This window comes from Streptomyces humicola, assembly GCF_024436035.1.
Classification (GTDB): domain Bacteria; phylum Actinomycetota; class Actinomycetes; order Streptomycetales; family Streptomycetaceae; genus Streptantibioticus_B; species Streptantibioticus_B humicola.
The window spans coordinates 170,279-215,167 of sequence record NZ_JANFNG010000009.1 but is presented as its reverse complement, the minus strand read 5'-3'; the positions used below and the strand labels follow the sequence as shown (position 1 = coordinate 215,167).

General features: G+C 69.1%; 38 protein-coding genes and 2 tRNA genes (1 of these 40 running past the window's edge). 15 read left to right on the top strand and 25 right to left on the bottom strand.

Translation table 11 applies throughout. The features are described 5' to 3' along the window. Positions 1–65: 65 nt before the first annotated feature. Positions 66–614 (bottom strand): hypothetical protein, encoded by a 549-nt coding sequence (locus tag NGB36_RS14830; RefSeq protein ID WP_255920719.1) that lies wholly within the window; start codon positions 612–614, stop codon positions 66–68. Positions 615–1,218: 604 nt separating this feature from the next. Here NGB36_RS14830 and NGB36_RS14825 point away from each other — a divergent pair. Together NGB36_RS14825 and NGB36_RS14820 are read left to right on the top strand one after the other, a co-directional pair. Continuing rightward, the gene (locus NGB36_RS14825) at positions 1,219–1,485 is read left to right on the top strand and encodes a hypothetical protein (RefSeq protein WP_255920718.1); all 267 of its coding nucleotides are present in this window, start codon (positions 1,219–1,221) and stop codon (positions 1,483–1,485) included. Then, positions 1,482–1,877, top strand: a complete 396-nt coding sequence (locus tag NGB36_RS14820; RefSeq protein ID WP_255920717.1) for a type II toxin-antitoxin system VapC family toxin — start codon at positions 1,482–1,484, stop codon at positions 1,875–1,877. The genes NGB36_RS14825 and NGB36_RS14820 overlap by 4 nt, the downstream gene beginning before the upstream one ends. Here NGB36_RS14820 and NGB36_RS33790 read toward each other — a convergent pair. The 3 genes from NGB36_RS33790 to NGB36_RS14805 form a co-directional block, all read right to left on the bottom strand. Continuing rightward, the gene (locus NGB36_RS33790; protein WP_372509442.1) at positions 1,870–2,490 is read right to left on the bottom strand and encodes an ABC transporter permease; all 621 of its coding nucleotides are present in this window, start codon (positions 2,488–2,490) and stop codon (positions 1,870–1,872) included. The two genes, NGB36_RS14820 and NGB36_RS33790, sit on opposite strands and share 8 nt — an antisense overlap. 25 nt (positions 2,491–2,515) lie before the next feature. Further along, on the bottom strand, positions 2,516–3,520 hold the full coding sequence (locus NGB36_RS14810; protein WP_255920716.1) for a 2-dehydropantoate 2-reductase: 1,005 nt from the start codon (positions 3,518–3,520) through the stop codon (positions 2,516–2,518). Between the two features lie 688 nt (positions 3,521–4,208). Beyond that, positions 4,209–4,281: transfer RNA gene (locus tag NGB36_RS14805), tRNA-Ala, on the bottom strand. A 99-nt stretch (positions 4,282–4,380) separates the two neighbouring features. Here NGB36_RS14805 and NGB36_RS14800 point away from each other — a divergent pair. Continuing rightward, the gene (locus NGB36_RS14800; RefSeq protein ID WP_255920715.1) at positions 4,381–4,932 is read left to right on the top strand and encodes a helix-turn-helix domain-containing protein; all 552 of its coding nucleotides are present in this window, start codon (positions 4,381–4,383) and stop codon (positions 4,930–4,932) included. 24 nt (positions 4,933–4,956) lie between these two features. Beyond that, on the top strand, positions 4,957–6,111 hold the full coding sequence (locus NGB36_RS14795; protein ID WP_255920714.1) for a serine/threonine protein kinase: 1,155 nt from the start codon (positions 4,957–4,959) through the stop codon (positions 6,109–6,111). Between the two features lies 1 nt (position 6,112). Here the strand turns inward: NGB36_RS14795 and NGB36_RS14790 are convergent, their stop codons facing one another. From NGB36_RS14790 to dnaA, 11 genes are all read right to left on the bottom strand, one after another. Further along, a complete protein-coding gene (locus NGB36_RS14790; protein ID WP_255920713.1) occupies positions 6,113–7,477 on the bottom strand; it encodes a hypothetical protein in 1,365 nt (454 codons plus the stop codon). 174 nt (positions 7,478–7,651) lie between these two features. Then, on the bottom strand, positions 7,652–7,792 hold the full coding sequence (locus NGB36_RS14785) for a DLW-39 family protein (protein ID WP_255920712.1): 141 nt from the start codon (positions 7,790–7,792) through the stop codon (positions 7,652–7,654). A 163-nt stretch (positions 7,793–7,955) separates the two neighbouring features. Further along, a tRNA-Ile gene (locus tag NGB36_RS14780) sits at positions 7,956–8,032 on the bottom strand. 70 nt (positions 8,033–8,102) lie between these two features. Continuing rightward, entirely contained in the window at positions 8,103–8,828 is a 726-nt protein-coding gene (locus NGB36_RS14775; protein WP_255920711.1) for a DUF3566 domain-containing protein, read from the bottom strand. Between the two features lie 3 nt (positions 8,829–8,831). Beyond that, positions 8,832–11,474: a DNA gyrase subunit A gene (gene gyrA, locus NGB36_RS14770; protein ID WP_255920710.1), complete on the bottom strand. Its 2,643-nt coding sequence runs from the start codon at positions 11,472–11,474 to the stop codon at positions 8,832–8,834. 44 nt (positions 11,475–11,518) lie between these two features. Continuing rightward, positions 11,519–13,570, bottom strand: a complete 2,052-nt coding sequence (gene gyrB / locus NGB36_RS14765) for a DNA topoisomerase (ATP-hydrolyzing) subunit B (RefSeq protein WP_308288852.1) — start codon at positions 13,568–13,570, stop codon at positions 11,519–11,521. Positions 13,571–13,851: 281 nt separating this feature from the next. Then, entirely contained in the window at positions 13,852–14,403 is a 552-nt protein-coding gene (locus NGB36_RS14760) for a DciA family protein (RefSeq protein ID WP_255920709.1), read from the bottom strand. Then, on the bottom strand, positions 14,400–15,551 hold the full coding sequence (recF, locus tag NGB36_RS14755; RefSeq protein ID WP_255920708.1) for a DNA replication/repair protein RecF: 1,152 nt from the start codon (positions 15,549–15,551) through the stop codon (positions 14,400–14,402). Before recF ends, NGB36_RS14760 begins: the two co-directional genes overlap by 4 nt. A 77-nt stretch (positions 15,552–15,628) precedes the next feature. After that, positions 15,629–16,519 carry a phosphogluconate dehydrogenase (NAD(+)-dependent, decarboxylating) gene (gnd, locus tag NGB36_RS14750; RefSeq protein WP_255920707.1) on the bottom strand — a complete coding sequence of 297 codons (891 nt, stop codon included), beginning with the start codon at positions 16,517–16,519 and terminating at the stop codon, positions 15,629–15,631. 126 nt (positions 16,520–16,645) lie between these two features. Then, positions 16,646–17,776, bottom strand: coding sequence for a DNA polymerase III subunit beta (gene dnaN / locus NGB36_RS14745; RefSeq protein WP_255920706.1), 1,131 nt, complete (start codon positions 17,774–17,776; stop codon positions 16,646–16,648). Positions 17,777–18,584: 808 nt separating this feature from the next. Further along, the gene (dnaA, locus tag NGB36_RS14740; RefSeq protein WP_255920705.1) at positions 18,585–20,471 is read right to left on the bottom strand and encodes a chromosomal replication initiator protein DnaA; all 1,887 of its coding nucleotides are present in this window, start codon (positions 20,469–20,471) and stop codon (positions 18,585–18,587) included. A 479-nt stretch (positions 20,472–20,950) separates the two neighbouring features. Here dnaA and rpmH point away from each other — a divergent pair, with 479 nt between their 5' ends. The 9 genes from rpmH to NGB36_RS14695 all read left to right on the top strand — a co-directional run bounded on the left by rpmH (position 20,951) and on the right by NGB36_RS14695 (position 27,757). Next, positions 20,951–21,088, top strand: a complete 138-nt coding sequence (gene rpmH, locus NGB36_RS14735; RefSeq protein WP_255920704.1) for a 50S ribosomal protein L34 — start codon at positions 20,951–20,953, stop codon at positions 21,086–21,088. Positions 21,089–21,104: 16 nt separating this feature from the next. Beyond that, positions 21,105–21,506: a ribonuclease P protein component gene (gene rnpA / locus NGB36_RS14730; protein ID WP_255920703.1), complete on the top strand. Its 402-nt coding sequence runs from the start codon at positions 21,105–21,107 to the stop codon at positions 21,504–21,506. Beyond that, the gene (gene yidD, locus NGB36_RS14725) at positions 21,503–21,832 is read left to right on the top strand and encodes a membrane protein insertion efficiency factor YidD (RefSeq protein WP_255920702.1); all 330 of its coding nucleotides are present in this window, start codon (positions 21,503–21,505) and stop codon (positions 21,830–21,832) included. Before rnpA ends, yidD begins: the two co-directional genes overlap by 4 nt. 3 nt (positions 21,833–21,835) lie before the next feature. Further along, positions 21,836–22,945: a membrane protein insertase YidC gene (gene yidC, locus NGB36_RS14720; RefSeq protein WP_255920701.1), complete on the top strand. Its 1,110-nt coding sequence runs from the start codon at positions 21,836–21,838 to the stop codon at positions 22,943–22,945. A gap of 66 nt (positions 22,946–23,011) precedes the next feature. Continuing rightward, the gene (locus NGB36_RS14715; RefSeq protein ID WP_372509441.1) at positions 23,012–23,521 is read left to right on the top strand and encodes a Jag family protein; all 510 of its coding nucleotides are present in this window, start codon (positions 23,012–23,014) and stop codon (positions 23,519–23,521) included. Positions 23,522–23,591: 70 nt separating this feature from the next. After that, on the top strand, positions 23,592–24,320 hold the full coding sequence (gene rsmG, locus NGB36_RS14710) for a 16S rRNA (guanine(527)-N(7))-methyltransferase RsmG (RefSeq protein ID WP_255920699.1): 729 nt from the start codon (positions 23,592–23,594) through the stop codon (positions 24,318–24,320). 249 nt (positions 24,321–24,569) lie between these two features. Beyond that, positions 24,570–25,661 (top strand): AAA family ATPase, encoded by a 1,092-nt coding sequence (locus NGB36_RS14705; RefSeq protein ID WP_269470154.1) that lies wholly within the window; start codon positions 24,570–24,572, stop codon positions 25,659–25,661. Next, positions 25,658–26,779, top strand: coding sequence for a ParB/RepB/Spo0J family partition protein (locus NGB36_RS14700; protein WP_255920697.1), 1,122 nt, complete (start codon positions 25,658–25,660; stop codon positions 26,777–26,779). The genes NGB36_RS14705 and NGB36_RS14700 overlap by 4 nt, the downstream gene beginning before the upstream one ends. A 360-nt stretch (positions 26,780–27,139) precedes the next feature. After that, positions 27,140–27,757, top strand: a complete 618-nt coding sequence (locus NGB36_RS14695; RefSeq protein WP_255920696.1) for a GNAT family N-acetyltransferase — start codon at positions 27,140–27,142, stop codon at positions 27,755–27,757. A 116-nt stretch (positions 27,758–27,873) separates the two neighbouring features. Here NGB36_RS14695 and trxA read toward each other — a convergent pair whose 3' ends face one another. The 7 genes from trxA to NGB36_RS14660 form a co-directional block, all read right to left on the bottom strand. After that, the gene (trxA, locus tag NGB36_RS14690; protein WP_255920695.1) at positions 27,874–28,203 is read right to left on the bottom strand and encodes a thioredoxin; all 330 of its coding nucleotides are present in this window, start codon (positions 28,201–28,203) and stop codon (positions 27,874–27,876) included. A gap of 56 nt (positions 28,204–28,259) precedes the next feature. Then, the gene (gene trxB / locus NGB36_RS14685; protein ID WP_255920694.1) at positions 28,260–29,237 is read right to left on the bottom strand and encodes a thioredoxin-disulfide reductase; all 978 of its coding nucleotides are present in this window, start codon (positions 29,235–29,237) and stop codon (positions 28,260–28,262) included. A 145-nt stretch (positions 29,238–29,382) separates the two neighbouring features. Further along, positions 29,383–30,258, bottom strand: a complete 876-nt coding sequence (locus tag NGB36_RS14680) for an RsmA family anti-sigma factor (protein ID WP_255920693.1) — start codon at positions 30,256–30,258, stop codon at positions 29,383–29,385. Beyond that, on the bottom strand, positions 30,255–30,950 hold the full coding sequence (sigM, locus tag NGB36_RS14675) for an RNA polymerase sigma factor SigM (RefSeq protein ID WP_372509440.1): 696 nt from the start codon (positions 30,948–30,950) through the stop codon (positions 30,255–30,257). The genes NGB36_RS14680 and sigM overlap by 4 nt, the downstream gene beginning before the upstream one ends. A gap of 22 nt (positions 30,951–30,972) precedes the next feature. Then, on the bottom strand, positions 30,973–32,682 hold the full coding sequence (locus NGB36_RS14670) for a protein kinase family protein (RefSeq protein WP_255920692.1): 1,710 nt from the start codon (positions 32,680–32,682) through the stop codon (positions 30,973–30,975). Between the two features lie 123 nt (positions 32,683–32,805). Further along, positions 32,806–34,917, bottom strand: a complete 2,112-nt coding sequence (gene murJ / locus NGB36_RS14665; RefSeq protein ID WP_255920691.1) for a murein biosynthesis integral membrane protein MurJ — start codon at positions 34,915–34,917, stop codon at positions 32,806–32,808. A 43-nt stretch (positions 34,918–34,960) separates the two neighbouring features. Continuing rightward, a complete protein-coding gene (locus tag NGB36_RS14660) occupies positions 34,961–37,327 on the bottom strand; it encodes a DUF6049 family protein (RefSeq protein WP_255920690.1) in 2,367 nt (788 codons plus the stop codon). 127 nt (positions 37,328–37,454) lie between these two features. On the opposite strand from NGB36_RS14660, the gene NGB36_RS14655 reads away from it, so the two are divergent. Continuing rightward, a complete protein-coding gene (locus tag NGB36_RS14655; RefSeq protein ID WP_255920689.1) occupies positions 37,455–38,930 on the top strand; it encodes a CCA tRNA nucleotidyltransferase in 1,476 nt (491 codons plus the stop codon). A gap of 57 nt (positions 38,931–38,987) precedes the next feature. Here NGB36_RS14655 and NGB36_RS14650 read toward each other — a convergent pair whose 3' ends face one another. The 3 genes from NGB36_RS14650 to NGB36_RS14640 form a co-directional block, all read right to left on the bottom strand. Continuing rightward, positions 38,988–40,298: an MFS transporter gene (locus NGB36_RS14650; RefSeq protein WP_255920688.1), complete on the bottom strand. Its 1,311-nt coding sequence runs from the start codon at positions 40,296–40,298 to the stop codon at positions 38,988–38,990. A gap of 99 nt (positions 40,299–40,397) precedes the next feature. Further along, a complete protein-coding gene (locus NGB36_RS14645) occupies positions 40,398–41,480 on the bottom strand; it encodes an inositol-3-phosphate synthase (RefSeq protein WP_255920687.1) in 1,083 nt (360 codons plus the stop codon). Positions 41,481–41,537: 57 nt separating this feature from the next. After that, a complete protein-coding gene (locus tag NGB36_RS14640) occupies positions 41,538–42,164 on the bottom strand; it encodes a PadR family transcriptional regulator (protein WP_255920686.1) in 627 nt (208 codons plus the stop codon). Between the two features lie 393 nt (positions 42,165–42,557). On the opposite strand from NGB36_RS14640, the gene NGB36_RS14635 reads away from it, so the two are divergent. After that, positions 42,558–44,889, top strand: partial view of a transglycosylase domain-containing protein gene (locus NGB36_RS14635; protein WP_255920685.1) — the 5' portion only. 359 nt of this gene lie beyond the right edge of the window; the window shows 2,332 of its 2,691 coding nt (coding positions 1–2,332); its start codon is at positions 42,558–42,560; its stop codon lies off the right edge, out of view.

Below are 44,889 nucleotides of genomic sequence, written 5' to 3'. Positions count from 1 at the left end.
GGCCTACGCCGACAGCCCCAACATCCCCAACTCCGCACCCTGACCACAACCCGGGACGCGCGACCTCAGTTGCCGAGGAGACCGTTGACCAGTCCACCGACGCCGCTGACCACGCCGCCGAGGAGGCCGGTTCCCTGCTGCGCACCGGACCTCGATGCGGGAGCCGGCGCAGCGGAGGACGTCGCGGGGGCGGGCGTGGCCCGCGAGGACGACGAGGTCGCCGACGGGGTCGGCGCGGACACCGTCGGCATCGTGGCCGCAGACGCGGTCTGCTGCGCAGCCGCAGAGTAGGAGGGCGTCACCTGCTGCGTCCGGATCGCCGTGGAGAGTTGGGTCGGCGTCGGCGCTGCTGCGGGCTCGGTCGCCATATCGGTGGGGGTCAGGTGGCGCGGCTGCTGCGTCGCAGCCGAGGTCGTCGGATCGGCGACGGGACCCGCCGCGAGATCCTTCACCGGCTTGCCGTCCGGGTTGGACATCGCCTGTGCCCCAACCGGACCGTCCGCCACCGATTTGACGCCCACGGCGAGCGCAGCGGCCATGCCGAAGGCGGCGGTGGCCTTGACCACGGTCGAGCGCGCACGCCGCGCACCCCCGGCCTGCCGGTGCCTGCCCATTCCCGAACCCTCCCCAGCCCTCGGTGACATGGCTTGAATGCGCCATCAGTAAAGCTCTACCAGAGGGGCGCAACGGTGTCAGTGATGCATTCGTTATGTGCAGATCCTGCGAACGGACGGCGGTGTTCGTGCGGACGATGCCTGGGAGATCGCCCGACGCCCTCTCCCCGCTGCCGGCCGACCACGCCCCTGACAGCCCCGGACCTGGCACCCGAACGGGCCTGCCGGGCGCGTCTCGCCCTCAGCGGCATGCCGTATGAGAACGCACGTGCCCGCCGATGGGCACGAAAAATGCCCTCCGAATCCACGTTTCCGCAGGTCGGAGGGCATTTACGGAGTGGAGCCTAGGGGAGTCGAACCCGAAACCGAGACGCTTCTCACCTGCGGTTTTGCCGGAAAAACCGGACAATACATCCAGCTTGCATCCTGCTGAGTCCTACTCGATCCTGGTCCGGTGCGCACACGTGCGCACGCATCGCGAAAGCAAATTTCACAAACAACCGGGTCGTGCCAGACAGCCTATGAGCCGCGGCCCGCAGCTCAGGATCGCCACCGAAACCGGATCTTGCATGCATTTCCGCATGCACCGGTGTATGGTGGTCCCATGGTCGCCCTACAGATCCGTGACGTCCCCGAGGACCTCCGCGACAAACTCACCGCCATAGCGCGTGAGCGCGGGCAGTCCCTCCAGTCGTACCTGCTTGACGTCGTCAGCGACGAAGTACGCCGCCGCGACAACCTCACCGCCCTGCAACGCCTGACCGGCCGCACCTGGGGCACCCGACTGTCCACCGACGACGTCGTCGGAACCCTGCGCAACGCACGCGAGGCACGCGATGCCGAACTCGGCGTTCCCGAGGGCAACGCGTGATCGTCGTCGACGCCTCCGTCTTCGCCTTCGCCCTCCTCGACGAAGGACCGACCGGCCAGAACTGCCGCGCAGCACTGGCCGACGACGACCGGTGGATCGCCCCCGAACACTGGATGATCGAGGTCACCTCCGTCATCCGGGGAAACCTCCTCGGCGGCAAGATCACCCACACCCACGCAGCCGAGGCAATCACATCCCTCAGCCAGATCTCCCCCATCGTCCCCCTCACCCGCGTCCTGCTCCCCCGCATCTGGGAGCTCCATCCCAACGTCACCACCTACGACGCCGGCTACATCGCAGCCGCAGAGGCCTACGACTGCCCCCTCCTCACCACCGACGCCCGCCTCGCCCGCGCCACTGGAACCAACTGCCCCATCAACCTCCTCAACTGACAACCGCGCCTGGCGCCGGGCCACGGTGCGGGATGCCCAGAACGAGATGGGCACCCCACACACCTTCCCTCTCCTCGAAGGGCCCGGTGCCTCCGTGGGAGACATGCGGGCGGCGTAGCGCGGTCGAGGCGGGCGTCGGTGGTGAGCGCGGCTCCGAGGCACCGCCGGCCCACGCCATGGCGGGCACGACGATCGCCCAGCCCCAGCCGTGCAGGGTGGCGTAGACCGCGGTCGCTGCTACGCCGACCGCGCCGCCGAGCAGGGAGAGCAGCAGCGCCTCGGTGAAGAACTGCACCCGGATGTGGGTTTCGGTGGCACCGAGTGCGCGGCGCAGGCCGATCTCGCCGCGGCGTTCCAGTACCCAGATCACCATGATGTTGGCGACTCCGACGCCACCGACGAGCAGCGCGACCGCACCGAGGCCGAGGAAGAGCCTGGTCAGGGCGCTGCTCGCCTGTGCGGGGGCCTGCAGAGCGGCCGAGGTTGGCTGACGTTGACGCCCGAGGGGTCCTCGGGGCTGGCAGTGTTGGCCAGCACGCCGTGCACGGCGGCGACTTGGGGGCGCGTCGAGGGCCTGGGTGAGATCGCCGATGAGGTCGGCGGCGTCTTCCAAACGCCGACCGCTGATTTCGCGCGGTTCAGCGCGCCGCGCACAGCTCGGCGTACAGCTCCGGTCCCGGCCACGTGCGCGGCGTGGACTCCGCCTCGTGCACCAGGGCGACCAGACGCGCGTTCGCGGGGGCGCTCTGCTCGTGGGCGGTGGCGATGGCGACGATCTCGCCCTGCAGTGAATCGATCTCCGTGGGCCGACCGCGCTGCAGGTCCTCCCACATCGAGGAGCGCGCGTGGGCGTCGATCCGGAGGGACGCTGCCGCCACCCGGCGGAAGAGGGCGTCGGGCAGCCCCAGCACGTACGGGGTTACGCCGGGCGCGGCGGGGCCGAGGCGGGCGGGAGTGACTCCTGCGGCGCGGTAGACGGCGAGGGCCTCGCGCTGACACAGGGCAAGGCAGCGACGGTATGCCCGCTGGCCGAGCTGGTCGCGCAGCGGCAGCCCCGAGAGGGCGTTGATCGCGTTGTTGAGGTTCATCAGCAGCTTGGCGTGCTGTACTTGGGACATGTCGGTGCGGGCCTCGATGGCCAAGCCCGCCTCGCGGAAGGCGGCGGAGAGCATGTCGTTGGGCTCGGTCATGAGCCTGCCCGGCATGCCCTGGTGCACGGTGCCCGGCTCGGACTGCACCACGTTGTAGGGCACCATCCCGGCCAGCACGGTGTGGCCGTGGAGCGCGGCACGCAGGGTGGCGGGGTTGTGCAGCCCGTTCTGGAAGCTGACCACCACGGCGCCGGGGGCGAGATGAGCGGCGAGGTCCTTGGCGGCGGCCTCGGTGCCGGCGGTCTTCACGGTGACCAGCACATAGTCGGCGCCAGCGGCGGCTTCGGGGCCGGTGGCCAGCGTCAGCTGGTCCGGCGTGAGGTGGACGGGCGGCCGGACGGAGGTACTGAGGGTGAGTCCCCGCTCGCGCAGTACATTCATGGCGGCGGACCGGCCGATGAATGCCACGTCATGCCCGGCGGCGACGAGGTGGCCGCCAAGATGACAGCCGATACTGCCGGCGCCGAGGACGGTGAAGCGGGGCTTGGGCATGGGCGACTCCTGCGGAAGGGCGGGGGCGGGCAGGGGCCAGCATGGACCAGGGGCATGCCGGCTGACCAGGCCCCGGTCTCCTACCTCTTACCCAGGGATTGGTCTCCGGAGGACGCGTGCTGGACGCCGGTGGGCAGCCACCGGAACCTGGCTGCCAGGCGGCCGCAGACGCTCCCCGGTGCCTGCTCGGGCGTTGTCGACGGTCGCCCGCGTAGAGCGAGCGGTCCTTACTGCGCCAGCGCGCTATTGCCCCGAACGCTTGTCGGGGTCGCCGACCACCAGCGCCGGTGCGCACACGCAGCCACCCCCGAGGATGTTCCCTCCGGGACCGGCGTACGTCGCAGCGGACGCATCCACCCCTACCTCGCTTATCTGGTACCGACGCTGGAACGAGGGGGTCACCGCCGGACTCACGATTCCCGCTCAGACGAATCTCTCTTGCGTCGGAGGCTTGTTCACCGAGGGTGTCGACATGGTGTCTCCGGAATGCGCTCAACGCACTCCGCCCTGCAATCAGGGGATCGGGGGATCGCCGGGGGATCCGCAGGGGATCACTACTCGAGGAGAGCCCTTGTACATCAAGGGCTGCGAGCCCAATACGCTCCTCATGTGCGCACACGTGCGCACCGTGTGCGCACCAAAAATGCCCTCTGAACCACGTTTCCGCAGGTCAGAGGGCATTTACCAGTGGAGCCTAGGGGAGTCGAACCCCTGACATCTGCCATGCAAAGACAGCGCTCTACCAACTGAGCTAAGGCCCCGTGCCGCAGAACAGCGTACCTGGTGCGGCCGGGATCCCCGACCGGGTATCCGTGGTCATAGGATGGTTTGCGAGATTCGCAGACGCAAACGGAGCCCGAATGGACATCTCGCCGCAGGACACGACGGCTCGCGCGCGCGAGTTGCAGCGGGGGTGGTACGGGGAGCCGCTGGGGGATCTCTTCCGGCGGCTCATCGCGGATCTCGGGCTGAACCAGGCCCGGCTGGCCGGCGTGCTCGGTCTGTCCGCGCCGATGTTGTCGCAGCTGATGAGCGGGCAGCGGGCGAAGATCGGGAATCCGGCCGTGGTGCAGCGGCTGCAGGCGTTGCAGGAGCTGGCCGGGGAGGTGGCGGACGGCATGGCGTCGCCCGCCGAGGCCGCCTCGCGGATGGAGGAGATCCGGGAGTCGGCAGGATCGTCCCTGCTGAGCACCACGACGCACAGCGGCGCGAGCGTCCAGTCCCCGCTCCCTGCCCGCCGCGTCGTCCGCGAGATCCAGTCGCTGCTGCGCTCCCTCGGCTCCGCGGACGAGCTGCTCGCGGCCGCGGACACCCTCGCCGCGGCCCATCCAGAACTGGCAGAGTTCCTTCGTGTGTACGGCGCCGGAAGGACCGACGACGCGGTCGCGCACTTCGAGGCGCACCAGGACTGACGGGCAGGGGGCTGGGCGGGCGCGATGGGTGAGGTGTTCGCGGGTCGCTACGAGCTGGTCGATCCGGTCGGGCGCGGCGGCGTGGGGGCCGTGTGGCGCGCCTGGGACAGGCGGCGCAAGCGGTATGTCGCAGCCAAGGTGCTGCGCCAGGTCGACGCGCACGCGCTGCTGCGCTTCGTGCGGGAGCAGGCGCTGCGCATCGACCATCCGCATGTGCTGGCGCCGACCAGCTGGGCGGCCGATGACGACCAGGTGCTGTTCACCATGGATCTGGTGCGCGGCGGCTCACTGGCACATCTGATCGGCGACTACGGGCCGCTGCCGCCGCACTATGTGTGCGTCCTGCTCGACCAGTTGTTCGCCGGGCTGACCGCGGTGCACGCGGAGGGCGTGGTGCACCGGGACATCAAGCCCGCCAACATCCTGCTCGAAGCCACCGGAACAGGACGTCCCCACCTGAGGCTTTCGGACTTCGGGATCGCGATGCGCAAGGGCGAGCCACGGCTGACGGAACCGGACTTCGTGGTGGGGACGCCGGGTTACTTCGCGCCGGAGCAGTTGCTGGGCGCCGAGCCGGACTTCCCGGCCGACTTGTATGCGGTGGGTCTCGTCGCGCTCTATCTGCTGACGGGACGCAAGCCGGACGCGCAGGCGCTGGTCGAGCGGTACGCGGCGGAGGGCGGGGTTCCGGGTGCTCCTGTGGGCGTTCCCGAGCCGCTGTGGCAGGTGGTTGCGACCTTGCTCCACCCGGATCCGGAGGCCCGCTTCCGTACCGCGCTCGGCGCGCGCAAAGCGCTGGCCGCCGCCGTCGAGCTGCTCCCGGAGCTCGCGATCGACGACGAGCCGGTGGAGGTCTTCGACCAGATCGGGCCGCTGCCCGAGGGGTTCGGCCCGGACGGCCCGATCCGGGCGGCGCAGCAGACCGCGCAGACCGCTGTCACGGAGACCAGCTTCCGGCTGGCTCCTCCGCAGCCTCGTCAGCCGCCGTACCCGACCGGGCCCACCCGGCCGTACACGGACCCCCGGACGCCCCGAACGGAGAGCACGGACAGCACGGCCAGCACGCCCGCGCCGCGGGAGCGCGCCGTGCCCGTGCCCACGGCGAAGGTGGTGGTGCCGGTGCTCGTGGTCGCTGTGCTGTGTTTCGCGGTGGGAATCTGGGCGCTCGCCACGTCGTGACCTACCAGGGGACGGAACTGCCGGGGGGCGGCGCGCCGTACGGCCGGGTCCGCTGAGCGGTGTCGACCGGATGGCGGCGGGCCAGGACGAACCACGTGGCGAGCGCCATCACCAGCATCGTGCCGAGTCCGAGCGCGCCGAAGCCGAGGTCGCGCAGCACGCCGTCCGCCCGCCGGCCGGGCACGGCGCCGGTCCTGGCCGCCGCGCGGTCCCCGTCGGTGATACCGAAACCGGCTTGTGCGGCATCGCCGTTGTACGCGGGAGCGGCGGTCACCGATCCGTTGACGGCGACGTGCAGTACGGCGTCGACGCCGCCCGCCGTGTACCGCCCGACGTCCGGATGGAGCGCGAGCTGGATGTAGTACCACCCTGCGAAGGGCGAGGCCTTGACGGTTGCGTCGCTGGAGAAACGGTTGGCGTAGGCGACGGGCGCGGTGGAGACGGCGACGGAGGCCGCCTGGCCGCTGTACGTCGCGTCGTTGCCGCCGACGAGGCCTCGGGCGGTGTTGTAGAGGTCCATGCGGACGCCGCTGACCGTGAAGCCACCGGTCGGTGCGCCGCCCGTCCGAGTGGTGGCGGCGTTGGCGAAGTCACCCGTGGCGGTGAGCCGTTGACCCCAGTCGACGAGCACACGGTAGAAGCGGGACTGGCCCGGCATCAGATGATCCTTGTACGCGCCGCTTCCGGCGAGCGCGGGCGCGTCATCGATGCCGCTGCCACCGGTGACGGCAGTGGGAACGCCGCCGGTGGTCACGGGGGGAGTGCCGGACGGTGCGGGCTGCGGTGTGCCGGTGCTCGCACCGGCCTTCAGTCCGGGCTCCGACATGTAGCGGATCTCCAGCGGCCAGGTCTCCGTGCTGCCGCCGGCGTCCTGATTACGCTGCACGGCGAGCAGATAGTCGCCGGCTTGCCGGCACTGGCCGTACTGGCTGACGGTGCGGCTCACATAGCCGCCGATGGGGTACGCGGCGCCGTCGGCGCCGACGTTCGCGTTGTAGGTGTCGCACACCATGTCGTCGGTGGCGAGCAGGCTCAGCTTGAAGCCGTCCATGAACCCGACGGTGCTGCCCGGCCGCGGGACGGCGAAGACGGACAGGTAGGCGGAGGACCGTGCGTCGAGAGGTATCGCGTAGTACTTGGTCGCGCCGCGGGCGAGGCTGTCGCGGTAGGTCGCGCCGGGGCTGAGCGGCGGGGCGTCCGCGCTGCTCGCCGTGCCCTGGACGGGCGTTCCCTGCGGCACCCACGTGCCGTAGCCACCACCCGACGCCGATGCGGCGGCCGTCCCCACGGTCGGCAGCAGCCCGGCCGCCAGCAGCGCGAGGACCGCCAAGGCCTTCGGCAGGACGCCGTACCGGTTCCTTCGCACACTACCCCCCTTCTTTGCTCTCGCGAACGTATTGATTTGCTTGAGCAAATACAAGGTGATCCTCGTCACAGTCCGGCAACAACATCGGGCGACAACGAAGCCCCGGCCGCGCGTCGCGGCCGGGGCCCTGTTGTGACTGTTGACCGGTGTTCTCGGGCTCGTCTCAGGAGCTCGTCAGGAGCTCGCGCCGGAACCTGCCGGAACGGAGTCGGTCGCCTCCGTCCACAGGTCCTGCTCGGCGCGGTCCGCCTGGATCTGGCGGTACACGAGGAGCCCGCCGATGGCGGCCAGTGCGACCAGGAGAAGCTTCTTCACCGCGCGACCTCGTCCTTCTTGCGTTGGGGAGTCCTCCGACGCGCCCGATGATACACACCGGCCGATATCGAACGGTGACCTGTCCCTCCCGGCTCCCGCCCAACTCCCGCATGCCGCAATGCCAAAGGCCCGGACGGAATAAGATCCATCCGGGCCTTTGCGCTGGTGGGGCTAACAGGACTTGAACCTGTGGCCTCTTCCTTATCAGGGAAGCGCTCTAACCGTCTGAGCTATAGCCCCGCGCTGCACCGAAAGATTAGCGCACGTCGGGCCGTGTCCCAAATCCGTTACCCGGCCGCCGGACGCGCGGCTACTCGTCCTCGGCGAGCGTCAGCTCGATACCGCCCGTGAAACCGGCCGACAGGTTGTAGATGAATGCACCCAGCGTCGCGAGGGCCGTGGCCAGAACAACGTCGATCACCGCGATGACCGCCGTGAAGAGCACACAATTCGACAGCGACAGATACGACTGCAGATTGAAGCCGCTCTGGCTTCCGGAGCCGGTGGCGTCGCTGATCGTGGTGCCGACCGTACTGAACACGCCCATCGCGTCGAGCACGAGCCACAGCGCGGCCACCGCCACGACCGTGCAGATCCCGAGGGCGATCGAGACCAGGAAGCTCACCTTCATCACCGACCACGGGTCGGCCTTGGCCACCCGCAGCCGTGCCGACCGCGTCCGCGGCACCATGCGCGCGGCAGCCGCCGCCGGGCGCGGCTTGCGCACCGCCTGCGCGCTCGACACGCCAGGCGACTCCTGCGGCGGCAGATACGCCTGCGGCGGGGTGTGCGGCTGGGGCGGTGCCTGCGGCGGCTGCGAGGGATGTGCGGGTCGCGGCTCGCGCGTCTCGGTCGCGGTGGCGGCACTGCCGCGCTGCTCGTCCCTCGCCTCGTCCCTCGCCTCCGGCAGTGGAGACCGCGCCGGCCCCGGCTGCCCTCCACCGCGCGCCGCGGCGGAGCCATGGTCGCGCTCGGCGCCCGTCACAGGCCTGTTCGCTCCCGCGCCGCCCGCGGCCGCGCCCGTGGCTCCACTCACGGTTTACTCCTCCGGTTCACCGGCTGCGGACGACTCTCCCGCGGCCGCTTCGGCTGGTTCGGGTTGTTCCGGCTGCTCGGCGCCGTCGGCGTCGACCTCCTCGGCCTCACGCCCGGCCTCGGCATTGCGAGCGATGCCGACCACGGCGTCGCGCTTGCCCAGGTTGATCAGCTGGACACCCATGGTGTCACGGCCCGTCTCCCGGACTTCGCTGACCCGTGTACGGATCACCCCGCCGCCGAGCGTGATGGCAAGGATCTCATCGGACTCCTCGACCACCAGCGCCCCCACCAGCGAGCCACGGTCCTCCACGATCTTGGCGGCCTTGATGCCGAGGCCGCCGCGGCCCTGGACCCGGTACTCGTCCACCGGGGTGCGCTTGGCGTACCCGCCGTCGGTGGCGGTGAAGACGAACGTACCGGCACGCACGACATTCATCGAGAGCAGTTCGTCGCCCTCGCGGAAACTCATCCCCTTCACGCCGGAGGTCGCCCTGCCCATCGGCCGCAGCGCTTCATCCGTGGCGGTGAACCGGATGGACTGCGCCTTACGGCTCACCAGCAGCAGATCGTCCTCGGGCGAGACGAGCTCCGCCCCGATCAGCTCGTCCTCGCGGCCGTCCGCCATCTCGCGCAGGTTGATCGCGATGACACCGCCGGAGCGCGGCGAGTCGTAGTCCTTCAGCGGGGTCTTCTTCACCAGGCCCGACTTGGTGGCGAGCACCAGGTACGGCGCCGCCTCGTAGTTGCGGATCGCCATGACCTGCGCGATGTGCTCGTCCGGCTGGAAGGCGAGCAGGTTGGCCACGTGCTGGCCGCGCGCGTCACGGCCGGCGTCCGGCAGCTCGTACGCCTTCGCCCGGTAGACGCGGCCCTTGTTGGTGAAGAACAGCAGCCAGTTGTGGGTCGTGGTGACGAAGAAGTGGTCGACGATGTCGTCCTGCTTCAGCTGCGTCCCGCGCACGCCCTTGCCGCCGCGCTTCTGCGAGCGGTACAGGTCGGTCTTGGTGCGCTTGACGTAGCCGCCACGGGTGATGGTGACGACGATGTCCTCCTCGGCGATCAGGTCCTCCATGGACATGTCGCCGTCGAAGGGCACCAGCTTGCTGCGCCGGTCGTCGCCGAACTTCTCGACGATGGCGTCGAGCTCCTCGCTGATGATCTGGCGCTGCCGCACCGGCGAGGCGAGGATCGCGTTGTACTCGTTGATCTTCGCCTGCAGTTCGTCGTGCTCCGCGACGATCTTCTGCCGCTCCAGGGCGGCCAGACGCCGCAGCTGCATGTCGAGGATCGCGGTCGCCTGGATCTCGTCGATGTCCAGCAGGCCCATCAGGCCCTCGCGCGCGATCTCGACCGTCTCACTGCGCCGGATCAGCGCGATGACCTCGTCGAGCGCGTCCAGCGCCTTGAGCAGGCCGCGCAGGATGTGCGCCCGCTCCTCGGCCTTGCGCAAACGGAACTTGGTGCGGCGGACGATGACCTCGATCTGGTGCGTCACCCAGTGGCGGATGAACGCGTCGAGCGACAGCGTGCGCGGCACACCATCCACCAGCGCCAGCATGTTGGCGCCGAAGTTGGTCTGCAGATCGGTGTGCTTGTACAGGTTGTTGAGGACGACCTTGGCGACGGCGTCCCGCTTGAGCACGATGACCAGACGCTGGCCGGTACGCGAGCTCGTCTCGTCCCGCACGTCGGCGATGCCGCCGATCTTGCCGTCCTTCACCAGGTCGGCGATCTTCTGGGCGAGGTTGTCCGGGTTGGTCTGGTAGGGAAGCTCGGTGACGACCAGGCACTGGCGGTTCTGGATCTCCTCGACCTCGACCACCGCGCGCATGGTGATCGAGCCGCGCCCGGTCCGGTACGCCTCCTCGATGCCGCGCCGGCCGACGACCAGCGCGCCGGTCGGGAAGTCCGGGCCCTTGATGCGCTCCATGAGCGCTTCGAGAAGCTCCTCGCTGGAGGCGTCGGGGTGGTTGAGGAACCACTGAGCGCCGTCCGCGACCTCGCGCAGATTGTGCGGCGGGATGTTGGTGGCCATGCCGACCGCGATGCCTGCCGAGCCGTTGATCAGCAGGTTCGGGAAACGCGACGGCAGGACCGTGGGCTCCTGGTTGCGGCCGTCGTAGTTGTCCTGGAAGTCGACGGTCTCCTCGTCGATGTCCCGGACCATCTCCATCGACAGCGGTGCCATCTTGCACTCGGTGTACCGCATGGCCGCGGCCGGGTCGTTGCCCGGGGAGCCGAAGTTGCCGTTGGAGTCGACGAGCGGCATGCGCATCGACCAAGGCTGCGCCAGGCGCACCAGCGCGTCGTAGATCGAGGCGTCGCCGTGCGGGTGGTACGTACCCATGACGTCGCCGACGACGCGGGCGCACTTGTAGAAGCCGCGCTCGGGACGGTAGCCGCCGTCGTACATCGCGTACAGCACGCGCCGGTGCACCGGCTTGAGGCCGTCGCGGACATCGGGCAGCGCACGCGAGACGATGACGCTCATCGCGTAGTCGAGGTAGCTGCGCTGCATCTCGGTCTCGAGGCCGACCGGCTCGATGCGCAGGCCCGTGTCGGGGTCGACGGGCGCGGGGATGGCCTGCAGGGCGTCGGGGGCCTCGGGGTTCGGAGGCGTGCTGGGGGTGGTCTCGTCGGCCATTGCCGGTCAAGTTCCTTTCGGGCCGCTGTCTGTTGAGGGCCGACTCAGATGTCGAGGAAGCGGACGTCCTTGGCGTTGCGCTGGATGAACGAGCGCCTGGCCTCGACGTCCTCGCCCATCAGCACGGAGAACAGGTCGTCGGCCTGGGCGGCGTCGTCCAGGCTGACCTGCCCGAGCACCCGGTGGTCGATGTCCATGGTGGTGACCCGCAGCTCCTCGGCGTTCATCTCACCGAGGCCCTTGAAGCGCTGGACCGAGTCGTCCCTGATGCGCTTGCCGTTCTGACGGCCGAGTTCGATCAGCGCATCCCGCTCGCGGTCGGAGTACGCGTACTCGATGTCGCTCTCCCGCCACTTGATCTTGTAGAGCGGCGGACGCGACAGATAGACGTGCCCGGCCTCGACCAGCGGCCGCATGAAGCGGAACAGGAAGGTCAGCAGCAGGGTGTTGATGTGCTGGCCGTCGACGTCGGCGTCCGCCATCAAGATGATCTTGTGGTAGCGGAGCTTGTCGATGTCGAAGTCCTCGTGCACGCCGGTGCCGAAGGCCGAGATGAGCGCCTGGATCTCCGCGTTCTGCAGGATCTTGTCGACGCGCGCCTTCTCGACGTTGAGGATCTTGCCGCGGATCGGAAGGATCGCCTGGTACTCGGGGTTGCGGCCGGACTTCGCCGAGCCGCCGGCGGAGTCACCCTCGACGATGAAGATCTCGCACTTGGCCGGGTCGTTGGACTGGCAGTCGCTGAGCTTGCCGGGCAGCGACGCCGTCTCCAGCAGGCCCTTGCGGCGGGTGAGATCGCGCGCCTTGCGGGCCGCGACACGCGCGGTGGCGGCCTGGATGGCCTTGCGGATGATGTCGGCGGCCTCGTTCGGGTTGCGGTCGAGCCAGTCGGTGAGGTGCTCGTGCACCACCTTCTGGACGAACGTCTTCGCCTCGGTGTTGCCCAGCTTGGTCTTGGTCTGTCCCTCGAACTGCGGCTCGCCCAGCTTCACCGAGATGATCGCGGTGAGACCCTCGCGGATGTCCTCGCCGGCGAGGTTGTCGTCCTTCTCGCGCAGCAGCTTCTTCTCGCGCGCGTAGCGGTTGACCAGGCCGGTCAGCGCGGCGCGGAAGCCCTCCTCGTGGGTGCCGCCCTCGTGCGTGTGGATGGTGTTCGCGAACGAGTAGACGCCCTCGGTGTACTGGCTGTTCCACTGCATCGCGATCTCGACCGAGAGCATGCGCTCCTTGTCCTCGGCCTCGATGTCGATCACGGTGGGGTGGATCGCCTCGCCCTTGCGCGAGTTGAGGTACTTCACGAAGTCGACGATGCCGCCCTCGTAGTGGTAGCGGACCGAGAGCGCGTTACCCTCCTGGTCCACATGGTCGGGGCGCTCGTCGGTGAGCGAGATGGTCAGCCCCTTGTTGAGGAACGCCATCTCCTGGAAGCGCCGCGAGAGCGTCTCGAAGGAATACTCGGTGGTCTCGAAGATGTCCGGGTCGGCCCAGAATGTCACCGTCGTCCCGGTCTCGTCCGTCGCCTCGTTCTTCGCCAGCGGCGCGGTCGGGACGCCCAGCTTGTAGTCCTGCGTCCAGCGGTAGCCGTCGCGCTTGACCTCGACGGCGACCTTGCTCGACAGCGCGTTGACGACGGAGACGCCGACGCCGTGCAGACCGCCGGAGACGGCGTACCCGCCGCCGCCGAACTTGCCGCCCGCGTGCAGCACCGTCAGCACGACCTCGACGGCCGGCTTGCCCTCTGAGGGCACGATGTCCACCGGGATGCCGCGACCGTTGTCGATCACGCGCACGCCCCCGTCGGGCAGGATCGTCACGTCGATCGTGTCCGCATGTCCGGCGAGCGCCTCGTCGACGGAGTTGTCCACCACCTCGTAGACAAGGTGGTGCAGGCCACGCTCACCGGTCGAGCCGATATACATGCCCGGGCGCTTGCGCACCGCGTCGAGGCCCTCGAGGACGGTGATCGCGCTGGCGTCATACGACGGCGTCGCGCCGCCAGGGACGGGTGTGACCCTCTCGGTCGTGGAAGCGGTCTGGATCTCGATCTCGTTGGGGTTGCCGGAATCGGCCACGAAGCGCCCTTTCTGGCACAGCACAAGCCGACTCCGGGCATGCGGGATCGGCAGCGTCGTTCGACATGGTCCGCCGGGTTCCCCTGTACCGGAGGTCGGCGGGTTGCTTCCCAGTCTACCGGTAGCGACGACGTTGATGGGGCTTTGGCGGTGTCTGAGTTCCCATGTGCCGCCCGATGAGGCCTTGGAGCGACTCCCCGTACGCGGACAAGGGCTTCAAGCGGCTCACACGGGCGCTCAGGGCTTCGGTACTACAACGCTCCGTGCCCGTCCCGCGCCCGGCCGCGCCCTCGTGCCGCACCCCCTCAGCCGTAGGTGTCGCCGGGACCCTTGCTGCCGGGGGCACGCAGCCGCCCGTACGTCCGCGGGGCGCCGCCCGGACCCAGCACCTTGATCACCTTGACCGTCCCATGGCCGAGGTCGGCATTGAGCCGGGCCACGAGCGTCGGCGCGAGCAGCCGCACCTGCGTCGCCCACGCCGTGGAGTCGCACTGCACCGTGAGGATCTTCTCCTCCTCGTCGTACCGCTGAGGCACGCAGTGCTTCGCCAGATCCTCGCCCACCAGCTGCGGCCAGCGCCCCATCACCCCGCCCACCGCGGCCGGCGCCTCCCAGCCGCGCTCGGTGATCAGCCGACTGATCGCCGCGCCGAGCGGCAGCGGGTCACGGCCGTCGGCGCGTGCCCCGCTGCGCAGGCCGCCGCGGCGCGCCCGCTTCTTCTCCTGCACCGACGCTCCGCGGGCGCGTGCCTGCTCCTTCGCGGCGCGCAGGGCCACGCGAGCCAGGTCGACGCCGGACGGCTGGGCCTGGGCCTGGGGCCGGGGTTCGGGACGCGGCTCGGGGACGTCGTGGCTCATGTGCGCTCGACCCGTCCCTCGCCCACGGTGCAGCGGGCGCCCGCGAGCACCCCCGGGACGTCGTCGTCCACAGCCGCGGTCACCAGCACCTGCTCACCGGGGGCGACGAGCTCCGCGAGCCGGTCTCGGCGCCGGGCGTCGAGCTCGGCGAAGACGTCGTCCAGGATCAGCACCGGCTCGCCGCCCTCGCCCTCCGCCCGCAGCAGGTCGTACGAGGCGAGGCGCAGCGCGAGCGCAAGCGACCACGACTCGCCGTGACTCGCGTACCCCTTGGCGGGCAGCTCGCCGAGCTTGAGGTGCAGATCGTCCCGGTGCGGTCCCACGAGGGTGACGCCGCGCTCGATCTCCTGCTTGCGGGCGTCGGCTAGCGCGCTCAGCAGCAGCTCGTACCGCTCCTCGCGGTATGCGCTGGAAGCGCCGCGTTCCTGCTCGAGGGAGTCGCCCGCCGAGCCGCGGTAGTCGAGGCAGACCGGGCCGCCGCCGGGTGCCAGTTGTTCGTACGCCTTGTCGGCGAGCGGCTGGAGAGCGGTGACGAGGGCGTGGCGCTGCGTGAGCAGTTCGGCGCCGGCCCGCGCGAGGTGCTGGTCCCAGACGTCGAGCGTCGACAGGTCGGCGGCGCGGCCGCCGTGCCGACGGGCGAGCGCCGCCGACTTCAGCAGAGTGTTGCGCTGCTTGAGCACCCGGTCGTAGTCCTGCCGTACGCCGGCCATGCGCGGGGAGCGCGCGGTGATCAGCTCGTCGAGGAAGCGGCGGCGCTCGGAGGGGTCGCCCTTGACGAGGGCGAGGTCCTCGGGGGCGAAGAGCACGGTGCGCAGGATCCCGAGCACGTCGCGTGGCCGCACCTGTGAGGAGCGGTTGACACGGGCGCGGTTGGCCTTGCCCGGGTTGATCTCGAGCTCGATCAGCTGCTGTCGTTCGCCGTGGGTGACGGCCGCCCGTATCACCGCACGGTCCGCGCCGAGCCGCACCAACGGGGCGTCGGCGGCGACGCGGTGGCTGCCGAGGGTGGCGAGATAACCGACCGCCTCGACCAGGTTGGTCTTGCCCTGCCCGTTGGGGCCGATGAAGGCGGTGACGCCCGGGTCGAGCGGAACCTCGACCCGGGCGTAGGAGCGGAAGTCGGCGAGGGACAGGTGGCTTACGTGCATCGTGCGCTGTGGCGCGGGGCCGCGCCTGCCTCCCTGCCCTGGTCTCTTCCTGCAGTACTGGGTGTCAGTGCCCCGTGTCAGTGCCCCGGCGTGTCCGCCGATTCGACGGCGTGGCCGCCGAACTGGTTGCGCAGCGCGGCGATCATCTTCATCGACGGCGAGTCGTCCTGGCGGGACGAGAAGCGCGCGAAAAGCGACGCGGTGATCGCGGGCAGCGGAACGGCATGGTCGATGGCGGCCTCGACGGTCCACCGGCCCTCGCCGGAGTCCTGCGCGAAGCCGCGCAGCTTGTCGAGGTGCTCGTCCTCGTCGAGGGCGTTGACGGCCAGGTCGAGCAGCCAGGAGCGGATGACCGTGCCCTCACGCCAGGAGCGGAAGACCTCGCGGACGTCGGTGACCGAGTCCACGGCTTCGAGCAGCTCCCAGCCCTCGGCGTAGGCCTGCATCATCGCGTACTCGATGCCGTTGTGGACCATCTTGGCGAAGTGGCCCGCGCCGACCTTGCCCGCGTGGACGGCGCCGAACTCCCCCTCGGGCTTGAGCGCGTCGAAGATCGGCTGGACGCGCGCCACGTTGGCCGGGTCGCCGCCGTACATCAGCGCGTACCCGTTCTCCAGGCCCCAGACGCCACCGGAGACCCCGCAGTCGATGAAGCCGATGCCGTGGGCACCGAGCTCCTTGGCGTGCTTCTCGTCATCGGTCCAGCGCGAGTTGCCGCCGTCGACGACGATGTCGCCGGGCGAGAGCAGGCCGGCCAGCTCGTCGATCGTGGCCTGGGTCGGGCCGCCTGCGGGGACCATCACCCACACGACGCGGGGAGCCTGCAACTTGTCCACAAGCGCCTGGAGGCTGGGGACATCGGCGAGGTCGGGGTTCTGGTCATAGCCGATGACGGTGTGGCCGGCGCGGCGGATGCGCTCGCGCATGTTGCCGCCCATCTTGCCGAGACCGATGAGACCGAGCTCCATCACAGTTCCTTCGTTCGAAGCGTGCCTGACCTAGCTCTGAGCCTACGTCGGCCCTCCGCACCGCCCCACCCGAGGCAGCCTCACCCGATACCTCAGCTCGAGCGCCTCAGCCCGGCCGAGCGCGCCTCAGCCCGAAAGCCGCACCGGCATGATCAGGTACTTGTACGTGTCGTCCGCCTCCGCGTCGATCGCGGGCTTGCCGCTGAGCAGCGCAGGCTTGGTGGAGGTGGTGAACGACAGCTGGGCCACCGGGGAGTCGATCGCGCTCAGGCCGTCGAGCAGGAACGTCGGGTTGAAGGCGATCGAAATGTCCTCGCCTTCCAGCTGGGCGTCGACACGTTCCACAGCCTGTGCATCATCGCTGGACCCGGCCTCCAGGGTGAGAACACCCGATGTGAAGCCGAGCCGGATCGGCGTATTGCGCTCGGCGACCAGCGCGACGCGCTTGACCGCCTCGACGAACGGCGCCGTCTCGATCACCGCGACCGAGGCGAACTCAGTCGGGAAGAGCGTGCGGTACTTCGGCAGGTCGCCCTCGAGAAGACGTGTGGTCGTGCGCCGTCCGGCGCCCTCGAAACCGATCAGGCCCTCTCCGGCGCCCGAGCCGGCCAGCGCCAGCGCGACCGTGTCGCCGCTGGTCAGCGACTTGGCGGTGTCGAGCAGGGTCTTGGCCGGGACGAGCGCGACCGCCGACAGGTCCGGCGTCTCGGGCTTCCACAGGAACTCGCGGACGGCGAACCGGTAGCGGTCGGTCGCGGCGAGCGTGACCGTGTCGCCCTCGATCTCGATCCGCACACCGGTGAGCACCGGCAGGGTGTCATCGCGCCCGGCGGCGACGGCGACCTGGGAGACGGCGGAGGCGAAGACCTCGCCCGGCACCGTGCCGGAGGCGGTGGGCATCTGCGGCAGTGCCGGGTATTCCTCCACAGGCAGGGTGTGGAGTGTGAATCGCGAGCTGCCGCACACGACGGTGACGCGTACGCCGTCGGTGGAGATCTCCACAGGCCTGTTGGGGAGTGCGCGCGAGATGTCGGCGAGCAGGCGGCCCGAGACGAGCACCGTGCCCTCCTCCTCGACCTCCGCCTCCACCGAGACGCGCGCGGAGACCTCGTAGTCGAAGGCGGACAGGCTCAGCTGACCGTCCTCGGCCTTCAGCAGCAGGCCGGCGAGGACGGGCGCCGGCGGGCGGGCCGGGAGACTGCGGGCCGCCCAGGCCACTGCCTCCGCGAGTACGTCGCGTTCCACCCGGAACTTCACCGGAACCGCCTCCTGCTGTTGCTGGCTGTCTGTGCGGGCCGCCTGGCGGCCGTCTGCTTCTCGGTCGTCTGCCGGAGAACAGTCTGACGCACGCCACCGACAACAGGTGCGGGTTGGGTCAAGTCGAGGGGCGAGGTGTCGGGCCGCTCGGCGCTCGGTTGTGCACAGGCCCAGCTTCGATCTTGGTTCCCCGGTATCTCTACGTGGTCGTAGTAATAGGGGGTGTGGATACCGTGGATAACCGGTTCCAGCGCAGGTCAGCCGCGCTTTTTTGTCCACGGGGGCTGTGGGCGGAGCCCGTGGACAACTACGGCCGTCTGTGGACGGCCGGAACTTGTGCACACCCAATGCACAGGAGTCCCCCGGTTCTCCCCAGTCCTGTCCCCAGGAATACCCAGGTTCTCCCCAGCCCAACCAATCCCCTTTGTGTGACGGCTTTCACTCCTTCCGGCGACGGTAGCCGTGAGGTTGCCGAACAGTGGACAGAGGTGTGGACAAGCTGTGCACAACTGCCCGTTGCCTGTGGGTTGGCCGTGGACAACTGCGAGCGGGGCCTGTGGGCGGTCCGGTCGTCCACAGTCTGTGGAGGGCGGTTAGCCACAATTCCACACCCTGCTGAGCTGGGATCATGGTTCTCCACAAGCAGCGCCTGTGGAGGGGGTTGGGACAACTTCGGCGTCCCCAGGGTGTGGACGGCCGGATCGGTCCGATGTTGTGGAGTATCGGTTCCCCGGCGCCGGCGATTCGAACAGCACGAAAAACCCCGGGAGTTGATCCCGGGGCTCGTGCGTCACGCGGAGGCGGACCGTCAGGTCTTGATGCGGTTGGTCAGCTCGGTGACCTGGTTGTAGATGGACCGGCGCTCGGCCATCAGCGCCCGGATCTTGCGGTCCGCGTGCATCACCGTCGTATGGTCCCGGCCGCCGAAGAGCGCGCCGATCTTCGGCAGTGACAGGTCGGTCAGCTCCCGGCACAGATACATGGCGATCTGCCGGGCCGTGACGAGGACACGGCTGCGCGACGAGCCGCACAGGTCGTCGACGGTCAGCCCGAAGTACGCGGCCGTCTCCGCCATGATCGCGTTTCCGCTGATCTCCGGCACGGCGTCCTCACCGCCCGGGATCAGGTCCTTGAGCACGATCTCGGTGAGCTGCAGATCGACCGGCTGCCGGTTGAGGCTCGCGAACGCCGTGACCCGGATCAGCGCGCCCTCCAGCTCGCGGATGTTGCGCGAGATGCGGGAGGCGATGAATTCGAGCACCTCGGGCGGCGCGTTGAGCTGCTCCTGCACCGCCTTCTTCCGCAGGATCGCGATCCGCGTCTCCAGCTCGGGCGGCTGGACGTCGGTGATCAGCCCCCATTCGAAGCGGTTGCGGAGCCGGTCCTCCAGGGTCACCAGCTGCTTGGGCGGCCGGTCCGAGGAGAGCACGATCTGCTTGTTGGCGTTGTGCAGGGTGTTGAAGGTGTGGAAGAACTCCTCCTGCGTGGACTCCTTGCTCGCGAGGAACTGGATGTCGTCGACGAGCAGGATGTCCATGTCCCGGTACCGCTTGCGGAAGGCGTCCTGCTTGCCGTCCCGGATGGAGTTGATGAACTCGTTGGTGAACTCCTCCGAGCTCACGTAGCGCACACGTGTGCCCGGGTACAGGCTGCGCGCGTAGTGCCCGATGGCGTGCAGCAGGTGCGTCTTGCCGAGCCCGGACTCGCCGTAGATGAACAGCGGGTTGTACGCCTTGGCCGGGGCCTCCGCGACAGCGACGGCCGCGGCGTGCGCGAAGCGGTTCGAGGCCCCGATGACGAAGGTGTCGAAGAGGTACTTCGGGTTCAGCCGTGCGGTCGGCTCGCCGGGCCCTGTGGACGGCGCGGGCTGTGCGGCGAGCGGGCCCGGGGCGCCGCTGGGCGCGGGCAGGGAGGGGTGGGCCGGGGCACCGGGGCCCCTCGGGCCGCCCGCGGGTCCCGGACCGGCGGGTCCGTTCGGCGCGAGGCCCTGGCCCGGGCGGTCGTCGTGGCGGGGTGGCTGCTGGTAGGCGGACTGCTGCGGCAGGTAGTCCTGGCGCGCCGGCGGGGGATAGGGATCGCGTTCGCCGTACGAGGTGAGCCTCGGCTGCTGCCAGTCGCCGTGCCCGTCCGCTCCGTGTCCGCGGTCCTGGCCGCTTCCGTTGCCGTGACTGTGGTCGTACGGGTCGGGGGCGACCGGGCGCTGCCAGCCCCCGGAGGTGTCCCGGCCGGAGGGGTAGTCGGGGTAGGCGCGGCGCATGGTCGGGCCGTCGGAGGCAGGGCGCCCGTAGTCGTACGGACCGCGCTGCTCGCCGCGCTCGTCGCCGTCGCGCTCGTCCGCGCGCTGCTGATCCGCGTAGAAGGACGGCTGGACGGGGCCGGGTCCCTGCGCGGGGGCGGGGGCGGGCTGCTGCGGTGCGGCGGGCTCGGCGCCGGCGTCGACGGTGATCGCGATGCGGATCGAGCGGCCGAACTCCCGGCTGAGACCTTCGGTGAGCAGGGGGAGCAGCCGGCCTTCGAGCACGCCCTTGGCGTACTCGTTGGGAACGGCGAGCAGCGCGGTGTCGGCGACGAGCGCGAGTGCCTGGGACGCCTTGAGCCACCGCTGGTCCTTGGCCTCCACCCCCTGGCCCTCGGCGAGGAGCCGTTCGAGCACCCGTGGCCACACTGCGGCAAGATCGGCAGTTACATCAGCCACAGTGCACGCTCTCTCGCTCGGTGGGTGGGCTCGCTCGGGTGGTGGAGAGGGCACCGACGTGTCCCACGAAGGTGTGGTTCTGGAGAACTGCGGGAAAACCGCAGGTTTGAGGTCGGGATCGGAAGGTTCCAGAGTCCAGCCACGGTAGTAAGCACCGCATACGTGGTTCAAGTCGTTGTCCACAGGGTGTGTACAAATGTGTCATGCCTCGGGGGCGGTGCACTCCGCCGGGGTGGTCGGCGCGTCGGCGGCGGTATCGGTTTGACCGGATGGCGTAGCCGCGCGTACCGTAACCAGGTCGAGTTGTCGATGGCTGCTGCCGCCTGCCTTCGAGGGCGCAGATCACCCGGTCTGCCCGGCGTGATCGAAGAGCGGTACACCTGAGGCGTATCGCGAGAGCCTCGTGGGCGCACGGTGACAGCCAAGCGACGCCCCACGCACGTCTCCACCGAGACACCAAGCATTCCTGGAGCCCCCGAGTGAGCAAGCGCACCTTCCAGCCGAACAACCGCCGCCGCGCCAAGACGCACGGTTTCCGGCTGCGTATGCGCAGCCGTGCCGGCCGTGCCATTCTCGCGGCGCGCCGCGGCAAGGGCCGCGCCCGCCTCTCCGCCTGATCGCACGGGTCATGCAGTGCTGCCTGCCGAGAACCGGATGAGGCGGCGCCAGGACTTCGCGGCCGCGGTACGACGAGGGCGCAGGGCTGGACGCCCGCTTCTGGTCGTACATCTGCGGGACAGGGTGTCCGTCCCGCCGGAGGCAGAAGGACACACCACGGACCCGCACGCTACTCGGGGGAGTGCTCCCCCGCCGCGTGCGGGTTTCGTCGTGAGCAAGGCCGTGGGCGGTGCTGTCCAGCGGAATCTGGTCAAGCGGCGGCTGCGGCACCTGGTGCGGGATCGGCTGTCACTGCTGCCCGAAGGTAGCCTGGTGGTCGTGCGAGCACTGCCCGGCGCGGCGGACGCGGACCACACTCAGCTGGCCCGCGACCTCGACGCCGCGTTGAAGCGGCTCCTGGGAGGTGGCGCGCGATGAAATACCCGCTGATGTGGCTGATCAAGCTGTACCAGTGGACCATCAGCCCGCTGCTCGGACCCGTATGCAAGTACTACCCCTCGTGTTCCCACTACGGGTATCAGGCGATCGCCCTGCACGGGGCGGTCAAGGGCACGGCCCTCACCGCCTGGCGCATTCTGCGGTGCAACCCGTGGTCTCCCGGCGGGGTCGACTACCCACCACCGCGCAAGCGGCCGCGGTGGCACGAGCTGCTGCGCGCCGCGTGGCGTAACCGCCAAGGCGGGCACTCCGCCGACGAGGCCAGCATGGCCGCCGACTCCCAGCCCCATGCCCAAGGAGCCTGATCTGTGTCAACGATCCTCAGTCCCCTCTATACCGCTGTTTCCTGGATCATTGTCCAGTTCCACTCGCTCTTCAGCCTGATCTTCGATCCGAACAGCGGCTGGGCGTGGGGTCTGTCCATCGTCTCGCTGGTGGTCCTGATCCGGATCTGCCTGATCCCGCTCTTCGTGAAGCAGATCAAGGCGACGCGGAACATGCAGGTGCTCCAGCCGAAGATGAAGGCGATCCAGGAGCGCTACAAGAACGACAAGCAGCGTCAGTCCGAAGAGATGATGAAGCTGTACAAGGAGTCGGGTACCAACCCGCTCTCCAGCTGCTTGCCGATCATCGCGCAGTCGCCGTTCTTCATGTCGCTGTACGGCGTTCTCCACAACATCGCCAGTGGTCACACGGTCGGTGTGATTGACAGCAAGCTGCTGGACAGCGCGCGGCACGCGCACATCTTCGGCGCTCCGTTGTCGGTGAAGTTCACCGACAGTGCGAGCAAGATCATGGGCCTGGGCGCCTCGGCCACCGATGTGCGGGTGGTCACGATCGTCATGATCGTGCTGATGTCGGCGTCGCAGTTCTACACGCAGCGCCAGCTGATGACGAAGAACGTCGACATGACGGTGAAGACGCCGTTCATGCAGCAGCAGAAGATGCTGATGTACGTCTTCCCGGTCATGTTCGCCGTCTTCGGCATCAACTTCCCCGTCGGTGTCCTCGTCTACTGGCTGACCACCAACGTGTGGACCATGGGCCAGCAGATGTTCGTCATCCGCCGCAATCCCACTCCCGGCAGCCTCGCCTACAAGCAGCGCCAGGAGCGCCTGCGGGCCCAGGGCAAGCTGGTCGAGGAGTCGGCGGCGAAGGGCAAGGCGGCCGAGGGAGCCCAGCCGGTCAAGCGGCAGCAGCCGAAGCGTCAGACCAAGGCCCAGCGGCAGTCGAGCGGCGGGCAGGCGGCAGCGAAGACCGAGGTGAAGGCGGAGTCGTCGCAGCAGCCGCCGGAGCCCCAGGACGCCAAGCCGTCCTCGGGATCCGCGTCGGGATCCGGGCGGCCGGCCGGTTCCGGTCAGGCCAGGAGCGGCCAGCGCAAGGGCCAGGAGCGGTCCAAGCACCCGTCGAAGAAGTAGCGGAAAACAGCGAAGCAGCGGTCGTGGCGCCGAGCGGGCGCAGCGCACATGAATAGGAGTCCATCCGTGACGGAAGGCAACACCCCCGTCGTCGAGGGCGAGGATGCCCTGACCCGCCTCGAGCAGGAAGGGGAGATCGCCGCCGACTACCTCGAGGGTCTGCTGGACATTGCAGACCTCGACGGTGACATCGACATGGATGTCGAGGGCGATCGCGCCGCCGTCTCGATCGTGGGCGAGGGGACAGGCCGTGACCTGCAGAAGCTCGTCGGCCGGGACGGCGAGGTGCTCGAAGCGCTGCAGGAGCTGACGCGTCTTGCCGTCCACCGCGAGACCGGCGACCGCAGCCGTCTGATGCTGGACGTCGCGGGGTTCCGGGCGCGCAAGCGCGAGGAGCTGACGGAGCTGGGCACCAAGGCCGCGGAGGAGGCGAAGGGGACCGGTCAGCCGGTGAAGCTGCGCCCCATGACGCCGTTCGAGCGGAAGGTCGTGCATGACGCCGTGGCGGCGGCCGGGCTGCGCAGCGAGTCCGAGGGCGAGGAGCCGCAGCGCCGGGTGGTCGTCCTTCCCGCCTGACGCCGCCGCGTGCGGGGATGTGCCGGGAAGTGGTTGGAACTGACGGAAGCCCGACTGAAGGGACGGTCCCGTGACGGAAGCGGCTGAGCTTCCTCCCGCGCCCGAGCAGGCGCATGCGATCTTCGGTGATCGCCTCGCCGACGCGGTTCGGTACGCGGAGCTGCTGGCCGATGCGGGGGTGCGCCGGGGGCTGATCGGCCCCCGGGAGGTGCCGCGGCTGTGGGAGCGGCACCTGCTCAACTGCGCCGTCCTGTCCGACGTGGTGCCGGACGGGGTCTCCGTCTGCGATGTGGGCTCCGGCGCCGGTCTACCGGGCATCCCGCTCGCGTTGGCCAGGCCTGATCTGCGGATCACGCTGCTGGAGCCGTTGCTGCGCCGTACGACCTTCCTCGAGGAGGTGGTCGCATTGCTGGGGCTGGACAACGTGACTGTGGTGCGCGGCCGCGCCGAGGAGATGATCGGGCACCTCCCGCCCGTCGATGTGGTAACTGCGCGCGCCGTGGCGCCGCTGGACCGGCTCGCGGGGTGGGGGCTTCCTCTGCTGCGGCCGCATGGCGAGATGCTGGCGCTCAAGGGCGACACCGCTGAGGACGAACTCAAGGCCGCCCGCGCAGCGCTGAGCAAGTTGGGGGCTGTGGACTCATCCGTGGTTCAGGCGGGGGCAGGGCTGGTGGACCCGCCGTCGACGGTGGTCCGGGTGCTGGTGGGTGAGAGTCCCGGCGGAGTGCGGGCCGCTACGCGACGCGCGAAGGCAGCACGTGCCAACCGGCAGATGCAGGGCGGCCGTCGACGTCGTTGAGCTGCAATGGAACGCCTGGGTGTGCTCCATACAAACGGTCAAAACGACATATCTCGGAGTGTCGTTCGCTAACTGGACACGTGCCTGTGCATCGTGTTTCACGTGAAACGTCGCTCTCTGTTGCCAGGAATCCTCAGCCGTGGTCGTGCAGCGGCCGAGGCGCGCGCAAACAAGTCCCTCCATGCGGTGGAAACATCCGCAGATTCATCCACAGGAGAACGGGACTCACTGGTTCACGACCCCGAAAGCATGGCAGGCTCTGTGCATCGCGAGCCTGCAGTCGAGGAGAGTGAATCCTTGCGGTCCGACGCCAATACCGCGGGACCGATGACCGACCCGGTCCCCGGCCCCCGTAGTGAATCGACAGGGAGAGATGTTTCACGTGAAACACTCCCTCCTATGGACGACACCCCGATCGGCCGGGCCGCCCAACTGGCGGTAGAGGCCCTTGGGCGGGCCGGTGAGGGACTCCCCCGCCCCGAGCAGACCAGAGTCATGGTCGTCGCCAACCAGAAGGGCGGCGTGGGGAAGACCACCACAACGGTCAACCTGGCCGCCTCACTTGCCCTCCACGGCGGACGGGTGCTGGTGGTGGACCTCGACCCTCAGGGCAACGCCTCCACCGCGCTCGGCATCGACCATCACTCCGAAGTGCCCTCCATCTACGACGTCCTGGTCGAGGGCAAGCCGCTGTCGGATGTCGTTCAGCCCGTACCGGACGTTGAGGGTCTCTTCTGCGCTCCGGCGACGATCGATCTGGCGGGAGCCGAGATCGAGCTGGTCTCGCTCGTCGCCCGGGAGAGTCGCCTGCAGCGCGCCATCGAGGCGTACGAGCAGCCACTGGACTACATCCTCATCGACTGCCCGCCCTCGCTGGGCCTGTTGACGGTCAATGCCCTCGTTGCCGGCGCCGAGGTGCTCATCCCCATCCAGTGCGAGTACTACGCCCTGGAGGGACTGGGCCAACTGCTGCGCAACGTGGATCTGGTGCGCGGACACCTCAACCCGAAGCTCCACGTCTCGACGATCCTGTTGACCATGTACGACGGACGGACCCGGCTCGCCGCCCAGGTCGCCGAGGAGGTGCGCAGCCACTTCGGCAACGAGGTCCTGCGTACCAGCATCCCGCGGTCGGTACGCATCTCGGAGGCTCCGAGCTACGGGCAGACGGTGCTCACCTACGACCCGGGATCGAGCGGAGCGTTGTCCTACCTGGAGGCTGCGCGCGAGATGGCGCTGCGCGGTCTCGGAGGCGGCCACGAATACCAGGGGCAGGACTCCCACATGCCCCACCAGAACGACGAGTACGGACAGCACAGCATGTCGGAGGGGATCAAGTGAGCGAACGACGCAGGGGCTTGGGCCGGGGGCTCGGAGCCCTGATCCCCGCCGCGCCCACCGGCGAGGCGACACCAGCCGCCGGCACGAAGGCGGGCCAGTCGATCGGCATCGCCGCCACATCGCCGAGTGCGGTCCCCCTGCTCCCCCCGGAGCGTGGGATCGCGGCCGCCAAGGTCGCGGGGTTGGTGGACATCCCCGTTTCACGGGAAACCGATGCGATCCGGCCTGCCGAAACCTCTCATGAGGTCGCGGAGGATGTCGCCGGGGCGCACTTCGCCGAGGTGCCGATCGACTCGATCACCCCCAACCCGCGACAGCCGCGTGAGGTGTTCGATGAGGACGCCCTGGCCGAGCTCGTTACCTCCATCAAGGAAGTCGGCCTCCTCCAGCCGGTCGTGGTCCGGCAGACCGGTCCGTCCTCCTATGAGCTCATCATGGGTGAGCGCCGCTGGCGGGCGTGCCGTGAAGCGGGCCTGGAGCGGATTCCGGCGATCGTCAGGGCGACGGACGACGAGAAGCTGCTCCTCGACGCACTGCTGGAAAACCTGCACCGGGCCCAGCTGAACCCGCTTGAAGAGGCCGCCGCATACGACCAGTTGCTGCAGGACTTCTCCTGCACCCACGAAGAGCTCGCCGACCGCATCGGACGCTCCCGCTCCCAGGTCTCCAACACGCTGCGGCTGCTGCGGCTTTCCGCTCCTGTGCAGAGGCGCGTCGCGGCCGGCGTGCTCTCGGCCGGACATGCGCGTGCCCTGCTCGGGCTCGACGATGTCCAGGAACAGGACCGGCTGGCTCAGCGGATTGTGGCCGAGGGGCTGTCGGTGCGGTCGGTCGAGGAGATTGTGACCTTGATGGCGGCCGAGCAGGGCCCGGCCAAGAAGGTGAAGGGACCACGTGCCGGCAGGCGGGTCTCCCCCGCTCTCACCGATCTTGCCTCGCGGCTTTCCGACCGCCTCGAGACCCGGGTCAAGGTCGACCTGGGGCAGCGCAAGGGAAAGATCGTCGTCGAGTTCGCCTCGATAGAGGATCTGGAGCGGATTCTGGGGACGATCGCCCCAGGCGAAGGCCGCGTGCTCCAGCAGGGGCTCGAAGCGGAGGCAGACGACGCCACCGAATGAGGGTCGGCCAGGGCGGGTTGCGTTCTTAGCGGAATGCGACCCGCCCTTTGCGTGCCCGAGGTGTCGGCAATGTCGCGGTCCGGTTACGATGCGATTGGGGACAGCGCATCCACAGTGAAGGGAAGCCGATGCGATCGGTAAGCCTGGGTGGGGCGGATCACGGGCGGCACACAACAGCCCTGGTCGCTGCAGGACTGGGCCTGGGGGCGGTCGGCGGCTTTGTCGGCAGCCTGCTGAGGGAACGCGGAGCGCTGAGCGCAACCCGTGCGAATCCGCCATCGACGGAGCGAAAAGCCCCGTCGCGAAGGGGCGTTCGGGGGACTGCCTCAGACGACTCGGTCGGCGGGAGGTCCTGAATCCATGGGGCGACGGCTCGTTCCGCTCACGCTGGACAACCTTCCGGACCTGCCGAAGCGCTGCCGGTCCTGCGTCTTCTGGGAGCTCGACCCGGTGAGTGGCGAGGCTGCGATGCAAGCAGGCAAGCCGGAGCTGGAGAAGGAGGCGTGGATCTCGGGCGTGCTCCTGGAATGGGGCTCATGCGGCCGCGTGGCATACGTCGATGACGTCCCCGCGGGCTTCGTGCTGTATGCCCCTCCGGCGTATGTTCCGCGATCGCTGGCCTTCCCCACCAGCCCGGTGTCGCCCGACGCGGTGCAACTGATGACCTCCCGCATCCTCCCTGGCTTCCAGGGGCAGGGGCTCGGCAGAGTGCTCGTGCAGACGGTGGCCAAGGACCTGGTACGACGCGGCTTCAAAGCCATTGAGGCGTTCGGGGACGCACGGTGGGAGGAGCCCGGTTGCATTCTTCCCGCGGACCATCTCACCGCGGTCGGCTTCAAGACGGTGCGGCCGCATCCCCGCTATCCGCGTCTCAGGCTCGACCTGCGCTCCACGATCTCCTGGCGGGAGGACGTCGAGATGGCGATCGACCGGTTGCTCGGCGCCGTCCAGAAGGAGCCGGCACTGCGGCCGCTGTGACGTCCCTAGGTTTCACGTGAAACGTGGGTTTCACGTGAAACACGGCATCCGAGGTCTCAAAGACGACGGTGGGACCGGCCCCCGAGGGCCGGTCCCACCGTCATGTCCGGATGCTCTCAGCCGATGAAGTCGCCGAGGTCGCGCTCCAGAGCCGCCTTCGGCTTGGCGCCGACGATGGTCTTGACGACCTCGCCGCCCTTGTAGACGTTCAGCGTCGGGATGGACATCACGCCGTACTTGGCAGCGGTGGCCGGGTTCTCGTCGATGTTCAGCTTGACGATGTCGATCTTCTCTCCGTGCTCGGCAGCGATGGCTTCGAGCGACGGGGCGATCTGACGGCACGGGCCGCACCATGCAGCCCAGAAGTCGACGAGAACGGGCTTGTCGCTCTTGAGGACGTCCTCCTCGAACGACGCATCGGTCACGTGTTTCACAGCACCGGCCATGGTGGCAGTCTCCTCAGGTTGGGGGTCGGACAGCTCAGGGTGGTGGGTCGGATCCGTCAGACGGCGGTGGCCGTCATCTCCGGCTCGGCGGTCTTCTTGGCGTCGCTCAGAGCAGCGAGGTACCGCTCGGCGTCGAGTGCGGCGGCACAGCCGGTGCCGGCCGCGGTGATCGCCTGACGATAGGTGTGGTCCACGACGTCACCGGCGGCGAAGACACCGGTGAGCTTCGTGCGGGTGCTGGGCGCGTCGACCTTGAGGTATCCCTCGTCGTCGAGGTCCAGCTGGCCCTTGAACAGCTCGGTGCGCGGATCGTGGCCGATCGCGATGAACAGGCCCGTCACCGGGAGCTCTGAGGTCTCGCCGGTGCGCACGTTGCGCAGCGTGAGGCCGGACAGTTTGGACTCACCATGGATCTCGGCGATCTCGCTGTTCCACACGAACGAGATCTTCGGGTCGGCGAACGCGCGGTCCTGCATCGGCTTCGAGGCGCGCAGGGCGTCCCGGCGGTGAACGACGGTGACGGACTTGGCGAAGCGGGAGAGGAAGGTCGCTTCCTCCATCGCCGTGTCGCCACCGCCGACCACGGCGATGTCCTGGTCCTTGAAGAAGAAGCCGTCACACGTCGCACACCAGGAGACACCACGGCCGGAGAGCGCATCCTCGTTGGGGAGGTTGAGCTTACGGTGCTGTGAACCGGTGGCGATGATCACGGCCTTCGCGCGGTGCACGGTCCCGGCGGAATCGGTGACCGTCTTGATCTCCCCGCCGAGGTCGACCTCGACGACATCGTCTGCGACGAGCTCGGCGCCGAAGCGCTCGGCCTGCGCACGCATGTTGTCCATCAGGTCGGGGCCCATGATGCCGTCGCGGAAGCCCGGGAAGTTCTCCACCTCGGTGGTGTTCATCAGCGCGCCGCCCGCCGTAACAGAGCCCTCGAAGACGAGGGGATTGAGGGAGGCACGGGCGGTGTAGAGCGCGGCGGTATAGCCTGCCGGTCCGGACCCGATGATGATCACGTTGCGGACGTCGCTCACGGCTGTCTTCCTCGTCTCTGCCGACTGCTGGGGACCCTACGGGGAGGTCTCGGTCTCACCCCGCCTAACGGATCCTACGACTCGGGCATTCCCTCGGACCTGAGCGCCACCGTCCCCGCGCGCCCGGGGCAGTCCGGGATGGCCGTCACCTGGTGTACGTCGCCCGCGCCATGACGTGACCGGGCGCCGAGGCGGCAGCGGAAGCGCATGAGGCGTCGACGACGAAGGCATCGACGCGAGAGGGGTCGGAAGGGTGCGGCAGGACGAGGAGATAGGCGGCACGCCCGTCGTAGGTACCGCGCGTGGAACCCAGGGGCTGATCGGTGCGGCCCGTGCCGTTCAGGACGCAGGGGGGCACGGAGGAGCTTCCCGTATGGGTGCTGGTGCCGGCGGTGCTCATCGGGGTGTTCTCGGGTCGCACCCCTCCCTTGGGGCCATTGGAGGGGCCGGCCGCGGCGATCAGCTCGTGGACGCGCGTCGCCAGAGCGGTGCCGGAGAACGTTCCCGGAACCGGGGCAGTACCGGTGGCCGAGATGTGCGGGATGCCGTTCGACGAGACGAGGGACTGGACGTAGACCGATCCGACACCCAGTGCGGCGGCAGCACAGACGGTGGCGAGCACGACCCGGGTCCACCGACGGCGTCGCGGGCGTCCGGGTCCGGTCGGAGCGGTGGCATGCCCAGTCGGCCGGGTCGATGTTTCACGTGAAACACGCGCCCCGCCGGTCTCCGCAGCCGGTATTCCGGGGGCGGTGGCGCCGATGAGAGCCTCGGCAGCGAGGGCGGCGTCGATACGACCGGCGACGTCGTCGGGGATCCGCATCGGGCCGGGAAAGGTGCCGAGGAGCCCACGGATCACGTCGAGGGAGTCACGGACATCGGTGCACAGTCCGCAGGAGGCGAGGTGATTGCGCAGGGCCGCGGAGCGGTCCGCAGGGAGGATTCCTTCGGTGAGTGCCGAGATCTCGGCGGCCTCCGGGTGGCCCTCCGTGTACTCGCCCGTGTCGGCCGTGGATGTCACTGCTGACCACCTCCGCCCTTCACGGCGTCCTTCGCCTTCTCCATCGCCGTCTCTGGGACGGATGCCGTCTCGGCTCGGTTCCTTCCCCGGCCCGACCTGGTGCCGTCCCGGTCACCGTGCCGCAGGTGGGTGAGGAGGGGCAGGAGCCGGGCGCGCCCGCGCGCACATCTGCTCTTGACCGTCCCGACCGCTACATCGAGCACCTCGGCGGCCTCGGCGACCGGGTAGCCCTGCATGTCGACGAGGACCAGCGCGGCGCGCTGGTCCGGGGGGAGGGTGGCGAGAGCGGCGATGAGCTCGCGATGGAGCTCGTCGCGCTCCGTGGGGGCCTCGGCGGACTCGTGCGGTTCGAGGAGTACGTCCAGTCGCTCGGCGTCGGAGACGGACGACGTGCGGCGTGACGCAGCTCTGCGGGCGCGGTCCAGGCAGGCGTTGACGGTGATGCGGTGCAGCCAGGTGGTGACGGCGGACTGACCGCGGAAGGTGTGCGCGGAGCGGAAGGCCGAGACGAGGGCGTCCTGAACGGCGTCCGCCGCCTCTTCGCGGTCGCCGAGGGTGCGCACGGCGACGGCCCACAGGCGGTCGCGGTGGCGGCGCACGAGCTCCCCGAACGCATCGGGGTCCCCCCCGATGTGCCGGGAGAGGAGGTCCAGGTCGCTGGCCTCCTCGTGCGCACCGTCGCCCAAGGTCACGCCCTCTCCTGCGTCGGGCCCCTCATCCGGTGAATGCCACCTCTGAGATGCCCTGCTTGTATCCGGGGTCGTTGTAGCTGTCCTGGCCGGAATACGGCAGAGCCGTCAACCACACCACAACATATTGCGTCGCGGTCGGGTTGTTGACCGTGAGCTTGGCGGACTTGGTGGTCGTGGTCGTCGTGGCGAGCTGTTGCATCTGCGACGGCGGCGTCGTGGACGAGAGGGAGGGGGCCGCGTAGAGCGTGACCGTCGTATGGTCCCCGCCGTAGAGGAAGTTGATGGTCGCTCCGGTGAGCTTCTGCTTGGAGCCCAGGTCGTAGACGATGCCGACGCCCTGACGGTACGGCGCGAGCGTCGGACCCCCGATGAAGGACTTGGTTCGCCACACCGTGGAGGGATCGTTGTCGTAGGTGTTCTTCACCTGATCGGCGTGCTGGGGAGTATAGCCGAACGGGGTGTACTCCGCGGCGCCCTGGATGGTCAGGGGCTTGCCGTTGACGACGTGCGACCCACCGCCGCCCGATGTCCGCTGCGACTGTCCCGAGGAGCCCGTGCCCTGGTCATGGCGGTTCATCAGGGTGTCGGCGACCTGCCAGCTGCCGAGGCCGAGCGCGGTGATCAGCAAAGCGGCCACACCCCACTTGAGGGCCCTCCCGGCGCGTCCCGGCAGCGCCGGCGGCGGAGCCGGCGCGGTGGGGGCCGGCCGGGCCGGGCTGGACTGGGCTGGGCGTGCGGGGGGTTGGCGATAGGAGGCCGGCCGGTAGGCCGGGACCTCCGGCTCCGGGGGCCGGATCTTCGGGAGCTCTGCTACGGCCTTGGTGAGCTCCTCGGGGGTGGTGCAGGGCTGTTCCTGGCGGGACGGGGTGGCTCCGTCGTTGACGAGGGCGCGCATGGCTAGGTCGGACAGGCCACGGTGCACCCCCGCCCGTACCTGCTCGGGCGCGACCAGCCCCAGGTTCTTGGGCAGTCCGGTGAGCCCGTGGGCGTCGTGCGGGTAGGGCCAGCGGCGGGTGAGGGCGGCGTAGAGAAGCGCCCCGATGGCTTCGGTGTCCTGGCGCTTGGGACGGTCGGATTCGATGCCGTGCAGCGCTGCGCTGACGGCCAGCCCGCGGATGCGGTACTGGCCGCTCTCCGTCCGCAGCACCGAGCCGGGTCCGAGCTGCAGGTGTGCGAGACCTTCGCGGTTCGCCGCGGCCATGGCCTGCGAGACCTGGCTGACGAGCTGATAGGCCTCATGGGCCTCGAAGGGCCCTGCGGTGAGCAGCGGGGTCAGTTCCGTGGCGTCGGGCAGCCACTCGTGGACGACGTAGACCAGGTCGTTCTCCTCGACCGCGTCGAGGACCTGGACGAAGCGGGGGTCGCCGAGGAGCGCCGCCGAGCGGGCGGCGGCGAGGACACTGCGGGCCCGTGAGTGGTCGGCGGGCAGGATGTGGACGCCGACGGCCCGGCGCAGCTTCTCGTCCACCGCACGCCAGCTGCTGAATCCGTCGCGGCGGGTGAGGCACTCCTCCAGGCGGTAGCGTCTGGCGAGTTTGTGACCGCTGTGGAGCTCGGGCGGCTCAGCGGTCGGTGTGGAGGGTGCAGTCACCCCGGGGCTCTGCTGCTTCGCATCCTTCGACGCGTCCTGGGCGTTCGCACCGTCGGTCATGGCCTCGCCCTCGTCGGCGGTGAGCGGCGGCCGGCCGCTCTCGTTGGCCACGTCGACGGCAGCCGTGCTCCGCTCCGCCACCGGCGTTCCTGCCTCCCCATCCGTTGCCACGCTCTGACATCCAAGCCAAGGACAATTGTTGCCCACAGCCGCCGCTATGCACGACACACGACGGCGCGCGATGGTTGCGCAGCGGGCGCCATATCAGCGGCCCAGACGGCCCCGCACCATTCCCACCATGGCGGTCATCTCCTCGATGCGCATGCGCTTGGCTGCCACGTAGAAGATGGCGATCAGGACGAGTCCCCCGCCGACCAGTGCGGCGAGCGAACCGACGAAGCCGTTGCCCAGGGTCCCCGTAATGGCGTAAGCGGTGGCGCCGCCGACGAGGGCGGCGGGGAGGCTGGCGCCGATGAGGCGGGCGTAGGTGCGTACGACGTGGGCGCCGTCGAGGTCGTCGCCGATCCGCCTGCGCAGCCGTCTGACAGCCACACTGACGCCGACGGCGTAGGCGATCCCGTACGAGGCGGCCATGCCGACCACGGCCCAGCGGGCGGGCAGCAGGAGGAAGCAGACTCCCGAGGCGGCGGCGTTGACGACGGCGACGATCACTGTGTTGTAGAAGGGGGTGCGGGTGTCCTCGTAGGCGTAGAAGCCACGGAGCACGACGTACTGCACCGAGTACGGAATCAGGCCGAGGCCGAACGCCATCAGCACGAATCCGATGCTGCGGGCGCCGGACTCCCCGGAGCTGGAGTACATCATCGTGGCCATCGGCACGCCGAGCGCAAGGAAGGCGAAGGCGCACGGCACGATCGCGACGGCCGAGGTGCGCAGGCCGTACGACAGGTCGTCACGCACGGCCGAGGAGTCGCCGTCGACCGCGGCGCGCGAGATCCGCGGCAGCACCGCAGTCATGACGGAGACGGTGATGATGGCCTGCGGCATCTGCCATAGCAGCAGTGCGTAGTTGTAGGCGGTGATGCCAGTGCCCGGGTAGCCCTGCTTGTCGGCGACCGAACCGGCCCAGGTGGCGAGCTGGATGACGACGAGCATGCCGGCCTGGTTGGCCAGCACGAAGAAGAAGGTCCACTTGGCGAGCTTGGCGGCGTGGCCCAGGCCGTGGCCGCGCCAGTCGAAGCGTGGGCGGATGCGCAGCCCCGCCTCGCGCAGGTACGGGACCATGGCCAGTGCCTGGACGGTGAGGCCGAGCAGGGTGCCGATACCGAGCAGCCGTACGCCTTCGGGGGAGATCGTGGCGGCGTCCACTCCCGAGGTGCGGGCGGTGCCGTAGACCCAGATGAATGCGCCGAAGGTGGCGATGACGACGATGTTGTTGAGGACCGGGGTCCACATCATTGCGCCGAATCTGCCGCGCGCGTTGAGGATCTGGCCGAGCACGACGTGCACGCCCATGAAGAACATGGTCGGCAGGCAGTAGCGCGTGAAGGAGACGGTGACGCTCATCCGCACCGGGTCGGAGGCGATGCTGTCCGACATCAGACGCACCAGGACCGGCGCCCCGATCACCATCACCGCGGTGACGGCGGCGAGCCCGACGACGACGAGGGTCAGCAGGCGGTTGGCGTAGGCCTCGCCGCCGTCCTCGTCGTCCTTCATCGCCCTGACCAGCTGCGGGACGAACACGGCGTTGAGCGCGCCGCCGCCGACCAGGATGTAGATCATCGTGGGCAGCGTGTTGGCGACCTGGTAGCTGTCGCCGAGGGTGGAGACGCCGATCGCACCGCCGATCACGAGGGTGCGCAGAAAGCCGGTGAGCCGGGAGACGAGGGTGCCGGCCGCCATGACGGCGCTCGACTTGAGCAGGCTGCTCGCGCGGCCCCCGGCGCGTGCGGGCTCCTGTGCGGGGGCGGCTTCCGCCTGCGGCTGTGGCTCCGGCTCGAGCCCGGGCTCGGGCTCGGGCTCCGCGGGAGGTCCGAGGGGAGGCTGCTGGGGGACCGCGGGAGCTTGCTGGGGGAGCTCCTGGTACTGCTCGTACGGCTGCTGCGGGTACCCCTGCGGGGGGTGCTCCTGGCCGGGGTAGCCGTAGGACTGCTGCGGTGCCGTACCGTCGCGCTGGTCGCGGAAGAGGTACGCGTACGCGTCGTGCGGCTGACGGCCCTCCGGCTGCGGATGCGGCTGCTGCGGAGACTCCTGGTAGCCATAGGACTGCTGAGCGTACGGGTACTGGGCGTACGCCTCCTGCGGATACGGGTCCGGTGCTGAGCGGGGCTCGGGCGGAGGTGGCGGGCTCGCGGCCGCCACGTCGTCGAACGGTGCTGGGCGGTCACGCTCACCGTCGTACGGCGCGTTCATCACTGCACCACCTTAATGTCCGCCGTGCGAGACCGGCTCCTGGCTATCGCTCCACCTTCTCACCTGCTACCGGAGGGTCGGCGCTTTCAGGGGAGGTGTCCGCGAGAGGGTCACCCGACTGCTTCGGCACACGCCCCTCGTGCTCCTCGGCCTCGGCCGGTTCCTCGGCCTCCTCGGCTCCCTCGGCCGCGCGCCGCTCGGCCACGCGCTTGCGCTGCCGGTACATACGGACACCGGCCAGCACGAGCAGCAGCAGGCCGCCGCCGATGACCAGCATCACGGTCGCGGTGATGGAGGTGACGTTCACCTGGAAGACCATCGGATGGCCGTACGGGGTTCCGTCCTGCGTGTAGAGCTGTGCCGTCACCCACGCCTTGCCGTTGGCGTTGGCCTGTGTCGAGAACTTCAGCGAGCGGTTGTGCTCACCATCGATGTCGATGGTCTGCGGGCCGCTGACCTCGAGCCGGTTGGGCTGGCTGGAGGTGAGCCGCAGCTGGAGGCCGGTCACCGGCTGGACCAGGTCGTTCTCCACCGTGACGGGGATCGTCGCGCCCCGTCCGGAGAGTGTGATCGATTCCTTGTTGATGATCCGCACGGCCTGGGTGAGGTCGCTGAGGTAGGCGGCGACGTCGTCCCGGAAGGCGGCCGCTCCGGCGTCGTTGCCGCGCCACTGGGTCGACATCGAGCGCAGCACGCCGGTGGTGAAGGGGATGGTGACCCGGTCCTTGCGGGTGAGGATCACCAGGAAGCTGTTGAGGGAGTCCTGAACGGACTGGATCTGCTGGAAGGCCGCGGTGCTCATCTCCTGCCGCCGCAGCGAGGAGGGGTAGGAGCCGCTGCCGGGCACCGTGCGGTTGGCCGCGGGGTCCGGGGTCGCCTTGGCCGCCTCCTCCAGGGAGGCCGGCTGGCTCCAGCCACCGCCGTTCTGTGCGGAGATCGCCGCGGCCATCGCCTGGGCCTGGCTGGTCGTGGGCATGCGCTGCGGGGCGATCACGATGCTGCGCTGCTGCTGCGGCGCCTGCTCGGTGATCATCAGGGACTGGGCGAGGAACGTCTGGGCGGCGAGCGTCGAGGCGTTGGCAGTGGTCATGTCGCCCATGAACGCCTTGGACAGGACGGCGTCGGCGACGACCGCCGTGGTGCCTCCGCCGATCGGCCGGGCGGCCGTGGGCGTGTAGCTGAGGGCGCCGGTCTCCCGCAGGCTGTCGCTGCGGGCGATGATGTTGTCGGCGCCCGCCGAGGTGGCCACCCCCACGATGGACGGGTCGATCTGCCCGTCCGCAGGCCAGGCGAAATCGGTCCGCGGGGTGACACCGAGCACCGTTTGGACGGTGGTGGTGGCGAGGTCGGTGGCGTCCTTCAAATGGGCGATGGTGCCGGAGACGCCGGCGCCGTGGTGGGCGATGGAGGCGATGTCCGGGTCGCCGAACGGCAGGGCCACCACTTCGCCGCCCTGGACGGCCTGCTGCAGCTCGTTGAGCCACTGTTTGGCGTAGGCGGTGCCGGTGCCCGGCGTGGTGTGCGTGGTGTCGCCGCCCGGACCGTCGACCATGTACGGCTTGGTCATCTCGTCGACGGTGGCCAGCAGGTCCGGATCGATGACCCAGGTGACCGGCAGGTTCTTGCCGAGAGCCACCATCTGCTGCAGGCGTCCGCCGGGTGCCAGCTCGGCGGCGAGGTCGTCGTCGCGAAGGAGCGGGGTCTGCGATCCGTCACCGGAGGTACGGGTCTCCAGATGCGGCCGGTCGATCAGTGGCCACAGGAAGGTGGTGCGGGTCTTCTGGCCGTCCGGCCGCGGGTACCAGGGCAGAAAGGTGCGTGTGATGCCGAGCACCTGGTCGAAGGGCGCGCTCCTTGTCCGGCCGGATGCGCTGACACCGAGTTGGTAGACGCCGTCGGAGCCCAGGCCGAGGGCACTGACCGGTACATCCAGAGTGAAGGAGCGGCTGATGCCGGGCGGGATGTAGGGGATGCGTACGGTGTGGCCGGAGATCTCGGTGCCGTCGGAGGTCTCCGAGTAGTTGCCGTTCGCCTGGGTGTCGCTGATCGCGCTGCGGCTGGTGAACGGCCCGTTGGGGGCGACCTCGACACCCACGTGTGCGTCGGTGATGGATTCGTCGCCGTGGTTGGTGACGGTGCCGGTCACCTTGACGGTGTCGTGCTGGGTGGGGACCTGAGGAGTGAGGGAGTCCACATTCAGGGACGCGGCACCTGGTCCGCTCGCCGCCTCCTGGGCGTCCGCGTAGCCGGCGGGCGCCGTCGGGAGCTGGACGAGAGCGGCGAGCAGGGCGGTACCTGCCAGGGCCGTCGCGGTGCGTCGCAGCCATGAGCGCGCTGGGGTGGTTCCGGAGTGCTCTGCCGCGTCTCCCACGCCCTCGTCCGTCCGTCCCTCGTCGCAATCGGCTGCCATCGGATGTGCGTCCTGGCATGGTAACGATGGCTGCTGAGGCAAAGTGCTGCGGAGTCCCGCACAAGATCGTCGCATGAAGGACTAACCGGAAGACTCGTCCCGCCGCGGCCACGTACCCTGTTCTGTTGTGCCGAATGCCAATGTCTCTCACTCGTCGCCGTCCGCGGAAGCGAATGCGCTGAATCATGTGCAGCGCCGAGCCGTGGGCGAGCTGCTCCGTGTCTCGCCGGTCGCCGATGACCTCGCCCGACGGTTCCAGGAGGCCGGATTCCAGCTCGCGCTCGTCGGCGGTTCGGTCCGCGATGCATTGCTCGGCCGGCTCGGCAATGATCTGGACTTCACCACGGACGCGCGCCCCGAGCAGGTGCTGAAGATCGTGCGCGGCTGGGCGGACGCGATCTGGGATGTCGGGATCGCCTTCGGCACCGTCGCCTGCAGGAAGACGGACTCCCAAGGCGCTGCCTTCCAGATCGAGGTGACGACGTACCGCTCCGAGGCGTACGACCGGAACTCGCGCAAGCCCGAGGTCTCCTACGGCGACACGATCGAGGAGGACCTGGTCCGCCGGGACTTCACGGTGAACGCGATGGCGGTCTCCCTGCCGGGGATCGAGTTCGTCGACCCGTACGGCGGCCTGGAGGATCTGGCGCGGGGGGCGCTGAAGACCCCGAGCACACCGGAGGAGTCGTTCTCCGACGATCCGCTGCGGATGATGCGCGCCGCGCGGTTCGCCGCGCAACTCGACTTCGACGTGGCTCCCGACGTGGTCGCCGCGATGAAGGCGATGGCGGGCCGTATCGAGATCGTCTCGGCGGAGCGGGTACGGGACGAGCTCAACAAGATCGTTCTCGCTGAGCATCCGCGCAAGGGGCTCGGGCTCCTCGTTGACACCGGCCTCGCCGGGCATGTGCTCCCCGAACTCCCCGCGCTGCGCCTGGAGAGCGATGAGCACCACCGGCACAAGGACGTCTACGAGCACTCGCTGACCGTCCTGGAGCAGGCGATCGCCCTCGAGGACGAGGGACCGGATCTGGTGCTGCGGCTCGCCGCCCTACTCCATGACATCGGAAAGCCGAAGACGCGTCGTTTTGAGCCTGACGGTCGTGTCTCCTTCCATCACCACGAGGTGGTGGGGGCGAAGATGACCAAGTCCCGGATGACGGAGCTGAAGTATCCGGGCGACGTGATCAAGGATGTCGCACGCCTGGTCGAACTGCACCTGCGCTTCCACGGCTACGGCACGGGCGAGTGGACCGACTCGGCGGTGCGGCGCTACGTGCGCGATGCCGGGCCGCTGCTCGACCGGCTGCACAAGCTGACCCGCTCCGACTGCACGACCCGCAACAAGAAGAAGGCAGCGGCGCTGGCGCGCACGTACGACTCTCTGGAGCAGCGGATCGCACAGCTGAAGGAACAGGAGGAGCTGGACGCCATCCGTCCGGACCTGGACGGGAACCAGATCATGGAGATCCTCGGTATCCCTCCGGGCCCGCTCGTCGGGAAGGCGTACAAGCACCTGCTGGAGCTGCGCCTGGAGCACGGGCCGATGGAGCACGACGACGCGGTGGCGGCGCTCAAGGCGTGGTGGGCCGAGCAGGGATAGCGATGCGATGTTTCACGTGAAACATCGCCCCGATTCGCGGTTTCACGTCTCCTGGTTTCACGGCGCCGGACGGGCCGGATGCGTAGTCGGCGCATGCCGGGTGCGACGGAAGCGTGCCATGGCGGCCGCGACTGCCCCGTAGAGCACGGCGATCACGATGAGCAGTTGCGGTGAGCGCCCGTCAGCCGGCAGCAGCAGGGCGGCGACTCCGGCCGAGATCACGAAGGCGACGTTGAAGAGCATGTCGTAGATCGAGAAGACGCGCCCGCGGAAGGAGTCGTCGATCGAGGTCTGGACGACCGTGTCGGTGGCGATCTTCGCGCCCTGGGTGGTGAGGCCCAGCAGAAAGGCGGCGGCCAGCATCGGACCGGGTTCGAAGGGCAGGCCGAGTGCGGGTTCGAGCACGGTGGACGACGCGGCACAGACGACGATCCACCCGGTCCGCCCGAACCGGCCCGCACCCCATGGGGTGGTGACGGCAGCGGCGAAGAACCCGGCACCGGAGACGCCGACGGCCAGCCCGAACAGCGCCAGTCCGCGAGCCGTGTCGGACGGCGGCGACCACAGGTACCGGGCAAGGATCAGCAGGGTGACGGTGAGCGCCCCGTAGCAGAACCGCATCACCGTGATCGCGCCCAAGCTGTACGCGGCGGGACGGCGCTCGGCGAGGTGCCGCACCCCCTCCACGAGGCCGAACGCCGTGCTCGCCAGTGCGGCCCCGATACGGGGCTGCAGGGCTCCGGGGTCCGGGCCGAGCAGCCCCACCGGCATGGTCCGGGCGGACAGTCCCGCACCCAGGTACAGCACGGCGGCGACGCCGACCACCACGGCGTCGGCGCCCACGCCCGCCGCCATCACGAGGTGGACGAGGAAGGCGGCAGCGCCGCCCGCGGTGGCGGCGATGGTCCCGGCCGTCGGGGAGACGGAGTTGGCGATGACCAGCCGTTCGCCGTCGACCACGCGCGGCAGCGCGGCGGAGAGTCCCGCGAGGACGAAGCGGTTGATGCCGGTGACCGCCAGCGCGGAGAGGTAGAAGAGCCAGTCGGGTGCTCGGGCGAGAATCAGCCCTGCGGTGCAGGCGGCGAGCACGGCACGCGCCACATTGCAGTAGAGGAGCACCTGGCGGCGCCGCCACCGGTCGAGCAGTACCCCCGTGAATGGCCCGACGAGCGAGTACGGCAGCAGCAGCACCGCCATCGCGGCCGCGATGGCCGTCGCGGACGCCTGCTTCTGCGGGGTGAAGACCACATACGCGGCGAGGGCGACCTGATAGACGCCGTCGGAGAGCTGCGAGAGCAGCCGGACCACCAGCAGCCGCCGGAAATCGCGGAGCCGCACCAGCACGCGAAGATCCCGTACGACGGCCATGGTCACAGCCTCACACATGCACCGGGCCCCCGGGCGCATTGCCCGGGGGCCCGTGATCAGGACGTTGTAGTCGCGGCCGGCGCGCCGCGCTGTGTCCCGCTAGCGCTCGACCTCACCCTTGATGAACTTCTCGACGTTGTCACGCGCCTCGTCGTCGAAGTACTGCACCGGCGGGGACTTCATGAAGTACGAGGACGCGGAGAGCACCGGGCCGCCGATGCCGCGGTCCTTGGCGATCTTCGCGGCGCGCAGCGCGTCGATGATGACGCCGGCGGAGTTCGGGGAGTCCCAGACCTCCAGCTTGTACTCCAGGTTCAGCGGGACGTCGCCGAAGGCGCGGCCTTCGAGGCGCACGTAGGCCCACTTGCGGTCGTCGAGCCAGGCCACGTAGTCCGACGGGCCGATGTGGACGTTCTTGGCACCCAGCTCGCGGTCGGGGATCTGGGAGGTGACGGCCTGCGTCTTGGAGATCTTCTTGGACTCCAGGCGCTCACGCTCGAGCATGTTCTTGAAGTCCATGTTGCCGCCGACATTCAGCTGCATCGTGCGGTCGAGGATGACACCGCGGTCCTCGAAGAGCTTGGCCAGCACGCGGTGCGTGATGGTGGCGCCCACCTGGGACTTGATGTCGTCACCGACGATCGGCACGCCGGCCTCGGTGAACTTGTCGGCCCACTCCTTGGTGCCGGCGATGAAGACCGGCAGCGCGTTGACGAAGGCGACCTTCGCGTCGATGGCGCACTGGGCGTAGAACTTGGCGGCCTCCTCGGAGCCCACCGGCAGGTAGCAGACCAGGACGTCGACCTGCTTGTCCTTGAGGACCTGGACGATGTCGACCGGGTCGGCGTCCGACTCCTCGATGGTCTCGCGGTAGTACTTGCCGAGGCCGTCGAGAGTGTGGCCCCGCTGGACGGTGACGCCCGTCGGCGGGACGTCGCAGATCTTGATGGTGTTGTTCTCGCTGGCCCCGATGGCGTCCGCGAGGTCGTGACCGACCTTCTTCGCGTCGACATCGAAGGCGGCCACGAACTCGACGTCACGCACGTGGTAGTCGCCGAACTGCACGTGCATCAGGCCGGGCACGCGGCTGTCGGGGTCGGCGTCCTTGTAGTACTCGACGCCCTGCACCAGCGACGCGGCGCAGTTGCCCACGCCAACAATGGCTACGCGAACCGAACCCATTCCGGTTGCTCCCTGTGTACTCGGTTACTCGATGAGGCCCAACGGGGGTGCGGGGCCTCAGTAGGTCGTGTCGGTCGGATCCGTATCGTCGCGACCTTGGTCGGCGTGGCGGCCCGTGGCCCGGCCTCGGCCCGCCCGCTCCGTCTCGATCAGCTCGTTCAGCCAGCGGACCTCGCGCTCCACCGACTCCATGCCGTGGCGTTGCAGCTCGAGCGTGTAGTCGTCGAGCCGTTCGCGGGTGCGCGCCAGCGAGGCGCGCATCTTCTCGAGGCGTTCCTCGAGACGGCTGCGGCGGCCTTCGAGGACCCGCATCCGTACGTCCCGCTCCGTGTGTCCGAAGAAGGCGAAACGGACACCGAACTGCTCGTCCTCCCAGGCATCGGGACCGGAGTGGGCGAGCAGTTCCTCGAAGTGCTCCTTGCCGGCGGCCGTCAGCCGGTAGACGATCTTCGCCCGGCGCCCGGCGAGCGATGCCGCGGTGAGCGGTTCTTCGGAGGAGTGCTCCTCCACCAGCCACCCCTGGGTGACCAGGGTCTTCAGACATGGGTAGAGGCTGCCGTAGCTGAAGGCACGGAAGACGCCGAGCGAGGTGTTGAGCCGCTTGCGCAGCTCGTAGCCGTGCATCGGCGACTCACGGAGCAGACCGAGGATCGCGAACTCGAGCACGCCGGAGCGCCTGCTCATCATCGCCTCCTCGGCTGTTGGTCTGCCCTTGACTGTTTACTTATGTCGTTCTGATGTATCGACTCGATACATCGTGACGATAAAACGGCGAGGATGATCTGGCAAGGCGGCAGGCGGTGAGCGGTGTCACATTCGGATGAAGTTTCGACAGAGGCTTCACAGGATCGAGCGATTTCAACTGTCCGGTATGACATGGAAGTTTGACGAAGTTCACCCTTTGACGGTGCGTACTCTGTTCGCCATGCAGACCATCGGGATCCCCGGGAACCGCGTGGCGCCAGAGGGCGTCATGATCCCGGGTGCCCTGTGGCCCGGCGGGGCCGCAGTCCGGGGGGACCGGATGTCCATCGCCGCCTTCAGGCGAAGCCGCCTGTCCGAGGAGTAGCTGGAAGCATGAGCGAGCACCGCCGAAAGCCGCCGCAGTCGAAGGGTGGCGGGCGCGCCGCTGCCCGGCGCGGAGCGCCCCCGCCCGATCCCGGACGACGAGCCGCCCCACCCCGGGGCGGCGCCGGCGGATACGCGAGCCCCACCTCGTACGGGACCGGTACCGCCCGCCCGACCGCCGCCTCCACAAGCCACGGCGAGGCGATCCCGGAGCGCCCGTACGGGGGGCGCGCGGAAGCACGCTGGGCAGCGAAGGCGAGCGGCAGGCGCCGTGCGGGAGGCGCCGCAGGCGGGAGTGGGGGCGGAGGGCGCCGCAGAACCGGTGGGCCCTCGGGCACCGGCGGCGGGCCGGGCGGGCCGGGCGGGCCGCGCCCGAAGCGCTTCATCGACTATCCACGCTGGGGCAGGCAGGGGTGGCGCCGCTGGATGCCCTCGTGGAAGCAGATCGGGGGCATCTGCGTAGCGTTCGCCGGCACTCTCGTGGGCCTGGTCGGCGTCGCCTACGCCATGGTCACCGTCCCCGACCCGAACGCCGCCGCGCAGACGCAGAAGAACGTCTACTACTGGGCCGACGGCACCCGAATGGTGGTCTCCGGCGGCGGCGACCTCAACCGGCAGGTCGTACCCCTCTCGGAGATCCCGCAGTCCATGCAGGACGCGGTGATCTCGGCGGAGAACGCCTCCTTCTACACCGACTCGGGCGTCGACCCGCAGGGCATCGCCCGCGCGATCCTGAAGATGGCCGAGGGCGGCGAGACCCAGAGCGGCTCGACCATCACCCAGCAGTATGTGAAGAACACGTACCTGGACCAGAGCCAGACCGTCACCCGGAAGTTCAAGGAACTGCTCATCTCGGTGAAGGTCGGCGCGACCCAGAGCAAGCAGAAGATCCTCGCCGGCTACCTCAATACCGCCTACTTCGGCCGTGGCGCCTACGGCATCCAGGCTGCCGCACAGGCTTACTACGGTGTCAACGCCCAGGAGCTCAAGCCGGACCAATCCGCGTTCCTCGCAGCGCTCGTCAACGGCCCGAACATCTACGACCCCGCGGGCGGTGTGGGTCCCGGCGCCACCCCGAGCGAGAACCTGGCACGCGGCACCGCCCGCTGGTCCTGGATCCTCGACCGCGAGGTGGCCACCGGCCATATGACGCAGGCCGAGCGAATCCAGTACAAGACCTTCCCGATGCCGCAGCCGCCGAAGCCGTCCGAGGACCAGGGCGGGCAGATCGGCTACCTCGTCAACCTCGCCGACAACTACGTCACGGCCAACACCGGCATCTCGAAGGAGCAGTTGGACAAGGGCGGCTATTCGATCTACACGACCTTCGTCAAGAAGGACGTGGACGCGTTGCAGAAGGCCGTGCAGACTGTCTCCAAGGCCAGCATCAACCCCACGCTGCGCCCGGACACGGACAAGTACGTCCAGTTCGGCGGGGCATCGGTCAAACCCGGCGACGGGGCGATCGTGGCGATCTACGGTGGTGAGGACTACCTCAAACACTTCACCGACAACGCCGACTACACCGGTGCCCAGGTCGGGTCTACCTTCAAGCCGTTCGTCCTTGCCGCCGCTATGCGCGACGGCGTGCGCAATCCGCAGGGCGGACGCACCCAGGTGTCGCCGGACAGCATGTATCCAGGTCTCAACAACTGGAAGGTGCTCAACTACGACGGGTCCGTCTGGCAGGACAGCCACGGGAACCAGTGGTTGCAGCAGAACGACAACAACGACAACTTCAAGACCATCACCTTGAAGAAGGCGATGGAGCAGTCGGTCAACTCCACCTATGTCCAGCTCGGCATGGACGTGGGGCTCGACAAGGTCAAGCAGGCCGCGCTCGACGCAGGGGTCGACGAGAGCAGCTTCGCCGAGACCAGTGTGCCCTCGTTCTCGATCGGCACCTCGGCGCCGAGCGCCATCCGCATGGCCAACGCCTACGGCACCTTCGCCAACCACGGCACGTCGGTCGAGCCGTATTCGGTCAGCAAGGTCGTGCAGAGCGCCAATGGCAACGTCATCTTCCAGCACCAGACGCAGCCCAAGGCCGCCTTCGCCCCGGCGGTCGCGGACAACGTGACCGGAGTGCTGCAGGGTGTCGTCCAAGAGGGCACGGGCACCTACGCCAAGAACCTCGGCCGCCCGGCGGGCGGGAAGACCGGCACCACGGACAGCAACAAGTCCGCGTGGTTCACCGGCTACACCCCGCAGCTGTCCACGTCGATCGGCATGTACCGGATGGACGACCAGTCCAAGAATCCGCAGTTCCTGCCGATGTACGGCCTCGGCGGCATGCAGAAGGTCTTCGGTGCGTCGTTCCCGACCGAGATCTGGACCGACT

Coding starts and splice junctions, on each gene's coding strand:
- NGB36_RS14830 (WP_255920719.1), bottom strand. CDS start 614: ATGGGCAGGCACCGGCAGGCCGGGGGTGCGCGGCGTGCGCGCTCGACC.
- NGB36_RS14825 (WP_255920718.1), top strand. CDS start 1,219: ATGGTCGCCCTACAGATCCGTGACGTCCCCGAGGACCTCCGCGACAAA.
- NGB36_RS14810 (WP_255920716.1), bottom strand. CDS start 3,520: ATGCCCAAGCCCCGCTTCACCGTCCTCGGCGCCGGCAGTATCGGCTGT.
- NGB36_RS14800 (WP_255920715.1), top strand. CDS start 4,381: ATGGACATCTCGCCGCAGGACACGACGGCTCGCGCGCGCGAGTTGCAG.
- NGB36_RS14795 (WP_255920714.1), top strand. CDS start 4,957: ATGGGTGAGGTGTTCGCGGGTCGCTACGAGCTGGTCGATCCGGTCGGG.
- gyrA (WP_255920710.1), bottom strand. CDS start 11,474: ATGGCCGACGAGACCACCCCCAGCACGCCTCCGAACCCCGAGGCCCCC.
- NGB36_RS14760 (WP_255920709.1), bottom strand. CDS start 14,403: ATGAGCCACGACGTCCCCGAGCCGCGTCCCGAACCCCGGCCCCAGGCC.
- recF (WP_255920708.1), bottom strand. CDS start 15,551: ATGCACGTAAGCCACCTGTCCCTCGCCGACTTCCGCTCCTACGCCCGG.
- gnd (WP_255920707.1), bottom strand. CDS start 16,519: ATGGAGCTCGGTCTCATCGGTCTCGGCAAGATGGGCGGCAACATGCGC.
- yidD (WP_255920702.1), top strand. CDS start 21,503: ATGAAATACCCGCTGATGTGGCTGATCAAGCTGTACCAGTGGACCATC.
- NGB36_RS14705 (WP_269470154.1), top strand. CDS start 24,570: ATGGCAGGCTCTGTGCATCGCGAGCCTGCAGTCGAGGAGAGTGAATCC.
- NGB36_RS14695 (WP_255920696.1), top strand. CDS start 27,140: ATGGGGCGACGGCTCGTTCCGCTCACGCTGGACAACCTTCCGGACCTG.
- trxA (WP_255920695.1), bottom strand. CDS start 28,203: ATGGCCGGTGCTGTGAAACACGTGACCGATGCGTCGTTCGAGGAGGAC.
- murJ (WP_255920691.1), bottom strand. CDS start 34,917: ATGAACGCGCCGTACGACGGTGAGCGTGACCGCCCAGCACCGTTCGAC.
- NGB36_RS14660 (WP_255920690.1), bottom strand. CDS start 37,327: ATGGCAGCCGATTGCGACGAGGGACGGACGGACGAGGGCGTGGGAGAC.
- NGB36_RS14650 (WP_255920688.1), bottom strand. CDS start 40,298: ATGGCCGTCGTACGGGATCTTCGCGTGCTGGTGCGGCTCCGCGATTTC.
- NGB36_RS14645 (WP_255920687.1), bottom strand. CDS start 41,480: ATGGGTTCGGTTCGCGTAGCCATTGTTGGCGTGGGCAACTGCGCCGCG.
- NGB36_RS14640 (WP_255920686.1), bottom strand. CDS start 42,164: ATGAGCAGGCGCTCCGGCGTGCTCGAGTTCGCGATCCTCGGTCTGCTC.